Raw genomic sequence first — 57671 nt, forward strand, 5'->3', positions numbered from 1 at the left:
GGCCTGTTCGAGGGATTCACCGATGAGGCTGGTGAGGACCTCGGCATGGCGGCGGCCGTCGGACACCGCGCGGTCGCCCAGGACCTCGGGCGCACCGTCGGCGGGCAACCGTGCGACACCGGTGACCACGGCGTCGGTGGATGTGTCGATCGCCAGTACGTACATCAGCGTTCCACCCATTCCCATTCGGCGCTACGGACCTCGGACTCCGGTGCCCGGGTCAGGCGCACACGCAGGTGGCGCTCGGCCAGGTGTTCGGCCACTCCTTCGCCCCACTCGACCACGACGACGGAATCGGCCAGGTCGGTGTCGAGGTCGAGGGCGTCGAGTTCGTCGAGACCCCCCAGACGATAGGCGTCGACGTGGATCATCCCGGGCCGTCCCGGCGCTGCCGCGCGGTGCTCGCGGGCGATGATGAACGTCGGTGACGACACCCGGCCGACGACGCCGAGGCCGTCCGCGATCCCCCGGGTCATCGCAGTCTTCCCCGCCCCCAGCGGACCGTCGAGGATCACCAGATCACCGGCCTGTAGCTGGGTGGCCAGCTCCCGACCGAGCGCCTCGGTGTCCCCCACGTCGGGCAGCGTCCGGGCACCGGCCGTCGTCGGCTGTGTCGAATCGGCCTTCGGCTGTATCGAATCGCTCACCGCGCCACCAACTTCCGCCACCACCGCCGGTGCGGTTGCGGGGCGGCCGCGCGGGCCCGGACCACCAGGTCGGCGATCGCCGCCGTGACCTCCTCCGGGCGTTCCATCGGGACCATGTGGCCTGCTCCGTCCACCACGACCAGGCGGGAGTCGGCGCCCAGTTCGGCGTACATCCGCACCGATCTCGGCAGCGGCGTCAGCCGATCCTGGTTGCCGCACACGACGACCGACGGGACCTGGGCGATGATCGGCAGCGCCGTCGTCTCGTCGTGGTCCTCGAGGGTGTGCAGGAAGTCCACCAGCGTCTCGATCGGCGTGTTCTGGATCATCTTCTCCACGGCCCGCCCGGCGTTGGGACTGTAGAAGTCGGTGCCGAAACTCGCTGCGACGAGGACGGGTTCGAGTGCCTGGCGGGTGATGCCGCGGCCGGCACGGACCAACGCCGGGATGCGCCGGACCGAGAGCCGGAACGCATCGACGAGCGGATTGTGCAGGCCCTCACCGAGTCCCGCCTCGGTGATCCCCCGCGCCGCGGTACCGATCAGCGCGACGCCTGTGACGCGGCCGTCGGGCCCGAAGAGTGCCGGGTCGCGACGGGCCAGCCCCATCACGGCCATGCCACCCATCGAATGACCCACCAACACAACGGGTCCGGTGGGTGCGACCGCGCGGATCACCGCCGCGGTGTCGTCGGCGAGCTGGCTGATGGTGCAGGTGTCCGACGGTGCCGGGTCGCTGCGACCATGGCCGCGGTGATCGAAGAACACCATCCGGATGGACCGGTCGGCCCACAACTGCTCCAGCGCGTACCGCTGAAAATGCCAACTCGCCATGCGCAGGCTGAAACCGTGCACGAACACGACGGTCAGGTCGGGCTCGATCCCCTCGTCCGTGCCCGCGGGGCCGGTACGGACGCAGCGCACGGCCAACGATGCGCCGTCGTCGGCGGTCACCGTGGTCGCCGGGTCGTCGTAGATCGTCGTGAAATCCACTCCCGCGAAGGGATCGGCCGGTCGGGAACTCCGACGCCGGGCGGCGTTGCGGGCGACGCCACTCGCGGCCACCGCACCGAGCGCGCCGACACCGGTGACCCCGGCGAGCCAACCGAACCGTTCGGATCTGCTCACGGTTCACCCCCCACATAACGTCGGACGGCGCGAGCTCCGATGCCGGACACGATCTCGTAATCGATGGTGCCGATCGTGTCTGCCCAGTCCTTGGCGGTCGGGCCGCCGGAACGCCCGGTGCCGAACAGTTCGGCGGTGTCCCCTTCGGTGACTCCCGCACCATCGGGGCCGAGGTCGATCACCAACTGGTCCATGCAGATTCGCCCGACACCCGGGAACAGACGGCCGTCGATCGCGACGTGGAACCGGCCGGACAACAGCCTCGGCACACCGTCGGCGTACCCTGCGGGCAGTACCGCGATCGTCGTGTCCGCCGGCGCCACGAATGTGTGACCGTACGAAACACCCTGTCCGGCAGCCAGTTTCTTGACCAGCGCCACCTGGGCGGTCAGTGCCATCGCCGGAATCAGGCCGAAGTCGCCGCGCTCGGGAACCGGGGTGCGCCCGTACATCGCGATCCCGGGCCGGACGAGGTCGCGGGCGAGGTCCGGGCGGGTCAGCGCCGCAGGCGAATTGGCGATGTGGATGACCTCCGGTCCGGCGCCCAGGCGGCGCAGGTCGGCCGCTGCCTCGTCGAGGCGGGCGGCCTGCTCGGAGTTGAGTGGATGCTCGGGTTCGTCGCCGCGAGCCAGGTGGCACATGATGGCGCGCACCGTCACGGCGCCGTCGGCACGTGCCTTGGCGAGCGACTCGGCGAAGTCCGACCACTCGTCGGGCGCCACCCCGCTTCGATTGAGGCCGGTGTCGACCTTCACGGTCACGGTCGCGGTGCGCGATCGACGTTTCGCCGCGGCGATCACGGCGTCGAGTTGGCGGAGGGAGGACAGCGCGATGTCGATGTCGTGGGAGATGGCGGCGTCGAAATCGGCCCCCGGTGTGTGCAGCCACGCGGTGAGGTGGGCGTCGATCCCGCCGCGCCGCAGGGTGAGCGCCTCGGTGATGTGGGCGACGCCGAGTTCGGCCGCACCCGCGGCCAGCGCAGCCCGAGCCACCGGCAGCGCACCGTGCCCGTAGGCATCCGCCTTCACCACCGCGAGCACGTCGGCACCCGACGCAGTGCGCAGGACGTCGACGTTGTGGGCGATGGCATCGAGATCGATGGTCGCGGTGAGGGCTGCAGGAGTCATCGCGACCATTGTCCCAGACCGACGCGACTGCTTTTCACCAGCGCGTTCGTCGAAGTGTCGGGGGCCGTGATCGCGGTCACGGGACACGCGTCGCGGATGTCGGGTGGCCGCGCCGCAACGCGCGGATCGCCGGCCGGACGGCCGCCAAGAGGTCGGACGCGCCGATCGGGGCGTCGCGGGCGGCCAGTTCGGCCGCGTGCGCGTGGACCCGTGCCGCCGCTGCCCCGGCCCGCGCCGGCGTGAGGCCGGCGGCCAGCAGTGACCCGGCGATCCCGGACAACACGTCCCCCGCACCCGCCGTCGCCGCCCACGACGAGCCCGCGTCGTTGCCCAGCACCGCACCGTCGGGATCGGCGACCAGGGTGATCCGGCCTTTGAGCAGGACGCTCACCCCCCATCGCCGCGCCAGGTCCCGGACCGCGGCGAGCCGGTCCGGTCCGAGTTCATCGCCGGTCAGCCGGGCGAACTCGCCGGCATGCGGGGTCAGCAGGGTCGGTGCACGCCGGTCGACCAGCTCGGGGTGGCGCGCGACCAGCGTGAGTCCGTCGGCGTCGACGAGGACGGGCAGGTCGGTGGACAGGATGTCCCGGAGCAGCTCGAGCGCGTCGTCGTCGGTGCCGATCCCGGGTCCCACCGCCCAGGCCTGCACCCGGCCGGCGTCGGCGAGCGATCGGGCCGCGACGACCTCCGGGAAATGCGAGACGACGTCGTCGGCGGCGGTGCCGACATAGCGGGTCATCCCCGACGTGGCCGACACCGCGGCGCCGGTGGCCAGGATCGCGGCCCCCGGATACCGGGCCGAACCGGCGATCACGCCGACGACACCCTGGCTGTACTTGTCGTCGGCCGGTGCCGGGACCGGCCACAGGGCGGCGACCTCGTCGTCGGTCAGCGACGACAGGGTGTCGCCGTCCGTCCCGGTCGGGTCGATCCCGATGTCCACCGTGACGGTGCGCCCGCATTGCGTCGCGGCCAACAGATGGGCATTGCGCGGGGCCCCGAACGTGACGGTGACCGTGGCGCGCACCGCCGGGTCGTGCACCTGCCCGGTGTCGGCGTCGACACCGGACGGGATGTCGACGGCGACGACGACCGGGCCGCCGTCCGCCGGGGCGGTGAGCTGCCCGAAAACCTCGGCCGCGGCGGGCCGCAACGGTCCATGGCCGCCGATCCCGACCACACCGTCGATCACCACGTCGAGGCCGCCCGCGAGCGTCTCGACAGTCCGGCCACCGGCCCGACCGAAGGCGGCGAGACCTGCACGGTGTGCACGGTCGGGAGCGAGCAGTACTGCGGTGCAGGCGACGCCACGACGGGACAGCGCGGCGCCCGCATACAACGCGTCACCACCGTTGTCGCCGGCCCCGACGACAATGCCCACCTGCCGCCCGTAACAGCCGCCTGTGCGGCGCAGTTCGTCGATCACCACCTGCGCCACGCCGTGGGAGGCGCGGCGCATCAGCGTGCCGTTGGCGAGCAGGTCGCCGGCGGCGTGCTCGGCGTCACGGACCGCGTCGGCGGTGAGGTAGCGGATCGGCATCGAGTCGCGTTCCTCGCTGATCCGACTATTCGACGGTGACCGACTTGGCCAGATTCCGCGGCTTGTCGACGTCGTAGCCGCGGGCTTGCGCAACGGTCGCGGCAAACACCTGCAGCGGCACCGTCGACACCAACGGCTGCAACAGGGTCGGGGTCTTGGGGATGGGGATGAAATGGTCGGCGACCGACGCCGCGGACGCGTCGTCGTGCTCTGCGATCACGATGGTCCGCGCACCCCGGGCCTGGATCTCCCGGATGTTGCTGACCATCTTGGAATGCAGCAGCGCCCGACCGTCTGCCGACGGCATGACGATGATCACCGGCAGCCCGTCCTCGATCAGCGCGATCGGTCCGTGCTTGAGCTCACCGGCGGCGAAACCCTCGGCGTGCATGTACGCCAGTTCCTTGAGCTTGAGCGCTCCTTCGAGGGCCACCGGGTAGCCGACGTGACGGCCGATGAACAACACCGTGTTGTGGTCGGCGATCGAGCGGGCGAGTTGCTGGACCGGTTCCATCGTCGTGAGGACCTCGGTCACCGCGTCGGCCATGGCCTCCATCGCCGCGAACTCCCGCGATACCTCGTCGGCGTACTTGGTCCCTCGTGCCTGCGCGAGGGCGAGGCCCACCAGGTAGGCGGCGACGATCTGCGCCAGGAAGCACTTGGTGGATGCGACGCCGATCTCCGGGCCGGCGTGAGTGTAGAGAACCGCGTCCGACTCACGCGGGATCTGGGCACCGTTGGTGTTGCAGATCGCCAGCACGCGGGCCTTCTGGTCCTTCGCATGGCGGACAGCTTCGAGGGTGTCGGCGGTCTCACCCGACTGGGAGATCGCCACCACCAGGGTGGAGCGGTCCAGGACGGGGTCGCGGTACCGGAACTCGCTGGCCAACTCGACCTCGACCGGCAGGCGCGTCCAGTGCTCGATCGCGTACTTGGCGAGCAGGCCGGCGTGATAGGCGGTGCCGCAGGCCACGACGAACACCTTGTCGACATCGCGCAGGTCGTCGTCGGTGAGCCGCTGCTCGTCGAGGATGATGCGGCCACCCTCGAGATGTCCGAGCAGGGTGTCGGCGAGGGCCGCGGGCTGCTCGGCGATCTCCTTCAGCATGAAGAAGTCGTAGCCGCTCTTCTCCGCGGCGGCGAGATCCCAGTCGATGTGAAAGGGCTTGCCGGCGCGCGGGTCGCCGTCGAAGTCGGTGATGCGGTAGTCGTCGGCGGTGATCACCACGACCTCGTCCTGACCGAGTTCGACTGCGTCACGGGTGTGTTCGATGAATGCGGTGACGTCGGAACTGACGAACATCTCCCCGTCTCCGACACCGACGACCAGCGGCGTCGACCGGCGGGCGGCGACGATGGTGTCGGGGTGATCGGAGTGGGTGAACACCAGCGTGAACGCGCCCTCGAGACGACGCAGCGCCGCGTAGGCACTGGACACGAAATCGCCTGCGGTGGGGCCGGCGACGTACAAGGTCTCCACGAGGTGCACGGCGGTCTCGGTGTCGGTCTCCGACGAGAACTCGATGCCGTCGGCCTCGAGCTCAGCGCGCAGTGCGGCGTAGTTCTCGATGATCCCGTTGTGGACCACCGCGAGCCGCCCGTCGGTGCTCACATGCGGGTGGGCGTTGCGATCGGTCGGTTTTCCGTGCGTCGCCCACCGGGTATGGCCCATCCCGGTGGTGCCGCTGAGGTTCTCGGGCCCGACGGTCGCGATCTGCTTGTCCAGATTCTCCAGTCGCCCGGCCTTCTTCTCGACCGCGGTGCCACCCGCGCCGTCGAGTATCGCGACCCCGGCCGAGTCGTATCCGCGGTACTCCATCCGCCGCAGCGCCTCGACCACGATGTCGAGCGCGTCCCGCCGACCGACGTATCCGACGATTCCACACATAGTGAGTCAGCGTACCTGTGAAATCAGCGCTTTCTGAGTCGCCGCTTCCGTGGCTTGGCGCCGAAGAGATGCGACACGGCGTCGACCGGCTGCGGCGGCGGATCGGTCAGATCGACGGTGCTCAGCTTCCCCACGGATGCCGAGGGGTCCGCGAAGCCCGCGTAGTCCTTGTCGCCGGCCACCGTGTGCAGGAGGTATCCCGTACATGCGGCCCGCACGATGGCGTGGAGTGCACGATCGGACCCGTTCATACCCACGAGCGACTTGACCGTGCGACGTTCCAGGAGATCACGCGGATTGCCCCGCGGCACGGTGCGCAAGACCACATCTCCGCCGTAGGCCTGGGCCAGCGGCAGCGCATTGGATTCCATCGTGTCGAGCTCGCCTGCACCTGCCACGATCAGCCCGGGGGCCTGCACCAACGCGGCCGCCGGCAGCAACGCCGAGGTGGTGGGGGCCGGAAACACCGCGACCACACCGGCGACGTTCGGGGCGGCGTGGCCCCGCAGGGGCTGGTCGGCCGCGGCCATCACTGCCGCCGCGGAGCCGAAGCCGTGTCCGATGAAGCCGAGCCGAGCCGGGTCGACGGTCACCGCCCCGTGGCCGAGCGGCACATGCGCGACGATGTCGAGTGCTGCCCGTAGGTCACCCGCGAGGCCCACGTCGGAAGCGAAGAATCCGCCGTTCGCGTCCGGGGCCACCGTCACGAAACCCCAGGAGGCGAAGTGATACAAGAGATCCCGGTAGCTCTCGCTGTCCGCCATCCACGTGTGGCCGACCGCGATCGCCGGCAGTTTGGTACCGGACTCCGGCGAGAACACCTGCCCACGCATCCCGGCGATACCGAGATCTCCACGCAGCACGCGGTACGGGCCGCGACGCCCCAACTCCGACATCAGCTTGCTCGGCGAACCCGACGGCATCGGGCGGCGCTGAGCCGAACTGGGGGTGGACCTGGACTGACCTGGTTTGGTTGCCGGCACAACGACAGCCTATTCGTCCGGCGCCGGGTCGTCCGGGACCGGGGTATGCGGGCTGGCCTCGGCCATGTCGGCCGGTAACAGGATTCTCGGCGTGGCGCAGTCTGCGACGTCGGCATCACGCCGCAACTGGTCGCGCATGCGTTGATCGGGTGTGGCCACCGACGCCCGATGCTCGGCGACCTCGGCGGCGAGTCCCCGTTGTGCGGTGGAGAAATCGTTGGACGCGGCGACGACCCGGGCGGTGGCGCGCCGGGCGATCGCCTCGATCTGGTCGGCGAGATTCATCGTCTCCCCCCGGGGCTCCGATTGCCTTCGGTTGACGTGATCATTCTTCGCCCGCCAGCGCGAGTTCCCCGGTGGATGCGGGTGCCTCCGACTGCTCCGGGACCGTGGTGCCGTGGCGTGTCGCGCCCTCTGCGATCGGTGGCGCGGCGGGAGCCGGGGGTTCCGGACGCGGTGCGACGTCCACGGGAGGAGCGTCGCTCGACGACGACGACGGCGGTCGGAGCCGGAGCGGCACATCCGTGTCGGCGTCCGGGATGGAGGTGTCGACATCCGGGGCGTCGGAACTCGGCATCGACGGTGTGGCGGCAGGACCCGGCGAAACGCGTGGTGCGGTCTGGGGTGGTGCGGTCTGGGGTGGTGCGGCCTGGGATGAGCCGGCCTCATCCGCGGGATGCACCGATGCGCCCACCTCGGCGGATTCCGGTGGCCGCGCTCGGACCGACGGTGCCACGCGTGAGCGGCTGGGATACGGCTGGACGTCCATGTCCTCGGTGGCGCGGTTGAGGTGATCGAGAATCGCGTCGATTCCGCGAACCGTCGCGTCTGCCGAGGTGAAGTAGAGCGTGACGCGGGATGAGATGTCCTCGGCCACCACGCCCAGTGGGAGCCGGCCGGTGGCCACCGCCGCCGGGACCTCGGTCACCGGAATCCCGGCCACCAGCGGCGCGGAGAGGCGGGCGACGGTCAGGTACCAGGTGCGCAGCAGCTGGTCGATGCCGGCGGATGCGGCAGCCGTGGCCTCCGCCAGGGTGCGCAGAACGTGCAGATCGGCCTCGGCACGCCGCTGATGCTCGATCACCGCGCACACCGCGCCGGAGCCGGTATCGCCCACCCAGCCCCGGCCGATCCGGACCTGCTGTTCGGGGAGCCGGTGCAGCTGGTCTGCCACGGCTCGATAGGCCACCGACAACCGCCTGCTGTCGGCCGCCAAACCCGCGGGGTCGAACGACCCGACGCGGTGGAAGGGTCGGCGGGCGTCGTCGGGCGATGCCATCGTCATGCCGAGGGCGGCGCCGAGGGTGAGTAGGTCGACGAGATCCTCGAGGCCGGCGACCGCGTGATCGCGAAGCGCGGGAAGCGAATCCGGAGACCGACTCATGGTGATCCCGTCTGCTCGGATCCGGCACGCCGGATCGACGCCTCGGCGATCTCGTCGGCCCGGACCAGTGACGTCATCGCATGGTGAAGGGCTGACGCGAGCCGGTCGGCCGCGTCGGCCTGCTCGGCCAGGCGGTCCGCGAGCGTCCTGCCCATGTCGCGGTACCGCTCCCCCATGTCGTGGTAATCCGGGCCGATCGCCCAGTCGCCGAACTCGTGGGCATGCAGGTCCCGTGCCGCCGTCCCGACCACGTCCGCGGCCCGCTGATAGAAGGCGACCACACCGCTGACCTCATCGACATCGACCGCGGTTCGCGCATCGTCCACACCGGCCCCCTCTCCGACAGGTGCAGTTTAGACGCGCCGCACCCCGTGCTGGTTCCGAACGATGTGCGATGTCAGCGCGGCAGGTCGATGCCGTGTGCGGCGACGGCGTCGAGCAGCGCGGTGGGTCGATCATCCGGGGTGACATCGTGCACCAGTTCGAACTCGCATCCGAGGCTACGACAGCCGCCGTCGGCGTGCTCACTGTCGCCGACCATGAGTGCCGCCGTCGGCTCCACCCCCAACGGGTCGAGCGCGGCATGGAAGATCGCCGGGTCCGGTTTGATGGCACCGACCTCGTAGGAGAGCGCGAACGTGTCGACCAGGTCGATCACACCGTGCAGTTCCAGCACCTCGCGCAGATCGAACGCGATGTTGCTGACCACCCCGATCCGCACACCGGCCGAACGCAGACCCTCGAGCACCGCGCGGGTGTCGCGGAAGATGACCCACGACTGCGCGTCGACGACCCGCGCGTACAGCTGTTCGGCGTGGCCCGGCACGGACAGACCGGAGGCCCGCAGCATCGACAGATAGGCGCGGCGATGCTGCGCCGGGTCGAGATCGCGCTGCTCCCAGGCGGTCCGGTCATCATCGGAGAGTGCGGCCGGAATACCGACCGGTTGGGTCATCCGTCGGATCAGTTCCGCCTGTGCATCGAGATGCAGCGCGTTGCCGTCCTCGTCGTGCAGGCCGTCGAACCATTCGTCGCGGGCCTCGAAACGGAAGAGGGTTCCGGAGAAGTCGAAGAGCACCGCCTGCGGCGTGCTCATGCCCCGACCGCCTCGACGACCGTGGCGATCCGCCGGGCGATCGACTGCGCGGTGTCGGCGGTGCCGGCCTCGACCATCACCCGCACGAGTTGCTCCGTACCCGACGGGCGCAGCAGAACCCGCCCGTTCTCGCCGAGTTCGGACTCCGCCTCGGTGACCGCGTGCTGCACCTTCTCCGACTGTGCCACCGCATGTTTGTCCGCGACGCGCACATTGATCAGTTCCTGCGGCAGCACACTCATGATCGCGGCCAGGTCATCGAGCCGCCGGCCGGTCGCAGCCACCTGCTCCATGAGCAGCAACCCGGTCAGAATCCCGTCACCGGTCGTCCCCGAACCGGGAACGACGATGTGCCCGGACTGTTCACCGCCGAGCGAGTAGCCCCCACGGCGCAGCTCCTCCAGCACGTATCGGTCACCGACAGCGGTGGTGCGCAACGTGATTCCGGCGTCACGCATCGCGATGTGCAGTCCGAGATTGCTCATCACCGTCGCCACCAGCACGTTGTCGCGCAACTCACCGCGAGTGCTCAGGGCGGTGGCGAGGACGGCCATGATGGCGTCTCCGTCGACGATCTGTCCGGACGAGTCGACCGCGAGGCATCGATCGGCGTCGCCGTCATGGGCCAGCCCCAGGTCGGCGCCGTGTTCGAGCACCGCGGTCTGCAGCTTGCCCATGTGGGTGGAGCCGCAGTCCTCGTTGATGTTGAGGCCGTCGGGTTCGGCATGGATGGGGATGACCGTCGCACCGGCATCGGCGTACGCGAGGGGCGCGAGGTCGGCGGCGGCGCCGTGCGCGCAGTCGACGACCACGGTGATTCCGTCGAGTCGCTGCGTGATCGCCGACCCGAGATGTGCGCGATAGCGGGCACCGGCATCGGTCGCATCGACGACGCGGCCGACCGCCGCCCCGATGGGGCGGGCGAAATCGGCGTCGGCCATCGCGGCCTCGATGCGGTCCTCCACCGCGTCATCGAGCTTGTGACCGCCGGCGGAGAAGAACTTGATGCCGTTGTCGGGCATCGGGTTGTGCGAGGCGGAGATCATCACGCCGAAGTCGGCGCCGTAATCGGCGGTGAGGAACGCGACCGCCGGAGTCGGCACGACGCCGACGCGGATCGCATCGACACCGGTCGCGGCGAGGCCGGCGCAGACCGCCGCCTCGAGCATCTCACCCGATGCACGCGGGTCGCGGCCGACCACGGCACGGGGCCGGACGTCGTCGGCCGACGAAAAGTTCTCGAAAACGACCGCGGCGGCCGAGGCCAGGCGCAACGCGAGCTCTGGGGTGAGCTCGTCGTTGGCCAGGCCTCGGACGCCGTCGGTTCCGAAAAGGCGAGCCACTCTCAGCGCTTGGAGTACTGCGACGCCTTGCGGGCCTTCTTCAGGCCGTACTTCTTGCGCTCCACCGCACGCGGGTCACGCGTGAGGAATCCGGCCTTCTTCAGCGCCGGACGATCCTCGGGGGTCACCTCGATCAGTGCGCGGGCGATACCCAGACGCAGCGCGCCGGCCTGGCCCGAGGGGCCGCCGCCGACGAGCTTGGCGAAGATGTCGAACGACTCGGTGCGCTCGACGGTGACCAGCGGCGCCTTGATGAGCTGCTGGTGCACCTTGTTCGGGAAGTAGTCCTCGAGGCTGCGGCCGTTCAGGTCGAAATTGCCGCTACCCGGGACGAGGCGAACGCGGACGACGGCCTCCTTGCGGCGGCCGACGGTCTGGACCGGACGGTCGATGACCACGGGAGCCGGGGCCTCGGTCTCGACCGCGACGTCGGTGTCGTAATCGTCGGCGGCCTGCTCGACGGCTTCCTCGGCGACGGTGTCTGCCGCGGCAGCCTGGACCTCGTCGTCGATCTCGACGGCGGGTTCGTTGATGTTCTCGTTGCTCACTGGGCCACCTGCTTGATCTCGAAGGGCACGGGGCGCTGGGCCTCGTGGGGATGGGTCGGGCCGGCGTAGACCTTCAGCTTGGACGCCATTGCGCGTCCCAGCTTGGTGTGGGGCAGCATGCCCTTGATCGCCTTCTCGACCACACGCTCGGGATGGGTCTCCAGGAGCTCGGCGGTCGTCTGGACCTTGAGCCCACCCGGATGCCCCGAGTGGCGGTAGTTCAGCTTGCGCTCAGCCTTGTTGCTGGTCAGCACAACCTTGTCGGCGTTGATGATGATGACGTAGTCACCACCATCGACATGGGGTGCATAGGTCGGCTTGTGCTTGCCGCGGAGCAGATTCGCGCTCTGCACGGCGAGCCGGCCGAGCACCACGTCGGTGGCGTCGATGACATGCCACGCGTGGGTGATGTCACCGGCCTTCGGGGTGTAGGTAGGCACAGTTGTCCTCAACTCTGTCGATGTGGGTGCTGGTCGGGTGCCATGGCAGAGGCTGTTCCCGGCGACCAGTGGGGACCCGGGCCTCGGCTATCCCTGCCCGATCAAGGGCCGAGATGCCACGCACCAGCGATCCAGACTACGCGAGCACGCAGGTCAGGGTCAAAACGCTCACTCCGGTGCGATCTGCACCGACGACACCGCGTGCGCGCACTCGGTGTCCACCGACTCCCCTGCGCTGCCGGGCTGGCACCCGATCGACACCTGCAGGCCGTCCTGCACCAGGACGTACCAGCGGATGGCACCGCCGGACACCGGCGCTTCGCGGTAGCTGACGACGTCGCGTCCGACGAATCGGGTCGATGGCGAGAATTCGGTCACCACGTCGTCGCCGCGCTGGCGGATGCGATTGCCGAGGCTGCGGGCGACGGTGGCGAGCGTCGAATCGGCCCGCACCTCGCTCTGGACCACCAGAATGCGGCGGCCGTCATCGGGATCGACGAAGACGGTCCGGGTGGTTTGCTGGGCATCCTGACCGTCGGGGGTGCTCAGTTCGCTACGTCGCCAGTCGGCGGGGACGGACACACTGGTCCGGCCCAACACCACCGTCTGTTCGGACACCGCCGCCGTGCCGCGCTGCAGGAATCCGACGACCGCCGCGACGATGGCGATGGTCACCGCCACCGCGCCTGCCGCCCACAGCAGCCGCCCCGACGGACGGTTCCGCGTGGCCGGTGCCGGCGCTGGGGTGGGTACCGTCGCCAACCGGTCGTCGTCCGACGGCGGGCGCCCGGTGCGCCACCCGTAGCGCCGGATCAGGTCCCGGTCCGCGGCGACCACCCGGCCGGCGAGCGCGTGAGTGGCGACGACCTCCTGGGCCCGCGCCACCTCGGTGGGCTCGGCACCGTCCACGAACACCGCCTCCACCGAGTCGTCGACGATCGACTCGGTGCGCGGTCCGATGTCCTGTGCGTCCGGCTCGAGCACCTCGGTCGCGTCGATCTGCCATCCGGCCGAGGTCCGTCGCAGCCGGGTGACGTCCCAGGTCGAAGGCCGGACCCGGGCGGGGTCGAGCGGAACAGCCGGGACGCGAGTGGTCTCCACGACCGCGCACCGCTGCATCGCGCCGTCGGCATGACTGCGCGCGATGAGCACGGCGCGCGGTACCAGGTCGACCGGGACGGCGATCTCTGCCACCGAACGCGCGAGCACCGACGACCGCAGTCGGCCCCAGGTACTCGGATACCCCACGACGAACGGCACCGGCCCGGCCGGGGTGGCGTCCGGCAGACCCAACCCGTCCCACACCTCGCGCCACGCCTGATGGGCGAACACCCGCACCCCGCCGGCCACGACCGTCGCCGAGTCGACCGCGTCGAGCAGACCACCGACGTCCGCGCTGCGGCCGTCGGCGAGACGTACCTGGCCGTAGGCGAGGTCGACCACGGTGGGGCGTGGCACGGTCGGTCGCGGCGGCACGGCAGGTCAGTCCTGGGGTTCGACGAAGCCGACCTGGATCATCTCCTGCGGTCGGGTCCGCGAGACCAGTTCGCCACGTCCGGGCACGAGCTGCTGCATACGCACGCGACCCGTGATGTAGCCCTCGTCGCGATCGCCGCTCATGAGCAGCATGTCGGACGACAGATCCTTCAGCCGGCCGATCAGCGGGTCGAACATCGCGCGCCCGAGACCGCCGGACCGTCGGGCCAGGATGATGTGGAAGCCGATGTCGCGGGCGTGTGCGGCCAGATCCACGATCGGCAGCAGCGGGTTGCCCGAGGCGGTCGCCACCATGTCGTAGTCGTCGATCACGAGGTAGACGTCGGCACCGGTGTAGTAGGACCGTTCGCGTAGTTGTTGTGGCGTCACGTCCTCCGGCGGCATACGACCGTTCAGGATCTCGGCGAGCTGCGCGACCATCGGTGCCGCCTTGTTGGCGGAGCTGGCATATCCGCCGAGGTGATCGGTGTCGAGGATGCCGAGCATCGTTCTCCGGTAGTCGATGAAGACCACCTTCACCTCGTCGGGGGACGCGTCGCGCACCAGCCCGCGGACGATGTTGCGTAACACCGTGGTCTTGCCGTGCTCGACGTCGGCGAACACCATGAAGTGGGGCTGGGAGGTGAAGTCGAGGATCACCGGAGCGAGCTCCAACTCGCCCACGCCGACGGCGATCTGGTTGGGCGACAAGGCTATCCCGGCCCGATCCACCAGCTCGTCGACGTCGCGCTGGGCGATCTCGACACCGAGCTTGCGCACCGCCATCGCCTCGCGGCCCCGGTAGGCCGCGCCGAGCTTGTCGACGGCGTTCTGCACACCGGCTGGCAACGACTCCGGCACGCTGACGCCGTCGAGACGCGGCAACGCGACCAGCATGTGGAGTTCTTCGGGCGTGAGACCCCGGCCGGGCCGGTTGTGCGGGACCAGCGCCGCTGCGCGCCTACCCATCTCCGAATCCATCGCGTCGCCGAGTTTGAGTTCGATCCGACTGCCGATGAGGTCCTTGATCGCGGGGCGGACCTCGCCCCATCGGGCCGCGGTCAGCACCACATGGACGCCGTAGGACAGGCCCTGCTGGACGATCGTCGTGACCTGCTCCTCGAGGAAGTCGAGTTCGTTGCGCAGCACCGAAAGTCCGTCGATGACCAGGAACACGTCACCGTGGCGGTCGGCAGCCAGCGGGTCGTCCGCGTCGCGCCCGTGCGTACCGGTGAACCATGCCTGGCGGCGCGCACGGAAGTCGCGCATCGATTCGATCCCCAACCGGGAGAACAACAACTCTCGGTTACGGACGATGGCGCCCACCTCGGCGACGGTGCGGCGCACCGCATCCATGTCCCCGCGCGAGGCGACCGACCCCACGTGCGGCAGACCCGAAACCGATGCCAGGCTGCCACCACCGAAGTCCAGGCAGTAGAACTGCACCTGCTCCGGGGTGTGGGTGGCGGCGGCCGACATGATGATCGTGCGCAGGGTGGTCGACTTGCCCGACTGCGGACCGCCGACCACCGCGACGTTGCCGGCGGCGCCGGCCAGGTCGAGAACCTGCACGTCGCGGCGCTGATCGTAGGGCCGGTCGACGTGCCCGATCGCGAGCCGCAGATCGCCCACCCCTCCCGGGGTCGACCAGTCGCGGCGTCCGACGAGCTGATCGACCGTCGGCGAGTCGTCGAGCGGATCCAGCCACACCTCGTGTGCGGGCGGACCGTGGCCGGCCATCCGCCCGACGAGGGTGTCGAGCAGCGTCGGGACCCCGGCCGCTGCCGGGTCGTCGTAGGCCGGGGTGTCCAGTTCCTTCGGGGGCTCCTCGTCGAGCAGTGCCTGCGCGTGATCGAGGACGGACGAACTCGCGGCGCCGTCCTCCAGCGGAACCGGCAGCGCGGTGAACACCTTCATGCGCCCCATCGGGCCGGTGTAGGCGGGGCCGTCGTCGATCATGCCGTCGGCGGCCATCGGCGGGTGATACGGCCCCGACACGTACGAGGTGTTGAACCGGACCGGTTCGGCCGAATCGCATTTCAGGTATGCCGACCCCGGGACGCTGGGCAGGTGGTACGCGTCGGGGACGCCGAGAACCGAACGAGACTCGTTTGCCGAGAAGGTCTTCAGACCGATGCGGTAGGACAGGTGACTGTCCAGACCACGCAGCTTGCCCTCCTCCAACCGCTGCGAGGCGAGAAGCAGATGAATGTGCAATGAGCGACCCAGTCGGCCGATCGCCACGAACAGCTCGGCGAAATCCGGTTTCTGGGCGAGCAGTTCGGAGAATTCGTCCACGACGATGAACAGCGCCGGCAGCGGCTCGAGACGCACCCCGGCCGCCCGTGCGCGCTCGTACTCACTGACGTTGGCGAAATTGCCTGCGGCGCGCAGGAGTTCCTGCCGCCGGTTCATCTCGCCCGAGAGCGCATCCTTCATCCGGTCGACCATCGAGAGTTCCTGCTCGAGGTTGGTGATGATCGCCGCGACATGCGGTGCCGACTCCAACCCGAGGAACGTCGCGCCACCTTTGAAGTCGACGAGGACGAAGTTCAATTCGGTCGGCGAGTGGGTCGCGAGCATCGCCAGGACGAGCGTACGCAGGAACTCGGACTTGCCGGAACCTGTTGCACCGATGCACAACCCGTGCGGTCCCATGCCGCCGTGCGCGCTCTCCTTGATGTCGAGATCGACCGGGATGCCCTCCGGGGTGATACCGATCGGGACCCGTAGCCGGTCGCGTCCGGTACGCCCGCGCCATCCCACCGCCGGGTCGAAACGAGTCGCATCCGGGATCCCGATCAGTGCCGGCAGACCCGGATCGCTCGAGGTCGCCTCGCTCTCCAGGTTGGCCAGCGCCGCGGCGGTCGCGAGTCGGTAGCGCGCCAACCGGCGCGCCAGCGTCTCCGCCTCCGGGATCGTCAACGAGTCCATGTCGGCGATCTCCTCGACACCGGCGGCGCTGCGCGCGGACACCTTCCGGTTGCGCACCACGAGTTCCAGCCCACGCCGGGCGGCCAGCCCGTCCGGCGGCGCGGTCAGGTCGACGACGGTCACGCCCTCCATCCCCGCGTCGTTGATGAGCCGTTCGTCGCCGGCCACGTACCCGTCGTCGAGCACCACCACCAGATGCGCACGGCCGGGGGTCGGCGGCGCCGAGCGGCTGAAGCGCCCCCGCTCGAGGAGATCGGTGGCCAGCGAGTTCTCGAGATCGGCCAGCGTGGGATAGATCATCCGCATCGCGCCGACGCCGTCGCGCAATGTCGGATGTCCCACGTGCGGAAGCCACTTCGCCCAGTCCCAGGCCTCCCCTGCCGGGTCACCGGTGACGATGGCGACGTGCAGCTGATCGGGTCCGTGGAACGCGCACAGTTCGACGACCATGGCGCGAACCAGATCTCGCGTCTCCTGACGGGCACCTTCGATGTTGACCGCGGGAAAACCGCGCAGCGACACCGTGGTCGGCAGTCGGTGAACGGACGAGTAGGTACGGACGAAGCGGCGCAACGCCACCATGGACACCGGTTCGATGTCCTCGAGAGGACCGGTTTCCGGCGGCATCAGGCGGGTGGCGAGGCCCTGCGTCCCCAGCCCGACGCGGACCCGGGCGAAGTCGCTGTCCGTGGCGCGCCGCTCCCACATGCGGCGCGTGCCGATCACATCGAGCAGGGCCGTGGGGTCGGGGTGACTCCACGTCGCTGCCGCACGCTGGGCCTCCACCGTGTCGAGGACCTGTTCGCGCGTCTGGCCGAGATACCGGAAATAGTCCTTGCGCTCCTCGTTCAGCTCCGCCGCGCGTTTCCCGCCGCCACGTCCACCCGCGGCGAACATGCCGAACATCGACATCAGCATCATCAGCGGGAACATCATGAACAGCGGATTGGTCAAGATGTTGCGCCCACCGGTGACAAACATCAGCGCGATCATCCCGACGACCGCGACGACCATGACGACGGGCAACAGCTTCAACAGCATGTTGCCGGGCACCACCCGCGGCACGTCGGGCGGCGGCTGCAGATTCAGTTCGCCGCCAGGCATCCGCGGCGGCGTGATCCGCGCACGACGGACAAACCCCTCCGTAGTCGTCACCACGCGATCTTCCCCCCGACCGATCCGGCCGCCCGGTTTTCTCCGCCCGGGTGGCACTGGTACACAATTGACGCGGTTCGCATGCTATCTGTGAACAGGGCGGGGAGGATCCACCAGATGTCGACTCTGGACGCGCACACGATGACGCCGCAGGCACCGGGCTCGGGGCCGGCCGGCGGCGCACGCACCGATCACGGGATCGAACCCGAACTCGTACGGGTCTCGATCCTGGGCGGCAACACTCAGCTGGATGTAGCCCTACCTGCGGCGATGCCCATCGCTGGCCTCATCCCCGACCTCATCGCGCAGATCGAGTCACGCAACCCCGCACGCCGCGACCCCGACGACCCGGATGCCGGGGACGACCGTCCGAACAACCGTCAACTGCGCTGGACATTGGCCCTGGTGGGACAGGAACCGATCGCCCCGAACCGGTCGCTGTCGGAATCCGGGATCCGCGACGGCGACCTGCTCGTCCTCCGCTCGACGCGGACCGGTGAGGCCCCCGCGCTGTTCGACGACGTCGTGGACGCTGTCGCTCGTTTGAATGAATCTCGTTTCGCCGGATGGTCGGCGAGTTCCGCCCGCTACGCCGGCTACACCGTCGCGTTGCTGGCCGCGATCGCGGCTGCCGTGGCGCTCGGCGCGTACCGCTCGACGAGTGGCGCCCTCTGGGTCGCCGCCCTGAGCGCCCTCGCCGCGGTCGGTCTGCTCACCGCGAGCACCATCGTGGCCCGCTATTACCGTGACGAGGCCAGCGCCACGATCCTGGTCGCCACCGCATCACCGATGGTCTTCGTCACCGGCATGCTGCTGACGCCCGGTTCATTCGGTGCGGCACATGTCACGTTCGGATGCGCCCTCACCCTCGTCGCGACCGTGATCTCCTACCGGATGACAGCCGTGGGCCCGTCCCTGCACAGTGCGCTGACCACGGCTGCGCTGCTGGGCTGCGGTGGCGCCGCTGCCGAACTGCTCCTCGACGCCGACCTCGCCGACGTCGCAGCGGTTCTCGCCGCGGTGGGGTTGCTCGTGGTGGCCATGGCGCCGCGCGCCACCATCGTGCTGGCCAAGCTGCCACTTCCGCCCGTTCCGACAGCCGGGGCGCCCCTCGATTCCGACGACGTGGAGCGCAGGCCGGTGATCGAGGGCATCGGCGCGATCGGCGCGATGGCGCTGCCGAAGGCCGATGCGCTGGAACGCCGCTCCTTCGTCGCGAACGCCTACCTCACCGGCATCATCGCGGGCACTGCGATCGTGACCGCGATCTCCGCAGTACTCGCAGCTGCCCCGCTGTCGGGCTTCGCCCCCAAGGCGGCCGCATACGCGGCCATCGTCGCCGTGGTGTTGTGTCTGCGAGGACGCTCGCACAGCGACCTGGCGCAGGCCGCGTTCCTCATCGGTTCGGGGTCGCTCGCACTCATCGCGTTGGCGACGGGTCTGGCATTCGGTGCCGGCGACTGGCCGATCATCAGCTTCGTCCTCGCGATGGTGATGGTGGTCGCGGCGCTGGTCCTCGGTGTCGTCGCACCGGCGCAGGAGTTCTCCCCGGTGATGCGACGGACCGCGGAGATCTGCGAGTACATCCTCGTCGCGATCATCGTGCCCCTGCTGCTGTGGATCCTGGACCTCTACCGGATCGTTCGGGACATCTGACGTGCGCGGTCGGTCCGTCAGGCCGCGCGCCGCAGGCGGCCGCAGTCGTCGCTGCGTAGGCGTCGCCGCTGCGCTGACCTCGACGATCACCCTGACACTCGGACTCTCCGGCGCTCCGGCGGCAGCGGTGACGCCGCCCGACATCGTCCCGGGGGCGATCGTCCGAGCAGCTCCGGTCGCGCCGCCCGAACCCACCGAGCAGCGGACCCTGTGCGCCAAACCGCTGGCGTCCGGGCGCCACGACAACGCGAAACCCACAGCCGCACAGCAGATGATGAACCTGCCCGAGGCCTGGCGCTTCAGCCGTGGCAAGGGACAGAAGGTGGCGGTCATCGATACCGGCGTGACGCCGCATCCCCGGTTGGGCCGGGTGCAGCCGGGCGGCGACTACGTGTCGTCGGGCAACGGCCTCGCCGACTGTGACGCACACGGCACCCTCGTCGCGGGAATCATCGCGGCCGACCCGAGCAGACGCGACGCGTTCGCCGGGGTCGCCCCCGATGCGTCGCTGATATCGATCCGGCAGTCGAGCGGCGCCTACTCGGCAAAGGATCGGGACTCCGACGATGCCGATCCGACCGTCGGCTCGGGGTACGGCTCGGTGCGCACCCTGGCGAAGGCGGTCGTCCGTGCGGTCGATCTGGGCGCGACGGTGATCAACATCTCCCAGGTGGCGTGCGCGCCGGCCGGGACCGAACTCGACGACGAATCGCTCGGCGCGGCGGTGAAGTACGCGTACGACCGGGACGTCGTGGTGGTTGTCGCCGCCGGCAACCTACAGCGGAATTCGCTGTGCGGACAACAGAATCCCGAGCCGTCGCCCGGCGACGTCGGCGGTTGGGGCGCGGTGTCGACCGTCGCCAGCCCCGCCTGGTTCACGCCCTATGTGCTGGCCGTCGCTTCGGTGGACCCGGGGGCCGGGACACCCAGCAATTTCAGCCTGCACGGACCCTGGGTGAGCGTCGCGGCACCCGGCAACGGCATCGTCAGCCTCGACAGCACTCGGGGTTCGTCGAAACTGGTCGACTCGCAGATGGGCGAGGATGGACCCACGCCGATCTTCGGGACGAGTTTCGCGACCCCGTATGTCAGTGGCACGGCCGCGCTGGTGCGTGCACGGTTCCCTGAGCTGGGCGCGAGAGAGGTGATGGAACGGATCATCCGCACCGCTCATGGTCCCGGCACCGGCCAGGACTCGGTGATCGGCCACGGCGTCATCGATCCGGTTGCCGCGCTCACCAGCCAGATCCCGGACGAGCGGCCGGATTCGACCGAATCGAAGGCGATCGCCGCGCCCACTCCGGAGACGCCGCCCGATCACACCGCGCGCAACGTGGCCCTCATCGGCGCCGGGGTGTCCATCGCGGTGGTCGCCGCGGCCCTCGCGATCGCGCTACCGCATCGACGGGTCAAGCGCCTCGATCCCGACGACTTCTGACCGACGCCGGCGGACGCTCGCCGAGGCCTGTGTCACCGCGAGGTGCGCGCCGGGCGCAACTCGCGCGGCAACGCGAAGGTGACCGTCTCATTCGCGGTCGTCACCGGTTCGACCGTGTCGAAACCGTTCTCCGCGAGGAGGTCGAGCACGCCGCGGACGAGTACCTCGGGCACCGATGCCCCGGAGGTGATCCCCACGGTGGTGATCCCGTCGAGCCACGCGAGGTCGATGTCGCGGGCATAGTCGACGAGGTGTGAAGCCTTCGCACCTGCCTGCAGCGCGACCTCGACCAGGCGTACGGAGTTCGACGAGTTCTTCGAACCGACGACGATCACCAGGTCGCAGCGCGGAGCCATCGCCTTCACCGCGACCTGGCGGTTCTGGGTGGCGTAGCAGATGTCATCGCTCGGCGGGTCGTTGAGCAGCGGGAACTTCTCCCGCAGTCGGTTCACGGTCTCCATCGTCTCGTCCACCGACAGCGTGGTCTGCGACAGCCACACGATCTTCGACTCGTCGCGCACCGTCACCTTGTCGACGCTGTCCGGGCCGTCGACCAGCTGCACGTGCTCGGGTGCCTCCCCCGCGGTGCCCTCGACCTCCTCATGGCCTTCGTGACCGATGAGCAGGATGTCGTAGTCGTCGCGGGCGAAGCGCTTGGCCTCCTGGTGCACCTTGGTGACCAGCGGGCACGTCGCGTCGATCGTCTTGAGGCTGCGTTCGGCCGCGGTGCGATGCACCTCCGGGGACACGCCATGTGCGGAGAAGACGACGAGAGCCCCCTCGGGCACCTCGTCGGTCTCACCGACGAACACCGCGCCACGCTCGCTCAGCGTCTCGACGACGTGCCGGTTGTGCACGATCTCCTTGCGCACGTAGACCGGCGCGCCGTGCTTGTCGAGCGCCCGCTCGACGGTCTCCACGGCACGGTCCACCCCGGCGCAGTACCCACGCGGCTCGGCCAGCAGGACACGTTTGCGATCAGCCATGGTCTCCAGGGTACGGGTTGACCGCGCTCACTCCTGCCCGCCGTTCGACGGTCGGGACGAGCGCCGCGCCACCCTGTGGCCGTCGGTGGACCCTCGTCACACCGAATGGCAGAGTATGGGCATGGTTCGCGCACCCTATCCGGCCCGCATCGCCGCCGGGCTCGTCGTCACCGCGATCGAAGAGACCAGGAAGCTGCCCGCATTGGTGGTGACGCTGCCCATGACGGCGGTGAGCCAGACCGTGCAGGCCGGCATGCGGATGCAGCAGAGCATCGCCGAGCTCGCCATCAAGGGAGACCTCGCGCTGGAGACGCTCTTCGATCGCCCCGTCGATCAGCCGGAGTGGGCCCGTTTCGACGAGGACGACGCCGCGATCGATGCCGAGGCGGACCGCACCCCGATCGAGAGCTCGCCGGGCGAGCGGTCGGATGCCACGACAACCGAGACCGTGTCGCCGGAGACCGAGGGTCCCGCCGCCCCGAAGTCGCCGGCCAAGAGCACCCCGGCGAAGAAAACTGCGACGAAGAAGGCTCCGGTAAAGAAGACTCCGGCCAAGAAGGTAGCGGCACCGAAACCTGCGGCACCGAAGGCTGAAGCGGTGGAGACGCCCGACGCCGCGCCCGGACGTTTCGCCCTCTACAGCACGCCTCCCGACGATCTCGTGAACAGCGACGGCGCAGCCGGTGGTGACGGCGACGGCGACGACCCTGTCGGCGGCCGACCGGCCACCGGTGCCGGCGATCCGGTGCCCGAGATCGTCGAGTACATCGAGTACGACAACCTCACCCTGGCCCAGTTGCGCGCCAAACTGCGCGGCGTCGGTGTCGACGAACTCGAACAGCTCGCCGCCTACGAGCGTGCGACCAAGTCGCGCGCGCCGTTCGTCACGATGATCGACAACCGCATCGCGTCGCAGACCAGCAAGCGGCAACCGACCACGTGACAGGCGGTCACAGCGGCAACCCGTCGACAGCGACCGCTGACCATCTGGCGCCGGGGACGATCAGGTGACCGGGGACAATTCGGCCGAGAATCCGTGGCCCGTCCGGACCGTCAACACCAAGATCGCCGACTGGATTCATCGGCTCGGCCAGATCTGGGTAGAGGGCCAGGTCACCCAGATCAACCGTCGGCCCGGTACCCGGGTGGCGTTCCTCACTCTCCGGGATCCGGCGGCGGACATCTCCATCTCGGTGACGTGCAGTCCGGATCTGTTGTACCGCACCGAAGTTCCCCTCACCGAGGGCAGCCGGGTGGTGATGCTGGGCCGCCCGACCTACTTCACCGGGCGTGGCACCATCTCGCTACGCGTCAGCGACATCCGACCGGTCGGCGTCGGTGAACTCCTGCTGCGCATCGAACGTCTGCGTCAACTGCTCAACGCCGAGGGACTGTTCGACCCACGACTCAAGCGACCCCTCCCGTTTCTCCCCCGGTCCGTCGGCCTGATCAGCGGGCGTGCCAGCGCGGCCCAACGCGACGTGATGACGGTGGCCACCGAACGCTGGCCTGCGGTCCGCTTCGCGGTCCGCGACGCGCCGGTACAGGGCCCCACCGCCGTCCCCCGCATCCTCGGTCATCTCGGTGATCTCGATGCCGATCCCGACGTCGAGGTCATCGTCATCGCCCGCGGTGGCGGCAGCGTCGAGGATCTGCTGCCGTTTTCCGACGAGGCACTCGTCCGTGCGGTGGCCGCCTGCCGGACTCCGGTGATCAGCGCGATCGGGCACGAACCCGACACGCCGCTACTCGATCTCGTCGCCGATCTGCGCGCCGCGACGCCGACCGACGCGGCCAAACGGGTGGTCCCCGACGTCGCCGCGGAACTCGACGGGATCGCGGAGCTGCGTCGTCGTGGTGTGCATGCCCTGCGGAACTGGGTGCGCCGCGAAGCGCATGTGGTGGACGGGTTGCGCGCCCGGCCGGTCCTGGCACGCCCGTTCACGATGGTGGACGCGCACGCCGACGACGTCGACCGTATGCGCCTCGACATCCGCCGCGACATCCGGCGAACCGTGGACGCCGAGCACCGGCGTCTCGATCACCTGTCGGCCCGATTGGCCACACTGGGTCCCGCACAAACACTCGCCCGGGGGTATGCCGTGGTGCAGCGAACCGACATCGCGCAACCCCACGTGGTGGCCACGACCGCCGAGATGCCCGACGGTGCGCACCTGCGAATCCGGGTCGCCGACGGTTCGGCCACCGCGCGGGTGACGATGGACGATCCGTCGACGAGCGCGAAGGGCTGATGAACGACACGATGAGCCAACAGAATTCGGACCCCGAAGACGACTGGACGCCCGTCGAGGAGATGGGCTATGAAGCAGCCCGCGACGAACTTGCCGAGGTGGTCGCGACACTCGAGCACGGCGGTCTCGACCTCGATGCGTCCCTCGCCCTCTGGGAGCGCGGCGAGTCGCTGGCGAAACGGTGCGAGGAACACCTCGCCGGCGCCCGGGAGCGGATCGAGGCCGCCATCGCCGACAACGAACCCGAGGACGACTGAGCCGCGCGGTTGGGGGAATCGGCGCGAACCTCAGGCCGGCAGGGGTTCCTTGGCGAGGGTGGCGGTGGCCAGGGTGGCCATGTCCTCGTCGGGGCCGCGGGAAAGCACCGCGATCCGCACGTCACCGAGATCGGTGATCCAGAACTTCTGCTCCTCCGCAGTCACATACGTCACCCACTCACGGCCCGCCACCTGTCGGGTACCGGTCCCGAGCGCATCACCGTCGCCGAGGTGCACCACCAGGTCGTCCTCGGCGGCGTCGGTCTGGCTGAGCTGCACGTACGCACCGACCTCGGAGATCCACCCGGCGTTGCTGACCATCGTGCCGCCGACGGGCACCGTGGATCCGGAGTTCGGTTTCCATCCGTCCGGGGTGTCGGGCAGCCGGATCGGGAAGGTCAGGTCTCGGGCATCGGCCTGCAGTGCGGTCGTCACGTCGAAGTCGGGGGTCTGATCGTCGCCGGCCTGACCGGTCAGCCCCACCGAACAGTTGCCCGACGCGATCGCCACGAACGCGCAGATGACCAGCAGCGGGATCAGCGACCACAACATGTCCTTGCCGCTGTGCAGGATGCGGGGTTTGTCGGCCATGGCGGCCAGTATTCCAGCCGGGGTGGCTGACGGAACCTCCGGTGTGACATGCAAGGATGAGGGAAACCTGCCGCCGAAGTTCGATCACCGTGCCGCCGTGCCACGCCGAGGAGTTCGAGATGTCACCTTCACCACAGGCCCCCGACCGCAACCTCGCGATGGAACTGGTTCGGGTCACCGAGGCGGCTGCCCTGGCGGCGGGCCGCTGGGTCGGCCGGGGCGAGAAGAAGAAGGGTGACGGCGCCGCTGTCGATGCGATGCGCGAACTCCTCTCCACGGTGTCGATGCGCGGCGTGGTGGTTATCGGCGAGGGCGAGAAGGACGAGGCGCCCATGCTCTACAACGGCGAGGAAGTCGGCAACGGCCAGGGCCCGGAATGCGACGTCGCGGTCGACCCCATCGACGGCACCACGCTCATGGCAGAGGGACGCCCGAACTCGATCGCCGTCATCGCGGTCAGCGAACGCGGCACCATGTACGACCCGTCCGCGGTCTTCTACATGGACAAGATCGCGGTCGGCCCCGAGGCCAAGGGCGCGATCAACATCGAGGAATCCGTCGAGTGGAACATCAACTCGGTGGCGAAGGCCAAGGGCATCGACATCGCCGACCTCACCGTGGTCGTGCTCGACCGTCCACGCCACGCCGGTCTGATCAGTGAGATCCGCCAGGCCGGCGCCAAGATCAGGCTCATCTCCGACGGCGACGTCGCCGGCGCGATCGCCGCAGCCGACAACTACAGCACCGTCGACATGCTGATGGGCGTCGGCGGCACCCCGGAGGGCATCATCACCGCCGTCGCGATGAAGTGCATGGGCGGTGAGATCCAGGGCAAACTGTGGCCGCGCGACGACGCCGAGCGTCAGAAGGCGATCGACGCCGGGCACGACCTCGACCGCGTGCTCACCAACGACATCCTCGTCGCCGGTGAGAACTCGTTCTTCTGCGCCACCGGCGTCACGAACGGCGACATGCTCCGCGGAGTCACCTACCGCCCCAACGGGGCCACCACCCGGTCGCTGGTGATGCGCTCCAAGTCCGGCACGATCCGCCGCATCGAGGCCGTCCACCAGATCACCAAGCTGCGCGAGTACGCACGCCTGGACGTCTGAGTTCCCCACTCAGTCACAACCTCTGCAGCCCAACACGTCACGAGCACACACGAGGATGGTTGTCACCCCATGACCGAACAGCAGTACCGCATCGAACACGACACCATGGGCGAGGTCAAGGTTCCGATCGATGCCCTGTGGCGCGCGCAGACCCAACGCGCGGTGGAGAACTTCCCGATCAGCCACCGGCCGCTGGAGCGCACCCAGATCCGTGCGATGGGACTGCTCAAGGCGGCGTGTGCCCAGGTCAACAAGGACCTCGGCCTCCTCGACGCCGAGAAGGCCGATGCGATCGTGGTGGCGGCCAAGGAGATCGCCGACGGAAAGCATGACGACCAGTTCCCGATCGACGTGTTCCAGACCGGTTCGGGCACCAGCTCCAACATGAACTCCAACGAGGTGATCGCCTCGATCGCCAAGTCCAACGGTGTCGACGTCCACCCGAACGACCATGTGAACATGTCGCAGTCGTCGAATGACACCTTCCCCACCGCGACCCACGTGGCCGCCACCGAGGCTGCGGTCACCGACCTGATTCCCGCGCTCGATCATCTGCGTCTGGCCCTGTTGGACAAGGCAACCGAGTGGCGTGAGGTGGTCAAGAGCGGCCGCACCCACCTGATGGACGCCGTGCCGGTGACCCTCGGCCAGGAGTTCGGCGGCTACGCCCGTCAGGTCGAGGCCGGAATCGAGCGGGTCACCGCGTCGCTGCCCCGCGTCGGCGAACTGCCGATCGGCGGCACCGCGGTGGGCACCGGCCTGAATGCCCCGGACGGCTTCGGCACCAAGGTCGTCGACGAACTGCGCAAGCTCACCGATGTCGACGCACTGTCGCTGGCGAAGGACAACTTCGAGGCGCAGGCGGCTCGCGACGGTCTCGTCGAGCTCTCCGGCGCACTGAAGACCATTGCGGTCTCGCTCACCAAGATCGCCAATGACGTCCGGTGGATGGGTTCCGGTCCGCTGACCGGACTCGGCGAGATCATGCTCCCGGACCTGCAGCCGGGTAGCTCGATCATGCCCGGAAAGGTGAATCCGGTTCTGCCCGAGGCGGTCACGCAGGTGGCGGCGCAGGTCATCGGCAACGACGCCGCGGTCACCTGGGGTGGCGGCAACGGCGCGTTCGAGCTCAACGTCTACATCCCGATGATGGCCCGCAACGTGCTCGAGTCGCTCAAGCTGCTCGCCAACGTCTCCCGGCTGTTCGCCGATCGGTGCATCGTGGGACTGGTGGCCAACGAGGACCGGCTGCGTACCCTCGCGGAGAGCTCGCCGTCCATCGTGACCCCGCTCAACAGCGCGATCGGCTACGAGGAGGCGGCCGCGGTCGCCAAGCAGGCCCTCAAGGAGGGCAAGACGATCCGCCAGACGGTGATCGACCGGGGCCTCATCGGCGACAACCTGTCGGAGGCCGAACTCGACAAGCGCCTCGACGTGCTGAAGATGGCGAATCTCGACCGACAGCGCTGATCCACGAATCGGTGGCAATCGTCCGCGACGGCTGCGGACGATTGCCACCGATTCGTACGCTGGTCGCATGGAGCAATTCCCCGACGACTGGCAGACCGCCCTGGTTCTCGTTCCGCATCCGGACGATCCCGAATACGGCATGGCGGCCGCGGTCGCCCGCTGGACATCCGCCGGCAAGCGAGTGGTCTACGCGCTCGCCTCGAGCGGCGAGGCCGGCATCGAGGGCATGGATCCCGAGAAGGCCGGGCCGGTCCGGGAGATCGAACAGCGGACCTCGGCGGCCGTGGTCGGCGTCGACGACGTCGAGTTCTGGGGCTTTCCGGACAGCGACATCCGCAACACCGCCGAACTGCGCGCCAAGATCACGGACGCGATCACGGAGCTCGGACCTGAACTCGTCATCTCGGTGTACGGCGGGCCGGAGTGGGCCCCCGAGATGCCCAACCAGCGCGACCACATGGAATTCGCAGCGGCCGTCCTCGATGCGTACGACGGTCTCGACGAGGCCGACCGCCCGCGATGGCTGTTCGAGAGCAGCCCGGACGCCACCCATGCCGTCGAGGTCACCGATCAGATCGGAATCGCGGTGCGATCGCTGGCCGCCCACGATCAGTACCTCACCGTGCTGGACCCGGATACCCCGGTCATCGACCAGGCGCGAGCACAGATCGACATGGTCACCGCGGCTCGCGAGGACTTCGGTGGTGTACGGGCCAGCTGTTTCGAGCTGAAGCGCGGACCCAGCTGACGAGCCCGAGCGCATCACCTGAGGTGAGCCTGCTCCGGTCACCGGTGGTCGGCGCCGGTCCTCATCGAGAGTTCTCGAACAGCATCAGTGCGAGGCGTGCTTCAACGACCGAGAACGGTGGTGGGATCGTCTCGGTGAGGTGCAGGGTGTCGCGGCCCGGCGGCGCGTCGGTGTCGGGTGGCTCCCCGGTGTCAGAGTGGATGCGGGCACGCACCTGCTCGAGCTCGCGTTTGAACATGGCGCCAATATCGGGGCGCCGGTTGACCCGCTGCGGGTTGGGTGGCGCGTGCGGGTCGCTGTTGCGTCGCCACCAGGTGCGTCCGGCATCGGGGCCGTCGGCGTAGACGCCGGTGGTGAACTGCCCGCGTTTGGGGCCGACCATCCGGTTGTGCCGCGGGCACGCCGGGGCCAGGTCGGTGATGTCGGTCAACCCGCCGTCGGCGAAATCGGCCACCGCATGATGCATTTCGACGTGGGTGGCCGGCTGATCACAGTCGGGTGCCGAGCACACCTCCCCATCGGGGCGGGCGAACGACATCAGCCGTTGCGCTTGCGACGCCAACCGTTTGGCCCGCCCCAGATACAGCGGTAGCGCGGTGGCATCGGCGAACACCGCCAGATACTGCTGGGCATCGGCGGCCAGCCGGATCACCTCGTCGATCGGCAACGTCGACCCGGTCGCGGTCACCCCGATCCCGGATTCGCGGATCAGGTCGTTGAGATCGGCTTTGATGATCAACTGCACCGGCAGACCACGATGCGAGGTGCCGAGCAGCCCGTCGCGAAACACCGCCCGCAGCAGCGCCGCCAACGCGTCATGGTTGCGTTAGGCCTTGGACCGATGATCGCGGCCGGCGGCCGCTGTGAGGGCGTCGGGGTCGGCGTCGTCTTCACCGCCGCTCGGCGAATCGGGATCCTCGGGGTTGTTGAGTCCGGGTTTGGCCCACACCGCCAACAGCGTGTCCAACAGGGCGCGGGTTTCCGGGTCCAGATGGCCGGTCAGTTTCGACATCTGTTGCGCGTTGGGCCGGTTGACCCACAGATTGCGGCGCCGTTTGCGGTCGCTGTCGTCGGTCAACTCCCCGTCCGGGTCCAGGTGCTCCAGCAAACGCTGCCCCAACGTGGTGATCTCGGCCGGGGTGTGGGTGCGCGCGCCAACCCCGACAGGGTGGCCTCGGCGGCCACCTGACGGTCATGGGGCAACCGGTGCGGCAGGGCGTCGAGAAATTCCACCGCAGTGTCCACATGTGCCGGACCCACCTCGCCGTCGGCGAACGCCTCGGCCAGGGTCGGATACTTCGGCTCGGCGCGTTGCCCGTCGAGTTGGGCGAAACGGGCCGTCGCGGTCATCTGCTCACGCCGCCGCTGCGGCTGCGACACCCGCAGTTCGGCGTTCATGAAATTGCTGAAACTGCGAAACCCCATCGCGCGGGGCACATCCCGATCCGACAACTCCAGCATCTGCCGATTCCCCTGAAACAGCATCCGGTTGATCGCCCGTTCCTGGGCTTTGGCCACCGCCACCAACTCGGCATCAGCGCACCGCGACAGATCCGCCCCGGCCAACCGATCCAACAGGGCATGCATCTCGGCGAGCAGACCAGGAACCTCCGACAACGACCCGTCCACCTCGTCCGCAGCGCAGTCGGCGCCAGAATCGGTGTCGTCATGGTGTTCGGTCATCGTCACCCCCCGGCAGACCATTCATCCGAACGTATGTTCGAGAATAGACCCGTTTCGGGCAGCCGTCAACCCCGGTCTGCTACCTATCGGGACATCGGTGACGGTGCGGTCTACTAGCCCGGCCCGGGAAGCGCCGCCTTGTCGTCTGAATTGACGTATGTCAATATTGACGAGTGTCTAATCAGAATCTTCTGCTGCCACCGGGGCGCGGCCTCAGTGGTGACGAGACCGTGGCGGTCACCCCGCTGTTGAAGGCCCTTGCGGATCCGGTTCGGTTGCGGTTGCTGTCGGAGGTCGCCGCGCATCCGGGAGGTGAGGCGTGCGTGTGCGACATCTCCGGCCCCTTCGATCTGTCGCAGCCGACGATCTCGCATCACCTGAAGGTGCTGCGCGAAGCGGGCTTGGTGACCAGTGAGCGCCGCGCAACATGGGTGTATTACCGGGTGAACGCTGAAGCGCTGCAGCAACTGTCGGACCTGCTGGGCGATCTCGCCACGGTCGTGGGGGAAACGCGTTCGTGTGAGGTGGACCAGTGACCGGCCCTGACACCGCGGTCGCGGGCAAGCTGTCGACGCTGGACCGGTTTCTGCCGGTGTGGATCGGCGCAGCGATGGTCGCCGGACTGCTGCTCGGTCGAGTTGTTCCAGGCCTGGGTGACACTCTCGCGGCCGTCGAACTCGACGGCATCTCGCTGCCGATCGCACTCGGACTGCTGATCATGATGTATCCGGTGCTGGCCAAGGTGCGGTACGACCGACTCGACTCGGTCACCGGCGACCGCCGCCTGCTCCTCGGGTCGCTGGCGCTCAACTGGATCATCGGACCGGCGTTGATGTTCGCGCTGGCCTGGCTGCTGCTCCCGGACCTGCCGGAATACCGGACCGGACTGATCATCGTCGGTCTGGCCCGATGCATTGCAATGGTCATCATCTGGAACGACCTGGCCTGCGGCGACCGCGAAGCCGCTGCCGTCCTCGTCGCCCTGAACTCGGTGTTCCAGGTGATCATGTTCGCCGTACTCGGGTGGTTCTACCTCTCAGTCCTACCCGGCTGGCTCGGCCTGGAACAGACGACCATCGACACCTCACCCTGGCAGATCGCGAAGTCGGTGCTGATCTTCCTCGGAATCCCCTTGATCGCAGGCTATCTGACACGCCGCATCGGTGAACGCGCCAAGGGCCGTGAGTGGTACGAAACGTCTTTCTTGCCGCGCCTCGGGCCGTGGGCGCTCTACGGATTGTTGTTCACCATCGTCATCCTGTTCGCGTTGCAGGGTGAGCAGATCACCTCGCAGCCCTGGGACGTCGCGCGTATCGCTCTGCCGCTGTTGATCTACTTCGCGGTGATGTGGGGCGGTGGGTTCGTACTCGGCGCCGTGATGGGGCTGGGCTATGAACGGACCACCACGCTCGCGTTCACCGCCGCCGGCAACAACTTCGAGCTTGCCATCGCTGTCGCGATCGCCACCTACGGTGCGACCTCCGGTCAGGCCCTGGCCGGAGTGATCGGCCCCCTCATCGAGGTGCCCGTCCTCGTGGCTCTGGTCTATGTGTCCCTGGCGTTGCGGAAACGCTTCCCCGCCTCCACCGTTGCCAGCCCAGATGTATCGAGGGAGACCGTGCGCGATGCCTGAGAATGTGTTGGACGACTACCTGAGTCGCGGCGAGCACCGCGCTCAGCCTGAGCTGTTGATGCCCCATACCGTACTTGCCCGCACTGCCGCTGACCTGGCCGCCAGGTATGAGGGGGTGGTTTCTCGCCAGACGGTGGAACGCTGTGTCTTCGAGTCCTACACTGCGTTACGGCGCACCTCCCGGGTGCATGCGCACCTGACGACCTTGGCAGGCCGGTTCGCAGCTGATCGGTTACGCGCCCTGGCCCAGGCCGAGGGAACGGTGCCCAAGGATGTACCCGAGGTGTTGTTCATCTGCGTGCAGAACGCAGGCCGCTCACAGATGGCTGCCGGACTGCTCACCCACCACGCCGCCGGGCGAGTGCATGTGCGCTCGGCCGGATCGGTACCGGCTCATTCGGTCAACCCGACCGTCGTCGAGGCGATGTCTGAGATCGGTGTCGATCTGGGGACCGAGTACCCCAAGCCGCTCACCGACGATGTGGTCGCCGCCGCTGACGTAGTGGTGTCGATGGGTTGCGGCGACGCGTGCCCGATCTATCCCGGCAAGCGTTACCTGGACTGGACGGTCTCTGATCCTGAAGGCCGCCCCCTCGACGAGGTTCGCGCAATCCGCGACGATCTCGATACCCGAGTTCGCGAGCTCCTGGCCGAGCTCGCGACCGAACGTGTGTGACTTTCCGAGCTTCCACCACCCCGAAAGGGCTTGTCTGTCATGTCTTCCTCTCGACCCAGCGTGCTGTTCGTGTGCGTCCACAACGCCGGCCGCTCGCAGATGGCCGCCGGTTTCCTCACCGCGCTTGGCCAGGACAGCGTCGAGGTCCGCTCCGCCGGATCCGCACCCGCCGACTCGATCAACCCTGCCGCTGTCGAGGCGATGGCCGAAGTCGGCATCGACATCTCCGCGCAATCACCCAAGATCCTCACTCCCGACACCGTCGAATCCTCCGACGTCGTGATCACCATGGGCTGTGGCGATGCGTGCCCGGTGTTCCCCGGCATCAGCTACCGCGACTGGGCCCTCGACGACCCAGCAGGCCAAGGCATTGACGCGGTCCGCCCGATCCGCGACCAGATCCGCAGACTCGTCGAGGGACTGCTCGACGAACTCGCACCCGCCGACCAGCAGGCCGGCCGATGAACACGCCACCGCAGGTTCTGTTCGTGTGCGTCAGCAACCGCGGAAAATCGGTGATGGCCGAATATCTCACGCCAACGATCACCGGCCGGATCGCAGCATCATCCGCTGGAACCAGCGCAAAGATCGGCGGGCAGGTCAACGACCTGTCCGCCCACGTACTCGCCGAAGTCGGCGCCGATGCCGCCGGCCACGAGCCGCGGCAACTGACCGACGAACTGATGCGCGCCGCGGATCTCGTCGTGGTGGTCGGCACCGCCGACGTCACGCCCCCGGAGGGCGTCGCCCTCGAAGTGTGGGACACCGATGAGCCCTCAGAGCGGGGCATCGACGGCGTCGAACGGATGCGGCTGATCCGCGACGACATCACCCACCGGATTCGCACTCTCGCCGACCGCATCACTCAGTAGACGAGAACCCGAGCGGCGGCTCGTCAGCAGCAGGCTGTGCGCGCCTCGGCCGGGTCTGCGCTGCCGCCGCAGCACACCGAACCCTGTTCGGCGTCCTCAATCGTGTTCTGTTCCAACAATTTCGGGCTGGTCGCGAACGTCTCGGAATCAGCGAGCACGGTGTAGACCTCCCACTTCTCGTTCGCCGGGCCGGTCACCCACACCTTGTCCTGCGTCGCGAAACAACAGGTCGAGTTGATCTCCTCCTGGGTGAACAGACCCTCCCCGGACAACCGGGCGATCTCGGCGTGCACCTTCTCGCTGGATTCGACCTCGACACCGAGGTGATTGATGGTGCCGCCCTGACCCGGATTCTCCAGCAGCACCAACTTCAGTGGCGGCTCGACGACTGCGAAGTTGGCGTACCCCGGCTTGCGTTTGGCCGGGGTGGTGTTGAACAGCTTGGAGTAGAACTCGATTGCGGTATCGAGATCATCAACGTTGAGCGCGAGCTGCATGCGGGACATGACCATCACCTTCACCTGTGAGACATATATCGAACTTTGGTTACCCATGCAGGTTGCCTACCTTTTCGACATATGTCAAGTCTCAGGGTAGGGTCGGGTCATGCCGAAGACCTTGCCGATGGTCGACATCAGTGCCCCGATCTGCTGCGCGCCGGTGTCAGCGGCCCCGCTCGATGACGACACCGCGCTGGAAATCGCGTTGCGGCTCAAGGCTCTTGCCGATCCCGTGCGCATCAAGCTCGTGTCGATCCTGCTCGCTGATAGCGGTGACGGGATCTGCACCTGCGACCTCGCAACCGCGGTCGGTCTCACCGAGGCGACGACCAGTCATCACCTGGGTCAGCTCCGCAAGGCCGGCATGGTCACCCCTGACCGCCGGGGGATGAACGTCTATTACCGCGCACGACCGGACTCACTAGAAGCCCTGCGCAACGTCCTCAGCGTCACCACCGGGTGCTGCTGAATCGGCGCCGGTGGGTGACGACACGAACTGGGAGGCGTTCTCGACACCGGAGCTGGAGTGCATCCATTCGACTCTGATCGGGGCAATGCGCACGCGGTGCTGACGAGGGCGAGGAACGCGCCGATGTCGAAACGGGGACCGGCCCACACGCCGGTCCCCGCCTCTCGCTCGCGGGCGCTGCGCCCGCCTCGAACTGCTACGTCGTCAACAGCGACGGGATCAGGGTGACGAGCTGATTGAGCAGCTGCGTCAGCGACTCGGCTCCGGGTATGCCAGTGGCGCTCGGCGCGCCCGATTGAGGCGCAGAGGTGCCCGGTGTAGATGTGCCCGGTGTAGATGTACTGGGAGTGGTCGAGTTCGGTGCGGACGACTCCGGCACCGAGCCTCCCGGCGCGGACTCCGCCGGCCCCGCCTGGTTCACGCCGATGGCGATCTTCGGGTTCTTCGCCGGGTCCAGCCAGGTCAGGACCTTCCGCATCGCATCCCGCTCGATGGCGACGCAACCCATGGTCGGCTGGTTGTTGGTGACGTGCAAGAACATCGCGGTCGCCTTGCCCGGGATCCGTTCCGGGTTGTGCGCGATGTTGACGGCGTAATCGTAGACCGGGCCGGAGTCGTACAGGTTCTCACTGTCGCCGCCGGGACTCTGTGGTTGCCGCACCATCGTGTTGTAGGTCGGGGACTTCATGTTCGAGTCCCACCAGTCCTGCCGGTCGACCTGCTTGTACGGCATCTTGGTCCCGGGATTCGCCTGACGTCCGAAGGCCTGGTCGAGGTCGAATGTGCCCTCGGGAGTGCGGTACACGTTGTCCTTGGGCTCGCCCATCCCGAGCGACCCGAGGAACGCCTTGGTGGGCCCGATGACCGGCTTCCACGCGTTGTCGTCGCCGCGCTCGAAGGCGGTCAGGGTCGCGGTCGTGTCACTCGCGCGCGGTGCGGTGACCACGATCATCTGGCTGCTGTCGGCCTCCGCGCTACCCGAGCCGCCCAATCCGAGATTTCCCGCAAGGGAGTTCAGCAGGTTGTCGAGCATCGGGATGCCGGTCTCCGGCACCGCCGAGCCGCCAGGCGCCGCTGGTGTCGTGGGAGCGGTCGGCGTGGTCGACGGTGACGTTGTTCCGGGTGCGGCGAGTGCGTTGCCGGCACCGCCGGCGACTGCGGCCAACACCGCGATCGCCAGTAGTCCCACTAACCTCATTCGCCTCATCAGTAACTTCAGCACCACCCCAGTGTGCCAGGAGGTGCCAACTCGTGAGTCTCGTGGGGATCACGGTGCGGTTGTGATCGGATCACTGCCGGACCCGTTGGTGAGTCGGCGGGGTATATACGGCGACCGCGCACTCGCGGCGCTGCCGGTCATGCTCGACCAGCGATGTGGTGCGATACATGCGCGGCAACGCGACGAGTGCGCGGTTGTCGACGAATCGGTCGGCAGACGCCGGCGCGGTCTATGCGCCCGGCGCGAACTCCTCGAGCATGTCGGTGACCAGAGCCGCGATCGGGGAGCGCTCGCTGCGGGTCAGCGTGACATGTGCGAACAGCGGATGCCCCTTGAGCTTCTCGATCACCGCCGCGACACCGTCATGCCGGCCGACGCGGAGATTGTCCCGCTGGGCCACATCGTGGGTCAGCACCACTCGGGAACCCGCGCCGAGCCGCGACAACACGGTCAGCAGGACGTTGCGTTCCAGGGACTGGGCCTCGTCGACGATCACGAACGAGTCGTGCAGCGACCGCCCGCGGATGTGGGTGAGCGGCAGCACCTCGAGCATTCCGCGACTCAGCACCTCCTCGATGACCTCCGGCGACGCCAGCCCTTCGAGGGTGTCGAAGACCGCCTGCGCCCACGGGCCCATCTTTTCCGCCTCGCCGCCGGGCAGGTAGCCGAGTTGCTGCCCGCCGACCGCATACAGCGGCCGGAACACGACCACCTTGCGTTGGGTGCGGCGTTCCAGTACCGCTTCGAGCCCCGCGCAGAGGGCGAGCGCCGACTTTCCGGTGCCGGCCTTGCCGCCCAGCGACACGATGCCGACGCTTTCGTCGAGGAGCAGGTCGAGGGCGACCCGCTGTTCCGCCGATCGCCCGTGCAGCCCGAATGCCTCGCGATCACCGCGGACGAGTTGCACACGCTTGTCCGCATTGACCCGTCCGAGCGCACTCGAGGAATGGCCGAGCAGCCGGATTCCGGTGTGGCACGGCAGTTCTCGGGCGTCGTCGATGTCGGCCACGCCCTCGGCGAAGAGGCTGTCGATGGTGGTGCTCTCCACGTCCAGCTCGGTCATGCCCGACCATCCGGAGACCACCACGTCCTGAGCGTGGTACTCGTCTGCGTCGAGACCGACCGCGCCGGCCTTCACGCGCAGCGGTGTGTCCTTCGAGACCAGCGTGACGTTGCTGCCCTCGGCCCGAAGATTCAAGGCGCAGGCCAGGATTCGCGCATCGTTCGTGTCCGTGCGGAAGCCCGCCGGAAGGACCGCGGGGTCGGTGTGGTTGAGCTCCACCTGGAGGGTGCCGCCGTCATCACCGATCGGGAACGGCACATCGAGTCGACCGTGCTCGAGACGGAGGTCATCGAGCAACCGGAGCGCCTCACGTGCGAACCAGCCGAGTTCGTGGTGGTGACGTTTGCCCTCGAGTTCGCTGATGACGACCAGCGGCAAGACCACATGGTGTTCAGCGAAACGCGTGACCGCCCAGGGGTCGGACAGCAGGACGGAGGTGTCGAGGACGTAGGTGCGTGTGGTCACGTAGGGCTCCTACGTTTGTGCGGGCCCCGCACAAACCAGTTGCGACGACCGGCTGGTTCTTGCCCGTCCCGGCTGGTCAGCCGAGGTGGACGAGGACCGGGGCCGGTCCCCTCGCGTTGCTGGTGCAAACCACGAATCGAACCTCCCGAACGAACCGCTTCCCCGCGGTCCGTCACACGCCAAAGTACGCCGACACACCCCTTTCCGGCGCGCCGGAAAGGGGTGTGTCGGCGTGAATTGTGCGTTAACGCAGGTTGCGCGGCGACTACGTCGCGCTCGTGGAGCCGGCCCGCGTGAGGATGCGCAGACGTGCGGCTTCGGCGTCGGGGCCGAGCCCCTGCACAGAGTCGAGCTTGAGCTGATCGGCGATCGCCGCGGCGACGGCGGTACGGGTCTCGTCGGTCTCGTACCCGGCGATGAGCTCGCGTTCGGCGTCGAAGTCGGCGATGTCGTGGCCGATGTCCTCGGTGTCCAGGCGAGCCACGGCACGGTCCACGGCCAGAACGGTGCTCTCCGGATCGGCGACGAGTCCGGCGTTGAGGAAGGCGCCGAATGTGGTGGCCTGGAGCGCGTCGTCGGCGGCGATCTTGCCGAGGATCTGCTGGAACGCGTCGTCGGTCACCACATCGCGCACCTTCTCGGTGAACGCGACGCACTGGTTCTCGTGCACCGCCATCAACGCGAGCACATCGAGCGGGCCGAGTTCGGCGACCTCCTCGGTGTGCTGGCGATAGCCGGCGGTGACGTGGATACGACGCCGTTCCTCCGAGTCGACCGGATCGATGGCGCGTGTGACGACCAGGTAGTCACGCAGCACGATCGCATGGCGATTGTCCTCGGCGGTCCACACGCCCACGAGCTGGCGCCAGTCGGAGAACGCCGGGAAGTGCTTGGCCAGCACACGATGGAAGGACGGCAGATTGTCCTTGGTGAGCAGCAGGGCCAGGACACCCGCACGGGCCTCATCGGAGATCGTGGCCTGCGACGGATCCCAGTCCTCGCCGCCCAGGAACGCGAAGTTCCGACCGAGATCCCACGGCACCCAGTCGTGCGGGTTCCACGCAGTGGCTGCCGCTTGGTGATCCTCGGCGATCTCCGGAAGCGCCTTCTCGAGCGCGATGATCAGCTCATCGGTGGTCAATGCGTTCACCGGAGCAAGGATAGAGAACCGACGGGCGCTCTGGCCATCCGGGTACGCGCGAATCCCGCGGGTACGTCAGGCTTGTCCGGTTCCCGGGCCACCCGCGTCACACGCGACTCATCAGGCCCCACTCCTCCAGGCCGTCGTAGAGCGGGAAGTCGAGAGCCAGCGCGGACACCCGGCCACGCAGTGCCGAAACGTCCGCATCGGAACCGGCGGCCAGGGCCGTCGCGATGATGTCGGCGACCTCGGTGAACTCGGTGTCACCGAAGCCACGGGTGGCCAGTGCGGGCGTGCCGATCCGCAGCCCCGAGGTGACCATCGGCGGGCGCGGATCGAACGGTACGGCGTTGCGGTTGACGGTGATGCCGATCTGGTGGAGCAGATCCTCGGCCTGCTGTCCGTCCAATTGGCTGTTGCGCAGGTCCACCAGCACCAGGTGCACGTCGGTGCCGCCGGTGAGCACCGACACCCCGGCCTTCTCCACGTCGGCGCCGGTGAGGCGTTCGGCGAGGAGTCGGGCGCCCGACAGGGTGCGTCGCTGGCGTTCGGCGAACTCGTCGGTGCCGGCGATCTTGAGTGCGACGGCCTTGCCGGCGATCGCATGCATCAGGGGTCCGCCCTGCTGCCCGGGGAACACCGCGGAGTTAAGCTTCTTCGCCCACTCCTGTTTGGCGAGGATGAGGCCCGAACGCGGTCCGCCGAGCGTCTTGTGCACGGTCGTCGACACCACGTCGGAGTACGGCACCGGCGACGGGTGCTCGCCCGCGGCCACCAGGCCCGCGAAATGGGCCATGTCCGTCCACAGCAGCGCACCGACCTCGTCGGCGATCGACCGGAAGGCCTCGAAATCGAGGGTGCGCGGATACGCGGACCAGCCTGCACAGATGACCTTCGGCCGAGACGCCAGCGCGATCTTGCGCACCTCGTCCATGTCGATGCGGAAGTCCTCTTTGCTCACACCGTAGGACTCGATCTCGTACAGCTTGCCGGAGAAATTGAGCCGCATCCCGTGGGTGAGATGCCCGCCGTGCGCGAGGTCGAGCCCGAGCATCTTGTCGCCCGGGTTCATCAGGGCCATCAGCACCGCGGCATTGGCCTGGGCGCCCGAGTGTGGCTGCACGTTGGCGAAGTCTGCGCCGAAGAGGCTCTTGGCACGGTCACGAGCGATGTCCTCGACGACGTCGACGTACTCGCATCCGCCGTAGTAGCGACGGCCCGGATAGCCTTCCGCGTACTTGTTGGTGAGCACACTGCCCTGCGCCTGCAGCACGGCCCGCGGAACGAAATTCTCGGAGGCGATCATCTCGAGGGTGTCACGCTGTCGGCTCAGTTCACCGTTCATCGCCGCGGCGACATCCGGGTCCAGTTCGGCCAGCGACATCGAATTCAGGCTCATGGGTGACAAGTCTATGGTCCGGGCCGCGCAGCCCCGAGTTCGGCTCTCAACTGGGCCGGGGTCAGCGGTTCGTCGAGTAGACGCCCGAATCGACCGAGACGTTCGGGCGCGGGCACCGAGTCGAGCCACTCCCCGAGGAGCCGATAACCCTCGACGTAGGTGGAGATGTAGGCGCGCCACAACGGTGATGTCAGGAACCGCAGCATCTGGCGGGCCCGTTCCGGTGTCGCGAGCAGCCACTGCTGCAGGAATTCGGCGACCGTACCGGCGTCCGCGTGTCGGTCGTGCAGCAGCAGAGCCGCGTCCTGGCGGACACCGAGCAGACCGCTCGATGCCCGCGCCATCCGCTGGGCGCGCTCGCCGTCGAAGCGCAGGCCCAGATCCGCGTAGATCTCCTGTGCCCACACCCCCCAGTCGTCGCCGATCGCGGCCACGAGGGCGTGGTCGGCCAGCCCCTCGGCCATCAGGCACTGCGGGGTGTTCACGAGGAAGATCGTCTGTTCCTGCTGCCCGCCGCCGACCAGGATCTGCTCCTTGCGGCAGTGCTCGGTGTGATGCCCCGGGTAGGCCTCGTGCGCGATGAGGTGCGGCAGTGTCGACATGTATTGCGTGAGATCGACATTGATCGCCACTCGGGATCGGTAGTCACCTAGGTAATAGTTGAAGCCGGACCAGGGCTTGTCCGTGACGACCTCGAAATCGACGATCTCTCGATCTGGCAGCGGGTACGTCGACCGGACCCGTTCGCGCAGCGCCCCGGTGAACGCCCGCACGCAGTCGTCGACCTGTTCGGGCGGGATCTCGTCGGAACGCCGATGGTTCACGTATGCCTCGGCGAGCGCCGCACCGGACGCGCCGGGAACCCCCAGCTCGACCGCCATCGCGGCATGGGCCTCGCGGTAGACCTGCTGATCGCCCAGCGCGATGTCGACGTCGAAGTAGCTGCGCACCTCGTCGACGAACGCGATGTCGTCTCCGGCGAACTTGCGCGCCGAGCACTCCATCGCGGACAGATGCGCCCGCAGGAACTCGGATCGCGCCGGACCGAGCTCGGCGGGGATGTCGGCGCGCAGTCCCCGAGCACGGTCGGCCAGGGCGGCGGGTTCGGGCGCCGGACCGTTGACGACCTCGGCACGAAGGGCGGGGTCGCCCGTGTACGCATCGACGAACCCCTCTTCGAGACGGTCGAACGCGAGACCGAGCCGCAGATACTCCGTGATCGGCGACGACGTGGCAGTGGAGATGCTCGGAGGGGACATGATCGGAGGCTACCGGCGGTCGACGAATTCGTCCGACCTAAGCTGTAGGACCATGGCACGCGACACGACCGGGCGCGATCCCAGTCTGTACCTGGAGCTCGACCGTCGGCAGTGGCGTGACCTGCGTGAATCCATGCCGATGGTGCTGACGGATTCCGAACTGCAACAACTCGTCGGTCTCGGCGAGCAGGTCGACCTCGACGAGGTCGCCGACGTGTACCTGCCGCTGTCGCGTCTCATCCATCTCCAGATCGCGGCACGCCAACGACTGTTCGCCGCGACCTCGACCTTCCTCGGCGAGCGCCAGACCAATCGACAGGTCCCGTTCATCATCGGCATCGCGGGCAGTGTGGCCGTCGGCAAATCGACCACCGCGCGTGTGCTCGCCGCGCTCCTGGCCCGGTGGGAGTCGCACCCCAAGGTCGATCTCGTCACCACCGACGGCTTCCTGCTCCCGACCTCCGAACTCGAGCGTCGGGGAATCATGCACCGCAAGGGTTTTCCGGAGTCCTACGACCGGCGCGCGCTGCTCCGGTTCGTCACCGAGGTCAAGTCGGGCGCACGTGAGGTCACCGCCCCGGTGTACTCGCACATCGCCTACGACATCGTGCCGGACGTGAAACAGTATGTGCGCCAACCCGACATCCTCATCCTCGAGGGACTCAACGTCCTGCAGACGGGTCCGACGCTGATGGTGTCGGACCTGTTCGACTTCTCGGTGTACGTCGATGCGAAGACAACGGATATCGAGCAGTGGTACATCTCGCGCTTCCTGCAGATGCGCACCACGGCGTTCGCCGACCCCGATTCGCACTTCCACTACTACTCGTCACTGACCGACGCACAGGCGACCGTCGCCGCCCGCGACCTGTGGACGTCGATCAACCTGCCCAACCTGATCGAGAACATCCTGCCCACGCGGCCGCGGGCAACTCTGGTGCTACGCAAGGACGCCGACCATTCGATCAACCGGGTCCGGCTGCGCAAGTTGTGAGCTGCGCGGTCACCGGAGAACCCGCTCGTCGAGTCCGACCGGGTAGTCGCCGGCAATCGCGAGTCGGTTCCACGCGTTGATCATCACGATGACCGCCATGATCTGGCCGAGTTGCTCATCGTCGAAAACTGCTGCGGCGCGGTCGAAGACGTCGCCCGGGACACCTCGCTCGCCGAGCCGGGTCACACATTCGGCCAAGTCGAGTGCCGCTCGCTGACGGTCGGAGAACAAGTGCGGCGACTCGCGCCACACCGCGACCATGCCGACCGTAGTCGGGTCAAGGCCCGAGGCCCACGCATCCGACAGGTGCATGTGCAGACAGTAGGCGCACCCGTTGATCTGCGAGACCCGAATCCGCACCAGCTCGGCCAGATCCGGCGACACCCCCTCCGACGATGCCCGCTGCAGCGCGACCAGCGCCTTGTACACGGCCGGATTCGTCCGCGGTATCCACATCCGGGTCCGCGGCGCACCGTCGGTGGTGGCGGTCATGCCGCGTACTCGGTGTCGAGCCACTCATCGAGCGTCGTCGAGGCGACGACCGAGGGCTGCTCGGGGACGAGCGCTCCGTCGCGGATCGGCGCACCGCCGAAGTTGATGGCGACCACCCATTTCGGTGAACCCGACCGTCGTGCAACGGCTTTGCCGACGTCGGCCAGATCCAGAACGTCCGGCCCGGCGACCTCCACCTCGCCGGCCGGGGCCGCCACGGCCACGTCGGCGAGAGCGACCGCGGCATCGTTGACCGAGAGCGGCCGGCAGCGCATGTGCGGCACGGCGGACAGGGGACCGATACGGAGGGTTCCCATCAGCTGCTCGGCGAGTTCGAAGAACTGCGCCGACCGCACGATCGTCAGGCGGTCGGCGGCCACGGTCGCGCGGTAGGCGTCTTCTTGCGCCGCCTTGCCCTGGTAGTAGCCGAACTTCGCGTTGACCGCCGGGTCCGCCGCATTGATGATCGACAGGCAGACCACATGCGCGACGCCGGCCTTCGTGGCCGCGTCGCCGACGTTCCGCGCGACCGTTCCGAAGAAGTCGATCGCCTTCTTCGCGCTGGTGGTGGTGACGTTCATACTGTCCACCACCACATCGGCGCCGGCGAACGCCTCCGCCAGTCCGGTGCCCTCGTAGGCGTCGACCCCGCTCGCGCGGTTGGCCGCGACGACGTCGATCCCTCTCTCCCGCAAGCGATCCACGAGCACCGCACCGATCACCCCGGTTGCCCCCAGCACCACCACTCGCATGACATCTTCCTTCTGTCGTTGTGTCCGTGACTGTCACGATATGCGCGAATTGCACCACGAAAGTGGTTCAATCAGAACATGACAAAGAGTGTCAATCCCGATCCGTGGGAGCAGGTGGCCCGACGCCTCGGTGTCGACCTCTACCTGGACCTGCAGCCCGATCCGGGCGACGGGCCGCGCGGGCGGGGCGGACGGCGTCGACGCTCTCTGGCCGAATCCCTCCGCGAGGCCATCAGCGACGGGCGGCTGACCGCGGGCACCCGCCTACCGCCCTACCGGTCGCTGGCCGCGGATCTCGGTCTCGCACGCGGCACGGTGGCGGCGGTCTATCAGGAGTTGATCGCGGAAGGATGGCTCGTCGCACGCCAGGGATCGGGCACGCGGGTCGCCGACACCCCACGCCCGGGTTCGGTCTCACCCACCCCAGCGGGCTCGACGCCGGGCGCACCGCACCACGATTTCGGCCTGGGGCAACCGAATCCCTCGCTGTTCCCGCGCGCGGCGTGGATCGCCGCGACCCGTCGGGTGATCACCGAGGCCCCGGACACGGCGTTCGGGCCGGGGAATCCCCAGGGCAGTCTGCGTCTGCGCCAGGCCCTCACCGGCTACCTCGCCCGCGCACGTGGCGTACGCACCGACCCCGATCACATCGTGCTGACGACATCGGTGATGGGCGCCCTGGGGTTGCTGTCGCGCACCGTGTTCGGCGATGTCCTGGCCGTCGAAGGCCTGGGTCTGCCGTTTCATCGACAGGTGGTGGAGCGAGACGGGACACGCACCGTCCCACTGCCACTCGACCGCGACGGCGCAGACGTGGGCCGGTTGTCCGCCAACACCTCCGCGGTGCTGTTGACACCGAGTCACCAGTTCCCCACCGGATTCCCGTTGTCGCCCACGCGGCGCGCCGAGGTGATGGAGTGGGCGCGCGCCCACGACGGACTCGTCGTCGAAGACGACTACGACGGTGAACTCCGTTACGACCGGGAACCGGTGGGCGCGCTTCAGGCACTCGGCCCGGATGAGGTGATCTACACCGGCTCGGTGAGCAAGAGCATGTCCCCCGCGCTACGCATCGCGTGGCTGGTCCTCCCACCACGGCTGGTCGACACGGTGCGAAATGCGAAGGGGCCGCGCGAATCCGATGCGAGCATCGTCGACCAACTGATCCTGGCGGACATGATCGAGTCCGGTGCGTACGACCGGCACATCCGACGCAGTCGCCAGTACTACCGCCGGCGGCGCGACCACCTCACCGACCGCCTGGCCGCCGCCGGCATCACCGTCCCGGGGATCGCCGCCGGTCTGCACGCGGTCATCCCGCTGTCGGCGGACACCGAACAGGAAGTGTTCACCGACGCGTGGCGACGCGGATTCGCACTCGCCTCGCTCTCGCTGTACCGCCACCCCGCGGCGCAACCCGCAACATCCGGGGACGGCGGGCTCGTCGTGGGATTCGGCACACCTCCGGCGTCGACGTTCCACGCGGACGTCGAGGCACTCATGCAGCTGATCGCCGACCATCACCCGCGCTGACGGGGTCCGAGCCGAACCCTGACCGCGCTCCGCGCTACTTCTCCAACCCTGACCGCGCTCCGCGCTACTTGCCGAACCGGCGGCTGCGGGCGGCATAGTCACGCAGCGCCCGGAGGAAATCGACCCGCCGGAACTCCGGCCAGTACGCGTCGGTGAACCAGATCTCCGAGTAGGCGCTCTGCCAGAGCAGGAATCCCGACAGGCGCTGTTCACCCGAGGTGCGGATGACGAGATCCGGATCTGGCTGACCCTTCGTGTACAGGTTGCGGTCGATGGCGTCGACGGTGACCGCGTCGATCATCTGCTCGCCGCCCGCGCCCGACTCCAGACTCTCGCGCAGCAGCGATTGCACCGCGTCCACGATCTCCTGGCGGCCGCCGTATCCGACCGCGACGTTGACGTTCATCCCGACCCGGTCACGAGTGCGCTCGGATGCCGTGCCCAAACGTTCGGCCACCGGGGCGGGCAACTGTCCCAGGTCACCGACGACACGCACCCGCCAGTCGCCGGACGGGCCGGAGATCTCGTCGACGATGGCCGGGACGATCTCCATCAGGGCGTCGAGTTCGTCGGAGGCGCGACTGAGATTCTCGGTCGACAGCAGGTAGATGGTGACCGTGGAGATGTCGAGTTCGGAACACCAGCTCAGCATCTCGGCGATCCGCTGCGCACCGACACGATGCCCATGGCTGACGTCCTCGAACCCCGCCTCACGCGCCCAGCGCCGGTTCCCGTCGCAGATGATCGCGACATGGCGCGGCAGGCGCGTGGTGTCCATCAGCTGGATGAGCCGTCGCTCGTACACGCTGAGCATGGGACGACGGAGCCGATCGGGAAGAAGTTTCATCGCTGCCTGATCTTATCCGCTCAGAAACTTACGGTACCGTAGGTTTCGTGACCATCCTGGGGGAAGAGACCTCGACGCTGTCCCCGCCGCGACTGCGGGGCGTGATCCACCAGTACGCGGCGTGCGCTGCGGTCTGCGCCGGGATCGCCGTGATCATCGGGGCCGCCGTACTGCGCGGACCGGGTGCCGCCGCGGCATGTGCGGTGTATGCCGTCACCACGTTCGGCGTGTTCGCGGTGAGTGCGAGTTATCACCGCATCTCCTGGCGGACTCCGCGGGCACGCGTTCGGATGAAACGTGCCGACCACTCGATGATCTTCCTGTTCATCGCCGGCACATATACGCCGTTCTGTGTGCTGGCCCTGCCGGCAGGCGTTCGTTGGTGGGTGCTCGGCATCGTGTGGGCCGGAGCCCTCGGCGGCGTCATGCTCAAGATCGCGTGGCCCGGGTCTCCCCGGTGGCTGGGGGTGGCGCTGTATGTGCTGCTCGGGTGGGTGATCATCGCCGTCGCACCCGCATTGGTCGCCGAGGTCGGTTGGACCGTCATCGTCCTGCTCGCACTCGGCGGGATCTTCTACACCGTCGGGGGCGTCCTGTACGCGGCCCGCTGGCCGAATCCGTGGCCGCACACCTTCGGCCACCACGAGGTCTTCCATGCCTGCACGGCCGTGGCCGCGGCGCTGCACTACGCGGCGGTCTGGCTGGTCCTGGCCGGCTGATCCCCTGCCGGACGGCGGGGACCCCGGCCGTCTCTTCACCAACCCATCACGTGTCGGACAACCGGCCGTGGCGGCCCGGACAGTCGACATTGATCGGCTGTCGACATGCCCAGCTCGTCGCCGGACATCGTGGTCACCCCGGACCGGGGAATCCGGGTCGGCATCACCCGGAGGCGGTTTCTCAGCTGGACCGGCGCCGCCGCGGCGCTGGCATTCACCCCCGGACTGCTCGCCGACACCACCGCGTCGTCCGGGGCCATGCGGCCCGGGGGCGACCTGTTCGGTCTCGGGGTGGCGTCGGGTGATCCGCTGCCCGACGGTGTGATCCTGTGGACCCGGCTGGCACCGAACCCGCTGGCCCGCGGCAGCGGGATGGGAGCGGACATAGTCGACGTCGACTGGGAGGTGGCCGCCGACGAGTCGATGCGGCGGACCGTCCGATGGGGGCGGGCCCGGGCCACGCCCGCTGCGGGCCACACTGTGCACGTCGACGTGCGCGGACTCGCTCCGGCCCGCGAATACTTCTACCGCTTCACCGCCGGTGGTGCGCGGTCGGCGGTCGGCCGGACCGTCACCGCGCCCGTCGGCGCCGCGACGTCGATGACTTTTGCGCACGCGTCGTGCCAGTCGTGGGCCGACGGGTTCTACGTCGCCTACGCGGACATGGCGGCGCACGCCCCGGATGTGGTGTTCCACCTCGGCGACTACATCTACGAGAAGCCCATCCACCGCGGCGGCGGGGCACGGGAGACGGCCGAGATGCCCGAGTCGGCGGCCCGCGAGTGCCTCGACCTCGACGACTACCGCGACCGCTACGCGCTCTACAAACTCGATCCGCACCTGCAGGCCATCCACCGGACCAGCCCGTTCGTCTGCGCCTTCGACGACCACGAGGTCGACAACAACTGGGCCGCGACGATTCCCGAAGACGGGATGCCGGTGCCCGACTTCCTGGTCCGCCGCGCGCATGCACTCCGGGCATGGTGGGAGAACACGCCGGTGCGGCTCACGCCGCGCACGCCCGGCGCCGACATCCGCGCCTACCGACGTTTCCGCTACGGCACCCTCGCCGAGTTCAACGTCCTGGACACCCGAAGTCACCGCACCGACCAGCCCAACGGCGACGGCGACACCGCCCAGAACACCGCCACCGCCGACCGCCGCCACACCATCCTGGGGTCCACGCAGGAGCGTTGGCTGCTCGACGGCTTCGATCGCAGCCCGGCACGCTGGAACGTGCTCGCCCACCAGACCACGATTGCCGACCTGGCCCGCGACGACGACGGGGTGCGCGCGGTGAGCATGGACGGGTGGAGTGGCTACGAGGCGTCGCGGACGCGGGTGCTGGAAGGCGCCCGCGACCGCGGGGTGTCGAACCTCGTGTCGGTCGTCGGCGATATCCACCGCAACGTGGTCGCCGACCTCCGCACCACCTATCGGAACGAGTCCCCGACCCTCGGTGTGGAACTCGCGGCCACGTCCATCGCCTCCGGCGGGGATGGCGAGGACAGCGACAGATCCGACCGGGCACTCAAGGCCGCCTCGCCGCACGTCCGGTTCGGCAACGCCCAGCGCGGCTACGTTCTCAATCGGGTCCGCCCGGATCGCTGGGAGGCCGAGTTCCGGGTCGCCGACTCGATCCGCTCCCCCGACGAATCGCTCCACACCCGGGCGGTGGTGACCATCGCCCACGACCAGCCGGACGTCGACGTCGTCTGATCGGACACCCCTACTGCCGACGGCGGCACCGTGCTGCGGACAGCAGCACACCACACCATCGGCGCCCGGGCCGGATGATGCTGGTGCCATGAGTGACGACAAACATCCCTTTCCCCTCCGCCGACGGACCGCCGAAGGCCTGCTGAGTCAACGAATCCTGATGCTGGACACCGCACTCGACGACGAGATCGGCAGTCAGTTGTGCGCCCAACTGGTGATGCTGGCGTCCGAGGACCCGGTCGCCGACATCTCGCTGTGGATCAACTCCCCCGGCGGCTCCGTCCCGGCGATGCTCGCCATCATGGACACGATGCGACTCGTCCCCAACGACGTCAGCACTGTCGACCTCGGAATGGCCTACAGCGCAGGGCAATTCCTGCTGTGCAACGGGACGCGCGGCAAGCGGTACGCGCTCCGTCACGCCAAGGTGCTGCTGCACCAGGGCTCGGCGGGAATCGGTGGCTACGCACCCGACATCGAGTTGCAGGCCGACGACCTGCGTCACGTCCGGGACACCGTTCTGGGGATCATCGCCGACCAGACCGGCCAACCGGTCGAGAAGATCTTCGCCGATTCGCTCCGCGATCATGTGTTCAGCGCCGAGGAATCGCTGGACTACGGATTCGTCGACCATGTCGTCGACGATCTGGGCCAGATCCTGCCCGCCACATCGGTCTCCGCCGGATTCGGGGTGGGCAGATGAGCACCTACACGATCCCGAACGTGATCAGCCGCAGCCCGCAGGGCGACCGGGTGATGGACGTGTACAGCCGTCTGCTCGACGATCGGATCATCTATCTCGGCACCGAGATCGACGACGGCGTCGCCAACGCCCTCATCGCGCAGATCCTGCACCTGGACTCCGACAACCCGGATGCACCCATCGAGCTCTACATCAATTCGACGGGCGGTTCGGTGACGGCGACATTCGCGCTCTACGACACGATGCAGTTCTGCCATGCGCCGATCGCGACGACCTGTGTGGGACAGGCACTCTCGTCGACCGCGTTGCTCCTGGCAGCCGGCACGCCCGGCCGTCGGGCGGTGCTGCCGCATGCCCGGGTGCTGCTCCACCAACCATCCGGTCAGGGGCGGGGCACCATTCCCGATCTGATCCTGGCCGCCGAAGAGATCCTGCGGATGCGGACCGAGATCGAGCAGGCGATGAGTCGACACACCGGCCAGGACGTGGAAACGCTGCGTCGCGACACCGACCGGGATCGCGTGCTGCGCGCCGACGAGATCGTCGCCTACGGGCTGGCCGATCGCATCATCGACCGAACCCCGCCGAGGGGTGCCTGACCGGCCGTCAGGCGGCCAGGGCGACGGGTCCGCGCAGATCGCGAGCCGGGGCCGGAACGGAAGCGGCCACGCCATTGCCGACGGCCCGCAACACCGGGACCGGCGCGGGCCGCGACAACTCCAACGTCACCTCACGCGCCAGGTCGACCAACCCCAGACCGAGTGCACCGGCGACGGCCGCGAGCAGTTCCGACGAGGCGTCCTTGCGACCGCGCTCCAGTTCGGAGAGGTACTGGCTGGAGACCCCGGCGCGCGCGGCGGTCTCCACCAGTCGCTCACCCCGGTCGTGCCGCGCCCGTCGCAACACACGCCCGGCGACCTCCCGCCACAGCGGTTCGGGATCGCGCGATCGGTCGTCCATGCGCCGATGATAGGTCGGCGCGAACGCTGCGGTCAGGCGGTTCTGCTCTCGGCAGAACGCGTACTCGCGAGTCGCGGCCTCCTGCGGCCCGATATGCTGCGCCGGTGATCACGACGCAACCCGCCATCCGCCGCGTACGCGGCGCTGTGGCCGGCGCTGCGTCCGGGATCAGCGCGATCGGTGCGCATGCCGCGGCTCACGGCGGACTCCCGGGGACCAGGGAACTGACCTTCCTGGTCGCGGTCTGCGCCGCGGTCGGTGCCCTGGTGGCGGCGTGGCGTAGCCCGGCCGCCGGGCGTCTCGCCGTGCTCGCCGGTGTGCTCGGCGGCGGCCAGATCGCCGCGCACCTGTCTCTCGCGGCACTCGCCGGCGGCCACGGCCTGATGATGTCGCCGCCCATGGCGGCCGCCCACGCCGCCGCCGCAGTCGCGACCGCGGTGACGTGCCGGGCACTCGAATCCGCCGTCGTCGTCGCCATCACGGCGCTGATCAGGGTCATTCGGGTCCTGCTGTCCACCGCCGTCACGCAGGTGTCGGGGTGGACGCTGCGCACGGCGTGCGACGTCGACCGTCGCCCCGCCATCGCCGTTCACGCGACATCGGGTAGGCGCGGACCGCCATATGTGTGGAGTCGTCCCATCCTTCCGGCCTGACCCGAGACGCCTGACGCGCGGGTCGGGCGTCTCCATGTCCGCAGCGCACCGTGGCGGTGACGCCTGCGGGCACCTCCGAAAGGTCAACTCCGCGTGTCCCTCACCCAGGAACCGTCGGTTCCCTCCGCTCCACCCGAAAGCCCACCACCGTCGCGCTCCGCCGGCGCCGGACGGCTGTTGCTGCGACGACTGCACTTCTACGCCGGCATCCTCGTCGCCCCGTTCCTCGTCATCGCGGCGGTCAGCGGCGCGCTCTACGCCATCGCACCGACCCTCGAGAACGTCGTCTACGACCGATATCTGCACACCGACTCCACCGGAGCGCCACAGCCGCTCGCCGAGCAGGTCGCCGCGGCCGTCGACGCGCGGGGAGACCTCGAACTATCGGCGGTGCGGCCGTCGACCGAGCCCGGCGACACGACCCGCGTCCTGTTCACCGATCCGACGCTGGGCGAATCGGAACGCCTCGCCGTCTTCGTCGATCCGGTCACCGCGCAACCGGTCGGCGAGCTGGTGTCCTACGGCAGCAGCGGCGCGCTGCCCCTGCGCACCTGGATCAGCCAGCTGCACCGACACCTGCACCTGGGCGAACCGGGCCGCATCTACAGCGAGCTGGCGGCATCGTGGCTGTGGGTGATCGCGCTGGGCGGTCTGCTCCTGTGGATCGCGCGGTACCGCAAGGGCCGCGCCAACGGGAACGACCGTGTCCGACTCGCCACCGTCGACCGCCGGGTACGCGGACGCAACCGCACCCTGAGCTGGCACGGTGCGATCGGCGTCTGGATCGTCGTGGGACTGGTGTTCCTGTCGGCGACCGGGCTGACCTGGTCACGGTTCGCCGGCGAGAACGTCAGCGACCTGCGGACCGCGCTCAGTTGGACGACCCCGGCGGTGGAGACCGACCTGACCGGCGGGTCCGCGGAAGCCGGTGGCGACCACGGCGGGCACGCCGGGCATGACGTGGCTGCCCAGCCCGACACCGAGACCGCACCGGCGGTGGACACCGTGCCCCAACTCGACAGCGTGCTGGGCCTGGCGCGGTCGGCCGGCGTCGACGACAAGGTCGAGATCACCGTCCCCGCAGACGCACAGACGGCCTACAAGGTCACCGAGACGCGGGAACCGTGGCAGTTCTCGCCGAACTCGGTCGCGATCGACGCCGACGGCGACACCGTCGTCGACACGTCGTGGTTCGCCGACTGGCCCCTGGCCGCCCAGCTCACCAACTGGGGTATCGCGCTGCACATGGGTCTGCTGTTCGGGCTGTGGAGCCAGATCGCACTGTTCGTACTCGCGGCGGCGCTGGTCATGCTGATCGTGCGCGGATATCAGATGTGGTGGCAGCGACGGCCGCGCAACGGCTCCCGCCCGGTCGGGCGTGCACCCGGCCGGGGTGGCCTGCGTGACCTCGGGGTGCCCGCGGCCGTGGGAGTCCTGGTGGTCGCGGCGGTGATCGGATGGTTCGTGCCGCTGCTCGGTATCAGCCTCGCCGCATTCCTGGCCGTCGACGTCGCGATCGGTCTCGGGCGCAGGATGCGGGCGGGCTGAACAGGGAGCTCTGGCGCGTCAACTGCGGGCCAGCGTCGCCAGCACGGCGGCGCTGGTCTCCCAGCCCATGCACTTGTCGGTGACCGACTGCCCGTAGGTCAGCGGCTGCGCGTCGGGCGACTGCGCACCCGGTTCGAGGAAGCTCTCCAGCATCACGCCGCTGATCGTGACCGGGTTGCCGGCCGCCCGCGTCGCCCGGACCGCGGCGGCGATCTCCTCGGCGACCTCGGCCTGACGGACATGGTCCTTGCCCGAGTTCGCGTGCGAGCAGTCGATCATGATCCGCTCGGGCAGACCGGCTTTGGCGAGCGATGCGACTGCGGCGGAGACGGACTCCGGGTCGTGGTTCGGGCCGCTCGTGCCACCGCGCAGGATGACGTGGCAGTCCTGGTTGCCGGCGGTCTCCACCACTGCCCCGCGGCCGAAGTCGTCGACGCCGAAGAACACGTGTCCCGCCGCAGCGGCCTTGACGCCGTCGATCGCCACCTGGACATTTCCGTCGGTGCCGTTCTTGAAGCCGACCGGCATCGACAGACCCGAGGCGAGCTGACGGTGCACCTGCGACTCGGTGGTGCGGGCGCCGATGGCACCCCAGGCGACGGCGTCGGCGATGTACTGCGGGCTCGTCGGCTCGAGGAACTCGCAGCCGACCGGCAGTCCGAGATCGATGATGTCGAGCAGCAGCGACCGCGCGGTGCGCAGACCCCGCTCGACGTCGAACGAGCCGTCCATGCCGGGATCGTTGATGAGCCCCTTCCACCCGACCGTGGTGCGTGGCTTCTCGAAGTACACCCGCATGACGATCTTCAGACGATCGGCGTGGTCGGCCGCCAGGGGCGCGAGCCGGCGTGCGTAGTCGATGGCCGCGATCGGGTCGTGCACAGAGCACGGCCCGACGACGACGAGCAGGCGGTCGTCGCGGCCGGCGAGGATGTCGGCGATCTCGTCGCGATCCTTCTGCACCGCGATCGCGCGGCGCGCGGTCAGCGGGAGTTCGGCGCGGATCGTGTCCGGCGCGGGGATCGAACGGAACGACTTGATCCGGCGATCGGAGGTCGATTCTGCGGCGGTCAAGTCCGGGATGGTGGTCACGTCATGCCTTTCGGGGTCAGGCCGGTCTGTCGGGCGGCCCCCGGTCGGTCGTCGATCACCAGGGGCCCTGAAAAATGACAAGAGCAGCAACCTGAGGGTCGCTGCTCTGGGCTCCGGGTGTTCGCGCGCGGCGATTCAGCGCTTCATCGCGGCCCCACCCGGAGCCTCGATAAAGCGCCAATAGACGCGTGCGGTGTTCATCACGGCGACCAGGCTAGCACGCGGAGACAGGCGCTCCAACCGACGACGATCGCGGCGGCAACCCCGGGCGGTCATGGATGTCCGCGGTCGATCAGCTGGCTGAGCACGATGATCGACTCGGAGTGGTCGACGGGGCCCGCGCTGCGGATCCGTTCGAGGGCCCGCTCGAGATGCCGGACATCGCCGGCGCGCACGCGCAGCAACGCATCTGCCTGCCCGGTGATGGTCGCGGCGCTGACCACTTCCGGGATCGGCTCCCACGCCTCCTTGAGGACCTCGGGCGAGATGTTGCCGCGACAGAAGACCTGCACATAGGCCTCGGTGGTCCATTGCATCGCGTCGGGATCGATCACCGCGGTGAATCCCTTGATCACGCCGTCGTCGAGCAGTCGGTCGACGCGACGCTTCACCGCCGGCGCCGACAGGCCGACCACGTCCCCCACCTGCGCGTAGGTCGCCCGCGCGTCGCGGGTGAGGCAGGCGAGCACTTTCTCGTCCAGTTCATCGAGTTGACGCAATGTATCTCTACCTCCGATTGAAATACAGGTGATCTGTTCCGGTAATGCGCAATGTACGGCGATTGATTGCGCCGATGTGCCACGATAGCGTCGATTCATGACGATCACGAGTCCTTCCGCTGTGCCCGCGATCACCCGGATGCCCAGGGTCCGCACCTACGCGATGACGCCTCCGATCCACTTCACGGTCGACTACGCCATCAACCCGTGGATGGACCCGTCGACGCCGGTGGACACCGAACTCGCTGTCGCGCAGTGGCTGAAGCTGCGGGAGGTCTACGAATCCCTCGGCCACACCGTGCACGTCGTCGACCCGCAACCGGGCTTGCCGGACATGGTCTACGCCGCCAACGGTGGGCTGAGCGTCGGCGGCTGCACGGTCGCCGCGCGATTCGCCTTCTCCGAGCGCGCGGCGGAGGCCGATCACTACGCGGCCTGGTTCGCCGACGCGGGCCTCGGCCCCGTCCATCGGACCGCCGACATCCAGGAGGGCGAGGGCGATTTCCTCGTCGTCGGCGACCGAATCCTGGCCGGAACGGGCTTCCGCACCCATCGCGACACCCACGCGGAGGTCGCCACCTTGACCGGGATGCCGGTCGTCACACTGGAATTGATCGACCCGCGGTTCTATCACCTCGACACCGCGCTCGGCGTGCTCGACGACGACACCATCGCCTACTACCCGCCGGCATTCTCACCGGATTCCCGGGCCGTACTCGCCGAACTCTTCCCGACCGCCATCATCGCCACCGATGCCGATGCCCTCGTGCTCGGTCTGAACCTGGTGTCCGACGGCCACCATGTGGTGATGACGGACGCCGCAACCGAACTCGCCGCGGCGATTCGCGCCGCCGGGTACGAGCCGATCGGGGTGGACCTGTCCGAGCTCCTCAAAGGCGGCGGCGGGATCAAGTGCGCGACCCTAGAATTGAGACGACTCGACAGTGACGTCGACGTGGTCGGCGCAGAAGATGTCGGGGCAGACAGGGAGGCGGACGTGCAGACCATCGCCGAACCACATGTGGCGCACAACTATTCGCCACTTCCGGTGACCGCGGCGACCGCGGAGGGCGCATGGATCACCGACGTCGACGGCCGCCGCTACCTGGACTGCCTGGGCGCCTACTCGGCGGTGAACTTCGGCCACCGCCATCCGCGGATCGTCGCCGCCGCCATCGAGCAGCTCGATCGCGTGACCCTCACGAGCCGCGCGTTCCGGTCCGATCGACTCGAGCCGTTTTGCGCGTCGTTGGCGACGCTGTGCGGCAAGGACATGGTGCTGCCGATGAACACCGGCGCCGAGGCCGTCGAGTCCGCGCTCAAGGTGGCCCGCAAGTGGGGCTACGACGTCAAGGGTGTGCCGGACGGACAGGCCACGATCATCGTCGCCGGCGGCAACTTCCACGGCCGCACCATCAGTATCGTGAGCTTCAGTGACGATCCGGACGCGCGCAACGGATTCGGTCCGTTCACACCGGGTTTCGTCCAGGTGCCCTACGGTGACGCCGACGCCCTGGCGGCGGCCGTGGACGACACCACCGTCGCCGTGCTGGTGGAGCCCATCCAGGGCGAGGCCGGGATCATCGTCCCGCCCGACGACTATCTGCCACGCGTACGTGCCATCTGCACCGAGCGGAATGTGCTGATGATCGCCGACGAGATCCAGTCGGGCCTCGGGCGGACCGGCACCACCCTGGCCGTCGCGCACTGGGGTGTGGAGCCCGACGTGTACACGCTGGGCAAGGCGCTCGGCGGCGGCATTCTGCCGGTGTCGGCGGTGGTCGCGAACAGCGACGTCCTCGGCGTCCTGCATCCCGGTGAGCACGGGTCGACCTTCGGCGGCAACCCGCTGGCCGCAGCGGTCGGCCACACGGTCGTGGACATGCTCGCCGAGGGGACCTGGCAGGCACGGGCGACCACTCTCGGCGACCGGATGCACGCTCGGCTGCGCAACCTGATCGGCCACGGTGTGATCGCGGTGCGCGGACTGGGCCTGTGGGCGGGCATCGACGTCGATCCGTACGTCGGCACCGGCAAAGAGGTGTGCCTGCGCCTGGCCGAACGCGGAGTCCTCGCCAAGGACACCCATGGCAGCACCCTGCGGCTGGCGCCGCCCCTGGTCATCACCGAGGATGAGATCGATTGGGCGGTCGATCAGTTGGCGGAGGTCGTAGGCTCGTCTGCGTGACCGATGAATCAGCCGGGCCTCCGGCGCGAACGACCGGCCGGGTGTTGTTGATCCGGCACGGACAAACCGAGTGGTCGCTGACGGACCGCCACACCGGCCGGACCGACATCGGCCTGACCGCCCACGGCGAGAGCGACGCGCACGCCCTGACCGGCATCGCCGACAGGCTCGGGCTGACCGACCCGTACGTATTCGCGTCGCCGAGAACGCGTGCGCGCCGGACCGCCGAGCTGGCCGGGCTCACGGTGGACGCGGTCGACGACTGCTTCGCCGAATGGGACTACGGCGACTACGAAGGTCTCACGCGCGCCGAGATCCACGCACGCCACGATCCCGACTGGGCGATCTGGACCTCCGGCGCTCCCGGCGGCGAGTCGGTCGACGAGATGACCGAGCGGGTGGACCGCGCCGTCGACATGGTCGACGGTCGGCTGGCCGGCACCGACGTCATCGTGGTGTCGCACGGGCATTTCTCCCGGTCGTTCATCTGCCGCTTCCTCGGCTGGTCCATCGCCCACGGCGCGGAGATCGACCTCCGCCCCGCCGGGGCCGCGCTGCTCATCCATCTGGCGTCCGGTCGAAGGTTGAGCACCCTGGTCGGGCCCGAGGGTGCGGCGGCGACGCACGCGGCCCTGTGATGTATGTGGCCCTGTGATGTATGTGGCTGTGAGCCGGTGCCCTACTCCCGTGCCCGGATGACGTCACGCAGCACCTGAGCCGTCGCGCGCTGACCGGCCTTCGTCGGGTGATAGCTACCGAGCGACCAGTTCAGCAGCGAGAGATTGTCCGGGCCGTACTGCGGCGCGTGCAGCCGTGGTCCCCAGATCCACGGATCGGCGCTGCACAGGTCGTGACGTTGCCGCCACGGGGAACCGGCGCGATCCAGATCGACGAAGGTCTCGCCGAACAGTGCGGCGTTGGCGCGGGAGACCTCGTCGACCTTGTCGATGAAGTTGTTGAGTAACACGACTTCCCGGTCCGACATGAACCAACCGCATCGTGCGCGGTACTCCTGCCCCACCCGGGGCACCACCTGCGGGGCGCCGAGGGTGTAGATACGTGCATCTGGCGCGCGGGCCTTGATCTTGCGGTAGATCCGGCGCTCGTCGTGCCGTTGCTGCTCGTCGAGGACACGCATGGACCGCCGGACCGTGTTCGGTTCGCATTCGCGCAGTTGTACACACGCAACGACGTTCAGGAATTCCGGATTGCCGATCACCTGCATCACCACGATGTCGGTGTCGGCCGGCAGATGGTCGATCTGCAGTCCCTCGTCGAACTGCACTGTCCGATCCACATGTTGCGGTTGGGCATTCGCGCACGTGACGTTGATGAGCGGAGCTCCGAGTGATCGGGCGACGATCTCGACGGCGGCATGCCGGCTGCGGAAACAGTAGTTGTCGGGGCCGGTCGTCCCGGTTTCGTACGACGACGTGTCCGCCGGGAACGGCCGGTAATCGTCGGCGCCCTGCCCGGAGATGTAGGAATTCCCCAGCGCCACCATCTGCGGAGCCGGCGACGCCTCGGCGTGTGTGAGCACCGACGTCGCACAGAGAACGGCGACGACGGCCACGGCGACGGTGGTGACCGAACGCATGCGCCGCCCGATGCACCTTGCGGCAGTATGCATCCCGTCACGGTACCGGCATCCTCACCTGCCCACAATGGTCCGGACGGACTACACAGCCCATGGTCGACTGTGCGCCGTTCCCCGTCGACTGTGCGCCACTTTCCGTCGACTGTGCGCCACTTCTCGTCGACTGTGCGCCACTTTCTGTCGACTGTGCGCCAATTCTCGTCGACTGTGCGCCGTTTGGTTGACTGCGCAGACGGTTCACCCGCCGGCGTTGGGCCGTCCCGGCATTGGGTGAAGGTGCCACTGTCCCACCGGATCCAGTTCGAATCAATCAATACGACCTCGAGGCACCCTCAACGAGCTTCGTTCAGATGCAGCCGACGGTCATTCAGGCTGCGTGCGCCAAGTCGACGGAGATCGGCGCCCAGTCGACAGAATCTGGCGCACAGTCAACGAAAAGTAGCGCACAGTCGACGGGAAGTGGCGCACAGTCGACGAATAGCACTACACGAGTACCAGACCCATCTCCACGATGTCCCACACTTCGCCGTCGCGACGACGATACTGCCGCGGCCGCAGACCTTCCCGGACGAAGCCGT

The 57671-nt window shown here is 68.4% G+C and carries 56 protein-coding genes and 1 pseudogene (2 of these 57 cut by a window edge); 24 read left to right on the forward strand and 33 right to left on the reverse strand.

Features of this window, described 5'->3' with window-relative positions:
• The 16 genes from tsaB to eccCa all read right to left on the reverse strand — a co-directional run.
• Positions 1-186, reverse strand: partial view of a tRNA (adenosine(37)-N6)-threonylcarbamoyltransferase complex dimerization subunit type 1 TsaB gene (gene tsaB / locus VZC37_RS00995; RefSeq protein WP_330430555.1) — the 5' portion only. 528 nt of this gene lie to the left of the window's left edge; the window shows 186 of its 714 coding nt (coding positions 1-186); the start codon lies at positions 184-186; the stop codon falls past the left edge of the window.
• Entirely contained in the window at positions 165-647 is a 483-nt protein-coding gene (gene tsaE, locus VZC37_RS01000) for a tRNA (adenosine(37)-N6)-threonylcarbamoyltransferase complex ATPase subunit type 1 TsaE (RefSeq protein WP_330430556.1), read from the reverse strand. The genes tsaB and tsaE overlap by 22 nt, the downstream gene beginning before the upstream one ends.
• Positions 644-1774 carry an alpha/beta fold hydrolase gene (locus VZC37_RS01005; protein ID WP_330430557.1) on the reverse strand — a complete coding sequence of 377 codons (1131 nt, stop codon included), beginning with the start codon at positions 1772-1774 and terminating at the stop codon, positions 644-646. Before VZC37_RS01005 ends, tsaE begins: the two co-directional genes overlap by 4 nt.
• Positions 1771-2901 carry an alanine racemase gene (gene alr / locus VZC37_RS01010; RefSeq protein WP_330430558.1) on the reverse strand — a complete coding sequence of 377 codons (1131 nt, stop codon included), beginning with the start codon at positions 2899-2901 and terminating at the stop codon, positions 1771-1773. Before alr ends, VZC37_RS01005 begins: the two co-directional genes overlap by 4 nt.
• Before the next feature lie 76 nt (positions 2902-2977).
• Positions 2978-4441 (reverse strand): NAD(P)H-hydrate dehydratase, encoded by a 1464-nt coding sequence (locus VZC37_RS01015; RefSeq protein WP_330430559.1) that lies wholly within the window; start codon positions 4439-4441, stop codon positions 2978-2980.
• A 25-nt stretch (positions 4442-4466) separates the two neighbouring features.
• A complete protein-coding gene (gene glmS / locus VZC37_RS01020) occupies positions 4467-6329 on the reverse strand; it encodes a glutamine--fructose-6-phosphate transaminase (isomerizing) (RefSeq protein WP_330430560.1) in 1863 nt (620 codons plus the stop codon).
• Positions 6330-6352: 23 nt separating this feature from the next.
• Positions 6353-7252: a dienelactone hydrolase family protein gene (locus VZC37_RS01025; protein ID WP_330430561.1), complete on the reverse strand. Its 900-nt coding sequence runs from the start codon at positions 7250-7252 to the stop codon at positions 6353-6355.
• 69 nt (positions 7253-7321) lie between these two features.
• Entirely contained in the window at positions 7322-7597 is a 276-nt protein-coding gene (locus tag VZC37_RS01030; RefSeq protein ID WP_330430562.1) for a hypothetical protein, read from the reverse strand.
• Between the two features lie 40 nt (positions 7598-7637).
• The gene (locus tag VZC37_RS01035; RefSeq protein WP_330430564.1) at positions 7638-8696 is read right to left on the reverse strand and encodes a hypothetical protein; all 1059 of its coding nucleotides are present in this window, start codon (positions 8694-8696) and stop codon (positions 7638-7640) included.
• A complete protein-coding gene (locus VZC37_RS01040; protein ID WP_330430565.1) occupies positions 8693-9022 on the reverse strand; it encodes a hypothetical protein in 330 nt (109 codons plus the stop codon). Before VZC37_RS01040 ends, VZC37_RS01035 begins: the two co-directional genes overlap by 4 nt.
• A 71-nt stretch (positions 9023-9093) precedes the next feature.
• Complete coding sequence (locus VZC37_RS01045; protein ID WP_330430566.1) at positions 9094-9792, reverse strand: HAD family hydrolase; 699 nt, start codon at positions 9790-9792, stop codon at positions 9094-9096.
• Positions 9789-11135: a phosphoglucosamine mutase gene (glmM, locus tag VZC37_RS01050; protein WP_330430567.1), complete on the reverse strand. Its 1347-nt coding sequence runs from the start codon at positions 11133-11135 to the stop codon at positions 9789-9791. Before glmM ends, VZC37_RS01045 begins: the two co-directional genes overlap by 4 nt.
• Positions 11136-11137: 2 nt before the next feature.
• Positions 11138-11683 (reverse strand): 30S ribosomal protein S9, encoded by a 546-nt coding sequence (rpsI, locus tag VZC37_RS01055; RefSeq protein WP_330430568.1) that lies wholly within the window; start codon positions 11681-11683, stop codon positions 11138-11140.
• Positions 11680-12123 carry a 50S ribosomal protein L13 gene (gene rplM / locus VZC37_RS01060; RefSeq protein ID WP_330430569.1) on the reverse strand — a complete coding sequence of 148 codons (444 nt, stop codon included), beginning with the start codon at positions 12121-12123 and terminating at the stop codon, positions 11680-11682. Before rplM ends, rpsI begins: the two co-directional genes overlap by 4 nt.
• A gap of 168 nt (positions 12124-12291) precedes the next feature.
• Positions 12292-13581: a type VII secretion-associated protein gene (locus VZC37_RS01065; RefSeq protein WP_330430570.1), complete on the reverse strand. Its 1290-nt coding sequence runs from the start codon at positions 13579-13581 to the stop codon at positions 12292-12294.
• A gap of 24 nt (positions 13582-13605) precedes the next feature.
• Complete coding sequence (gene eccCa, locus VZC37_RS01070) at positions 13606-17691, reverse strand: type VII secretion protein EccCa (RefSeq protein WP_330430571.1); 4086 nt, start codon at positions 17689-17691, stop codon at positions 13606-13608.
• A gap of 114 nt (positions 17692-17805) precedes the next feature.
• Between eccCa and eccD the strand changes: the two genes are divergently transcribed.
• Positions 17806-19344, forward strand: coding sequence for a type VII secretion integral membrane protein EccD (gene eccD / locus VZC37_RS01075; RefSeq protein WP_431309297.1), 1539 nt, complete (start codon positions 17806-17808; stop codon positions 19342-19344).
• A 1-nt stretch (position 19345) separates the two neighbouring features.
• A complete protein-coding gene (gene mycP / locus VZC37_RS01080) occupies positions 19346-20782 on the forward strand; it encodes a type VII secretion-associated serine protease mycosin (RefSeq protein WP_431309298.1) in 1437 nt (478 codons plus the stop codon).
• A 32-nt stretch (positions 20783-20814) separates the two neighbouring features.
• On the opposite strand, the gene VZC37_RS01085 is transcribed toward mycP, so the two are convergent.
• Positions 20815-21768, reverse strand: coding sequence for a 4-hydroxy-3-methylbut-2-enyl diphosphate reductase (locus tag VZC37_RS01085; protein WP_330430572.1), 954 nt, complete (start codon positions 21766-21768; stop codon positions 20815-20817).
• 121 nt (positions 21769-21889) lie between these two features.
• Between VZC37_RS01085 and VZC37_RS01090 the strand changes: the two genes are divergently transcribed.
• From VZC37_RS01090 to VZC37_RS01100, 3 genes are all read left to right on the forward strand, one after another.
• Positions 21890-22711: a lipid droplet-associated protein gene (locus VZC37_RS01090; protein WP_330430573.1), complete on the forward strand. Its 822-nt coding sequence runs from the start codon at positions 21890-21892 to the stop codon at positions 22709-22711.
• A 64-nt stretch (positions 22712-22775) separates the two neighbouring features.
• Positions 22776-24020 carry an exodeoxyribonuclease VII large subunit gene (gene xseA / locus VZC37_RS01095; protein WP_330430574.1) on the forward strand — a complete coding sequence of 415 codons (1245 nt, stop codon included), beginning with the start codon at positions 22776-22778 and terminating at the stop codon, positions 24018-24020.
• Positions 24021-24031: 11 nt separating this feature from the next.
• Positions 24032-24277 (forward strand): exodeoxyribonuclease VII small subunit, encoded by a 246-nt coding sequence (locus tag VZC37_RS01100; RefSeq protein ID WP_330430575.1) that lies wholly within the window; start codon positions 24032-24034, stop codon positions 24275-24277.
• Positions 24278-24307: 30 nt separating this feature from the next.
• Here the strand turns inward: VZC37_RS01100 and VZC37_RS01105 are convergent, their stop codons facing one another.
• Positions 24308-24868 carry a DUF4245 domain-containing protein gene (locus tag VZC37_RS01105; protein WP_330430576.1) on the reverse strand — a complete coding sequence of 187 codons (561 nt, stop codon included), beginning with the start codon at positions 24866-24868 and terminating at the stop codon, positions 24308-24310.
• A 119-nt stretch (positions 24869-24987) separates the two neighbouring features.
• Here VZC37_RS01105 and glpX point away from each other — a divergent pair, with 119 nt between their 5' ends.
• From glpX to VZC37_RS01120, 3 genes are all read left to right on the forward strand, one after another.
• Positions 24988-25980: a class II fructose-bisphosphatase gene (gene glpX / locus VZC37_RS01110; RefSeq protein WP_330430577.1), complete on the forward strand. Its 993-nt coding sequence runs from the start codon at positions 24988-24990 to the stop codon at positions 25978-25980.
• A 69-nt stretch (positions 25981-26049) separates the two neighbouring features.
• Complete coding sequence (locus VZC37_RS01115; protein ID WP_330430578.1) at positions 26050-27450, forward strand: class II fumarate hydratase; 1401 nt, start codon at positions 26050-26052, stop codon at positions 27448-27450.
• Positions 27451-27517: 67 nt separating this feature from the next.
• On the forward strand, positions 27518-28198 hold the full coding sequence (locus tag VZC37_RS01120; RefSeq protein ID WP_330430579.1) for a PIG-L deacetylase family protein: 681 nt from the start codon (positions 27518-27520) through the stop codon (positions 28196-28198).
• 61 nt (positions 28199-28259) lie between these two features.
• On the opposite strand, the pseudogene VZC37_RS24670 reads toward VZC37_RS01120, so the two are convergent.
• Positions 28260-29785 (reverse strand): annotated as a pseudogene (locus VZC37_RS24670) (HNH endonuclease signature motif containing protein).
• A 269-nt stretch (positions 29786-30054) separates the two neighbouring features.
• On the opposite strand from VZC37_RS24670, the gene VZC37_RS01140 reads away from it, so the two are divergent.
• The 5 genes from VZC37_RS01140 to VZC37_RS01160 are packed head-to-tail and all read left to right on the forward strand — an operon-like array spanning position 30055 to position 33062.
• Positions 30055-30417, forward strand: coding sequence for an ArsR/SmtB family transcription factor (locus VZC37_RS01140; RefSeq protein WP_330430583.1), 363 nt, complete (start codon positions 30055-30057; stop codon positions 30415-30417).
• On the forward strand, positions 30414-31514 hold the full coding sequence (gene arsB / locus VZC37_RS01145; RefSeq protein ID WP_330430584.1) for an ACR3 family arsenite efflux transporter: 1101 nt from the start codon (positions 30414-30416) through the stop codon (positions 31512-31514). The genes VZC37_RS01140 and arsB overlap by 4 nt, the downstream gene beginning before the upstream one ends.
• Positions 31507-32190: an arsenate reductase ArsC gene (locus VZC37_RS01150; RefSeq protein WP_330430585.1), complete on the forward strand. Its 684-nt coding sequence runs from the start codon at positions 31507-31509 to the stop codon at positions 32188-32190. Before arsB ends, VZC37_RS01150 begins: the two co-directional genes overlap by 8 nt.
• 39 nt (positions 32191-32229) lie before the next feature.
• Complete coding sequence (locus VZC37_RS01155; protein WP_330430586.1) at positions 32230-32655, forward strand: arsenate reductase ArsC; 426 nt, start codon at positions 32230-32232, stop codon at positions 32653-32655.
• A complete protein-coding gene (locus VZC37_RS01160; RefSeq protein ID WP_330430587.1) occupies positions 32652-33062 on the forward strand; it encodes an arsenate-mycothiol transferase ArsC in 411 nt (136 codons plus the stop codon). Before VZC37_RS01155 ends, VZC37_RS01160 begins: the two co-directional genes overlap by 4 nt.
• A 23-nt stretch (positions 33063-33085) precedes the next feature.
• Here VZC37_RS01160 and VZC37_RS01165 read toward each other — a convergent pair whose 3' ends face one another.
• The gene (locus tag VZC37_RS01165; RefSeq protein WP_330430588.1) at positions 33086-33568 is read right to left on the reverse strand and encodes an ArsI/CadI family heavy metal resistance metalloenzyme; all 483 of its coding nucleotides are present in this window, start codon (positions 33566-33568) and stop codon (positions 33086-33088) included.
• A 100-nt stretch (positions 33569-33668) separates the two neighbouring features.
• On the opposite strand from VZC37_RS01165, the gene VZC37_RS01170 reads away from it, so the two are divergent.
• Positions 33669-34031 carry an Rv2640c family ArsR-like transcriptional regulator gene (locus tag VZC37_RS01170; RefSeq protein WP_330430589.1) on the forward strand — a complete coding sequence of 121 codons (363 nt, stop codon included), beginning with the start codon at positions 33669-33671 and terminating at the stop codon, positions 34029-34031.
• A gap of 196 nt (positions 34032-34227) precedes the next feature.
• On the opposite strand, the gene VZC37_RS01175 is transcribed toward VZC37_RS01170, so the two are convergent.
• The 5 genes from VZC37_RS01175 to VZC37_RS01195 all read right to left on the reverse strand — a co-directional run bounded on the left by VZC37_RS01175 (position 34228) and on the right by VZC37_RS01195 (position 40577).
• Complete coding sequence (locus tag VZC37_RS01175; RefSeq protein ID WP_330430590.1) at positions 34228-35229, reverse strand: L,D-transpeptidase family protein; 1002 nt, start codon at positions 35227-35229, stop codon at positions 34228-34230.
• 250 nt (positions 35230-35479) lie between these two features.
• On the reverse strand, positions 35480-36778 hold the full coding sequence (gene phoH2 / locus VZC37_RS01180) for an RNA 5'-3' helicase PhoH2 (protein ID WP_330430591.1): 1299 nt from the start codon (positions 36776-36778) through the stop codon (positions 35480-35482).
• 265 nt (positions 36779-37043) lie between these two features.
• The gene (locus VZC37_RS01185) at positions 37044-37928 is read right to left on the reverse strand and encodes an acyl-ACP desaturase (protein ID WP_330430592.1); all 885 of its coding nucleotides are present in this window, start codon (positions 37926-37928) and stop codon (positions 37044-37046) included.
• A gap of 97 nt (positions 37929-38025) precedes the next feature.
• A complete protein-coding gene (gene glyA / locus VZC37_RS01190; RefSeq protein ID WP_330431666.1) occupies positions 38026-39303 on the reverse strand; it encodes a serine hydroxymethyltransferase in 1278 nt (425 codons plus the stop codon).
• A 26-nt stretch (positions 39304-39329) separates the two neighbouring features.
• The gene (locus VZC37_RS01195) at positions 39330-40577 is read right to left on the reverse strand and encodes a DUF885 domain-containing protein (RefSeq protein ID WP_330430593.1); all 1248 of its coding nucleotides are present in this window, start codon (positions 40575-40577) and stop codon (positions 39330-39332) included.
• 52 nt (positions 40578-40629) lie between these two features.
• Here VZC37_RS01195 and coaA point away from each other — a divergent pair, with 52 nt between their 5' ends.
• Positions 40630-41571: a type I pantothenate kinase gene (gene coaA, locus VZC37_RS01200; RefSeq protein WP_330430594.1), complete on the forward strand. Its 942-nt coding sequence runs from the start codon at positions 40630-40632 to the stop codon at positions 41569-41571.
• Positions 41572-41580: 9 nt separating this feature from the next.
• On the opposite strand, the gene VZC37_RS01205 is transcribed toward coaA, so the two are convergent.
• Together VZC37_RS01205 and VZC37_RS01210 are read right to left on the reverse strand one after the other, a co-directional pair.
• Positions 41581-42063 carry a carboxymuconolactone decarboxylase family protein gene (locus VZC37_RS01205; RefSeq protein WP_330430595.1) on the reverse strand — a complete coding sequence of 161 codons (483 nt, stop codon included), beginning with the start codon at positions 42061-42063 and terminating at the stop codon, positions 41581-41583.
• Positions 42060-42815, reverse strand: coding sequence for an SDR family oxidoreductase (locus tag VZC37_RS01210; RefSeq protein ID WP_330430596.1), 756 nt, complete (start codon positions 42813-42815; stop codon positions 42060-42062). Before VZC37_RS01210 ends, VZC37_RS01205 begins: the two co-directional genes overlap by 4 nt.
• A 78-nt stretch (positions 42816-42893) precedes the next feature.
• On the opposite strand from VZC37_RS01210, the gene pdxR reads away from it, so the two are divergent.
• Positions 42894-44348, forward strand: coding sequence for a MocR-like pyridoxine biosynthesis transcription factor PdxR (gene pdxR, locus VZC37_RS01215; protein WP_330430597.1), 1455 nt, complete (start codon positions 42894-42896; stop codon positions 44346-44348).
• Between the two features lie 64 nt (positions 44349-44412).
• Here pdxR and VZC37_RS01220 read toward each other — a convergent pair whose 3' ends face one another.
• Positions 44413-45195 (reverse strand): isoprenyl transferase, encoded by a 783-nt coding sequence (locus tag VZC37_RS01220; protein ID WP_330430598.1) that lies wholly within the window; start codon positions 45193-45195, stop codon positions 44413-44415.
• 53 nt (positions 45196-45248) lie between these two features.
• On the opposite strand from VZC37_RS01220, the gene trhA reads away from it, so the two are divergent.
• From trhA to VZC37_RS01240, 4 genes are all read left to right on the forward strand, one after another.
• On the forward strand, positions 45249-45914 hold the full coding sequence (gene trhA, locus VZC37_RS01225; RefSeq protein ID WP_330431667.1) for a PAQR family membrane homeostasis protein TrhA: 666 nt from the start codon (positions 45249-45251) through the stop codon (positions 45912-45914).
• 105 nt (positions 45915-46019) lie between these two features.
• Entirely contained in the window at positions 46020-47633 is a 1614-nt protein-coding gene (locus VZC37_RS01230; protein WP_330430600.1) for an alkaline phosphatase D family protein, read from the forward strand.
• An 88-nt stretch (positions 47634-47721) separates the two neighbouring features.
• On the forward strand, positions 47722-48336 hold the full coding sequence (locus VZC37_RS01235; RefSeq protein ID WP_330430601.1) for a ClpP family protease: 615 nt from the start codon (positions 47722-47724) through the stop codon (positions 48334-48336).
• On the forward strand, positions 48333-48935 hold the full coding sequence (locus VZC37_RS01240; RefSeq protein WP_330430602.1) for a ClpP family protease: 603 nt from the start codon (positions 48333-48335) through the stop codon (positions 48933-48935). The genes VZC37_RS01235 and VZC37_RS01240 overlap by 4 nt, the downstream gene beginning before the upstream one ends.
• 7 nt (positions 48936-48942) lie before the next feature.
• Here the strand turns inward: VZC37_RS01240 and VZC37_RS01245 are convergent, their stop codons facing one another.
• Positions 48943-49296 (reverse strand): helix-turn-helix domain-containing protein, encoded by a 354-nt coding sequence (locus VZC37_RS01245; RefSeq protein ID WP_330430603.1) that lies wholly within the window; start codon positions 49294-49296, stop codon positions 48943-48945.
• Positions 49297-49400: 104 nt separating this feature from the next.
• On the opposite strand from VZC37_RS01245, the gene VZC37_RS01250 reads away from it, so the two are divergent.
• Both VZC37_RS01250 and VZC37_RS01255 read left to right on the forward strand, forming a co-directional pair.
• Entirely contained in the window at positions 49401-49949 is a 549-nt protein-coding gene (locus tag VZC37_RS01250) for a hypothetical protein (protein ID WP_330430604.1), read from the forward strand.
• A gap of 93 nt (positions 49950-50042) precedes the next feature.
• Positions 50043-51497 carry a PepSY-associated TM helix domain-containing protein gene (locus VZC37_RS01255; RefSeq protein WP_330430605.1) on the forward strand — a complete coding sequence of 485 codons (1455 nt, stop codon included), beginning with the start codon at positions 50043-50045 and terminating at the stop codon, positions 51495-51497.
• An 18-nt stretch (positions 51498-51515) separates the two neighbouring features.
• On the opposite strand, the gene VZC37_RS01260 is transcribed toward VZC37_RS01255, so the two are convergent.
• On the reverse strand, positions 51516-52589 hold the full coding sequence (locus VZC37_RS01260) for a 3-deoxy-7-phosphoheptulonate synthase (RefSeq protein ID WP_330430606.1): 1074 nt from the start codon (positions 52587-52589) through the stop codon (positions 51516-51518).
• A gap of 272 nt (positions 52590-52861) precedes the next feature.
• Positions 52862-53308, reverse strand: a complete 447-nt coding sequence (locus tag VZC37_RS01265) for an Lrp/AsnC family transcriptional regulator (RefSeq protein ID WP_330430607.1) — start codon at positions 53306-53308, stop codon at positions 52862-52864.
• Positions 53309-53405: 97 nt separating this feature from the next.
• On the opposite strand from VZC37_RS01265, the gene rocD reads away from it, so the two are divergent.
• Together rocD and VZC37_RS01275 are read left to right on the forward strand one after the other, a co-directional pair.
• Positions 53406-55496, forward strand: coding sequence for an ornithine--oxo-acid transaminase (gene rocD, locus VZC37_RS01270; RefSeq protein ID WP_330430608.1), 2091 nt, complete (start codon positions 53406-53408; stop codon positions 55494-55496).
• Positions 55493-56134, forward strand: coding sequence for a histidine phosphatase family protein (locus tag VZC37_RS01275; RefSeq protein ID WP_330430609.1), 642 nt, complete (start codon positions 55493-55495; stop codon positions 56132-56134). The genes rocD and VZC37_RS01275 overlap by 4 nt, the downstream gene beginning before the upstream one ends.
• Positions 56135-56175: 41 nt before the next feature.
• Here VZC37_RS01275 and VZC37_RS01280 read toward each other — a convergent pair whose 3' ends face one another.
• Together VZC37_RS01280 and VZC37_RS01285 are read right to left on the reverse strand one after the other, a co-directional pair.
• Positions 56176-57093: an SGNH/GDSL hydrolase family protein gene (locus VZC37_RS01280; RefSeq protein WP_330430610.1), complete on the reverse strand. Its 918-nt coding sequence runs from the start codon at positions 57091-57093 to the stop codon at positions 56176-56178.
• A 483-nt stretch (positions 57094-57576) separates the two neighbouring features.
• On the reverse strand, positions 57577-57671 hold the 3' portion of the coding sequence (locus tag VZC37_RS01285) for a GNAT family N-acetyltransferase (protein ID WP_330430611.1). The gene runs 409 nt beyond the window's last position; only the last 95 of its 504 coding nucleotides appear in the window; its start codon lies beyond the right edge, outside the window; its stop codon occupies positions 57577-57579.

Origin of the sequence: Gordonia sesuvii (genome assembly GCF_036350415.1) — a bacterium.
GTDB lineage: Bacteria > Actinomycetota > Actinomycetes > Mycobacteriales > Mycobacteriaceae > Gordonia > Gordonia sesuvii.

Coding starts and splice junctions, on each gene's coding strand:
- VZC37_RS01205 (WP_330430595.1), bottom strand. CDS start 42,063: ATGACCGCCACCACCGACGGTGCGCCGCGGACCCGGATGTGGATACCG.
- VZC37_RS01220 (WP_330430598.1), bottom strand. CDS start 45,195: ATGAAACTTCTTCCCGATCGGCTCCGTCGTCCCATGCTCAGCGTGTAC.
- VZC37_RS01025 (WP_330430561.1), bottom strand. CDS start 7,252: ATGCCGTCGGGTTCGCCGAGCAAGCTGATGTCGGAGTTGGGGCGTCGC.
- eccD (WP_431309297.1), top strand. CDS start 17,806: ATGTCGACTCTGGACGCGCACACGATGACGCCGCAGGCACCGGGCTCG.
- coaA (WP_330430594.1), top strand. CDS start 40,630: ATGGCACGCGACACGACCGGGCGCGATCCCAGTCTGTACCTGGAGCTC.
- VZC37_RS01030 (WP_330430562.1), bottom strand. CDS start 7,597: ATGAATCTCGCCGACCAGATCGAGGCGATCGCCCGGCGCGCCACCGCC.
- VZC37_RS01240 (WP_330430602.1), top strand. CDS start 48,333: ATGAGCACCTACACGATCCCGAACGTGATCAGCCGCAGCCCGCAGGGC.
- VZC37_RS01230 (WP_330430600.1), top strand. CDS start 46,020: ATGCCCAGCTCGTCGCCGGACATCGTGGTCACCCCGGACCGGGGAATC.
- VZC37_RS01115 (WP_330430578.1), top strand. CDS start 26,050: ATGACCGAACAGCAGTACCGCATCGAACACGACACCATGGGCGAGGTC.
- VZC37_RS01035 (WP_330430564.1), bottom strand. CDS start 8,696: ATGAGTCGGTCTCCGGATTCGCTTCCCGCGCTTCGCGATCACGCGGTC.
- glyA (WP_330431666.1), bottom strand. CDS start 39,303: ATGTCGCTGGCCGAACTGGACCCGGATGTCGCCGCGGCGATGAACGGT.
- VZC37_RS01015 (WP_330430559.1), bottom strand. CDS start 4,441: ATGCCGATCCGCTACCTCACCGCCGACGCGGTCCGTGACGCCGAGCAC.
- VZC37_RS01280 (WP_330430610.1), bottom strand. CDS start 57,093: ATGCGTTCGGTCACCACCGTCGCCGTGGCCGTCGTCGCCGTTCTCTGT.
- VZC37_RS01090 (WP_330430573.1), top strand. CDS start 21,890: ATGGTTCGCGCACCCTATCCGGCCCGCATCGCCGCCGGGCTCGTCGTC.
- VZC37_RS01120 (WP_330430579.1), top strand. CDS start 27,518: ATGGAGCAATTCCCCGACGACTGGCAGACCGCCCTGGTTCTCGTTCCG.
- VZC37_RS01165 (WP_330430588.1), bottom strand. CDS start 33,568: ATGTCCCGCATGCAGCTCGCGCTCAACGTTGATGATCTCGATACCGCA.
- VZC37_RS01085 (WP_330430572.1), bottom strand. CDS start 21,768: ATGGCTGATCGCAAACGTGTCCTGCTGGCCGAGCCGCGTGGGTACTGC.
- glmS (WP_330430560.1), bottom strand. CDS start 6,329: ATGTGTGGAATCGTCGGATACGTCGGTCGGCGGGACGCGCTCGACATC.
- VZC37_RS01195 (WP_330430593.1), bottom strand. CDS start 40,577: ATGTCCCCTCCGAGCATCTCCACTGCCACGTCGTCGCCGATCACGGAG.
- glpX (WP_330430577.1), top strand. CDS start 24,988: ATGTCACCTTCACCACAGGCCCCCGACCGCAACCTCGCGATGGAACTG.
- VZC37_RS01045 (WP_330430566.1), bottom strand. CDS start 9,792: ATGAGCACGCCGCAGGCGGTGCTCTTCGACTTCTCCGGAACCCTCTTC.
- VZC37_RS01175 (WP_330430590.1), bottom strand. CDS start 35,229: ATGAGGTTAGTGGGACTACTGGCGATCGCGGTGTTGGCCGCAGTCGCC.
- pdxR (WP_330430597.1), top strand. CDS start 42,894: ATGACAAAGAGTGTCAATCCCGATCCGTGGGAGCAGGTGGCCCGACGC.
- VZC37_RS01170 (WP_330430589.1), top strand. CDS start 33,669: ATGCCGAAGACCTTGCCGATGGTCGACATCAGTGCCCCGATCTGCTGC.
- VZC37_RS01150 (WP_330430585.1), top strand. CDS start 31,507: ATGCCTGAGAATGTGTTGGACGACTACCTGAGTCGCGGCGAGCACCGC.
- VZC37_RS01105 (WP_330430576.1), bottom strand. CDS start 24,868: ATGGCCGACAAACCCCGCATCCTGCACAGCGGCAAGGACATGTTGTGG.
- VZC37_RS01245 (WP_330430603.1), bottom strand. CDS start 49,296: ATGGACGACCGATCGCGCGATCCCGAACCGCTGTGGCGGGAGGTCGCC.
- VZC37_RS01100 (WP_330430575.1), top strand. CDS start 24,032: ATGAGCCAACAGAATTCGGACCCCGAAGACGACTGGACGCCCGTCGAG.
- VZC37_RS01160 (WP_330430587.1), top strand. CDS start 32,652: ATGAACACGCCACCGCAGGTTCTGTTCGTGTGCGTCAGCAACCGCGGA.
- VZC37_RS01210 (WP_330430596.1), bottom strand. CDS start 42,815: ATGCGAGTGGTGGTGCTGGGGGCAACCGGGGTGATCGGTGCGGTGCTC.
- rocD (WP_330430608.1), top strand. CDS start 53,406: ATGACGATCACGAGTCCTTCCGCTGTGCCCGCGATCACCCGGATGCCC.
- alr (WP_330430558.1), bottom strand. CDS start 2,901: ATGACTCCTGCAGCCCTCACCGCGACCATCGATCTCGATGCCATCGCC.
- VZC37_RS01235 (WP_330430601.1), top strand. CDS start 47,722: ATGAGTGACGACAAACATCCCTTTCCCCTCCGCCGACGGACCGCCGAA.
- VZC37_RS01155 (WP_330430586.1), top strand. CDS start 32,230: ATGTCTTCCTCTCGACCCAGCGTGCTGTTCGTGTGCGTCCACAACGCC.